The sequence below is a fragment of the Blautia sp. HCN-1074 genome (assembly GCF_037890165.1).
Taxonomy (GTDB): domain Bacteria; phylum Bacillota; class Clostridia; order Lachnospirales; family Lachnospiraceae; genus Blautia_A.
Genome location: NZ_JBBKBP010000013.1, coordinates 57,672 through 109,909, shown reverse-complemented (window position 1 = coordinate 109,909; position 52,238 = coordinate 57,672). Strand labels below are relative to the sequence as shown.

The 52,238-nt window shown below is 39.4% G+C and carries 54 protein-coding genes and 5 pseudogenes (1 of these 59 only partly in view); 52 read left to right on the top strand and 7 right to left on the bottom strand.

The window, feature by feature from the left end:
• The first annotated feature begins 302 nt into the window (after nt 1–302).
• The 8 genes from WKT11_RS12130 (at nt 303) to WKT11_RS12095 (ending at nt 8,458) form a co-directional block, all read left to right on the top strand.
• Complete coding sequence (locus WKT11_RS12130; protein WP_118138187.1) at nt 303–557, top strand: DUF4160 domain-containing protein; 255 nt, start codon at nt 303–305, stop codon at nt 555–557.
• A gap of 23 nt (nt 558–580) precedes the next feature.
• On the top strand, nt 581–868 hold the full coding sequence (locus WKT11_RS12125) for a DUF2442 domain-containing protein (protein ID WP_118138185.1): 288 nt from the start codon (nt 581–583) through the stop codon (nt 866–868).
• A gap of 310 nt (nt 869–1,178) precedes the next feature.
• Nucleotides 1,179–2,768 carry an AAA family ATPase gene (locus tag WKT11_RS12120; RefSeq protein ID WP_340284517.1) on the top strand — a complete coding sequence of 530 codons (1,590 nt, stop codon included), beginning with the start codon at nt 1,179–1,181 and terminating at the stop codon, nt 2,766–2,768.
• A 281-nt stretch (nt 2,769–3,049) separates the two neighbouring features.
• Nucleotides 3,050–3,760 carry a TetR/AcrR family transcriptional regulator gene (locus WKT11_RS12115; protein WP_118137521.1) on the top strand — a complete coding sequence of 237 codons (711 nt, stop codon included), beginning with the start codon at nt 3,050–3,052 and terminating at the stop codon, nt 3,758–3,760.
• A 25-nt stretch (nt 3,761–3,785) separates the two neighbouring features.
• Nucleotides 3,786–5,144 carry an MFS transporter gene (locus WKT11_RS12110; protein ID WP_118137519.1) on the top strand — a complete coding sequence of 453 codons (1,359 nt, stop codon included), beginning with the start codon at nt 3,786–3,788 and terminating at the stop codon, nt 5,142–5,144.
• Between the two features lie 80 nt (nt 5,145–5,224).
• Nucleotides 5,225–6,265 (top strand): alpha/beta fold hydrolase, encoded by a 1,041-nt coding sequence (locus WKT11_RS12105; protein ID WP_118137517.1) that lies wholly within the window; start codon nt 5,225–5,227, stop codon nt 6,263–6,265.
• A gap of 123 nt (nt 6,266–6,388) precedes the next feature.
• Nucleotides 6,389–6,730 (top strand): hypothetical protein, encoded by a 342-nt coding sequence (locus WKT11_RS12100; RefSeq protein WP_117844259.1) that lies wholly within the window; start codon nt 6,389–6,391, stop codon nt 6,728–6,730.
• Between the two features lie 51 nt (nt 6,731–6,781).
• Nucleotides 6,782–8,458 (top strand): AAA family ATPase, encoded by a 1,677-nt coding sequence (locus WKT11_RS12095; protein WP_118137515.1) that lies wholly within the window; start codon nt 6,782–6,784, stop codon nt 8,456–8,458.
• Between the two features lie 60 nt (nt 8,459–8,518).
• On the opposite strand, the gene WKT11_RS12090 is transcribed toward WKT11_RS12095, so the two are convergent.
• Entirely contained in the window at nt 8,519–9,859 is a 1,341-nt protein-coding gene (locus WKT11_RS12090) for an MATE family efflux transporter (RefSeq protein ID WP_118137513.1), read from the bottom strand.
• A gap of 26 nt (nt 9,860–9,885) precedes the next feature.
• Here WKT11_RS12090 and WKT11_RS20045 point away from each other — a divergent pair, with 26 nt between their 5' ends.
• The 8 genes from WKT11_RS20045 to WKT11_RS12055 all read left to right on the top strand — a co-directional run bounded on the left by WKT11_RS20045 (nt 9,886) and on the right by WKT11_RS12055 (nt 16,227).
• A complete protein-coding gene (locus WKT11_RS20045; RefSeq protein ID WP_369123831.1) occupies nt 9,886–10,014 on the top strand; it encodes a DUF6783 domain-containing protein in 129 nt (42 codons plus the stop codon).
• Between the two features lie 238 nt (nt 10,015–10,252).
• On the top strand, nt 10,253–10,525 hold the full coding sequence (locus WKT11_RS12085) for a hypothetical protein (protein ID WP_117675524.1): 273 nt from the start codon (nt 10,253–10,255) through the stop codon (nt 10,523–10,525).
• Between the two features lie 29 nt (nt 10,526–10,554).
• Nucleotides 10,555–11,580, top strand: coding sequence for a transglutaminase domain-containing protein (locus tag WKT11_RS12080; protein WP_117844262.1), 1,026 nt, complete (start codon nt 10,555–10,557; stop codon nt 11,578–11,580).
• Between the two features lie 55 nt (nt 11,581–11,635).
• Nucleotides 11,636–12,982, top strand: coding sequence for an MATE family efflux transporter (locus WKT11_RS12075; RefSeq protein WP_118419908.1), 1,347 nt, complete (start codon nt 11,636–11,638; stop codon nt 12,980–12,982).
• A gap of 91 nt (nt 12,983–13,073) precedes the next feature.
• Complete coding sequence (locus tag WKT11_RS12070) at nt 13,074–14,579, top strand: HD domain-containing protein (RefSeq protein WP_445291943.1); 1,506 nt, start codon at nt 13,074–13,076, stop codon at nt 14,577–14,579.
• Nucleotides 14,580–14,965: 386 nt separating this feature from the next.
• On the top strand, nt 14,966–15,265 hold the full coding sequence (locus WKT11_RS12065) for a BMC domain-containing protein (protein WP_008703970.1): 300 nt from the start codon (nt 14,966–14,968) through the stop codon (nt 15,263–15,265).
• A gap of 24 nt (nt 15,266–15,289) precedes the next feature.
• Nucleotides 15,290–15,577, top strand: a complete 288-nt coding sequence (locus tag WKT11_RS12060) for a BMC domain-containing protein (protein ID WP_340284505.1) — start codon at nt 15,290–15,292, stop codon at nt 15,575–15,577.
• A gap of 146 nt (nt 15,578–15,723) precedes the next feature.
• Nucleotides 15,724–16,227, top strand: a complete 504-nt coding sequence (locus tag WKT11_RS12055; RefSeq protein WP_118137507.1) for a gamma carbonic anhydrase family protein — start codon at nt 15,724–15,726, stop codon at nt 16,225–16,227.
• A 70-nt stretch (nt 16,228–16,297) separates the two neighbouring features.
• Here the strand turns inward: WKT11_RS12055 and WKT11_RS12050 are convergent, their stop codons facing one another.
• Together WKT11_RS12050 and eutJ are read right to left on the bottom strand one after the other, a co-directional pair.
• Nucleotides 16,298–16,786, bottom strand: a complete 489-nt coding sequence (locus tag WKT11_RS12050; RefSeq protein WP_055052434.1) for an ureidoglycolate lyase — start codon at nt 16,784–16,786, stop codon at nt 16,298–16,300.
• A 42-nt stretch (nt 16,787–16,828) separates the two neighbouring features.
• Nucleotides 16,829–17,665 (bottom strand): ethanolamine utilization protein EutJ, encoded by an 837-nt coding sequence (gene eutJ, locus WKT11_RS12045; RefSeq protein ID WP_118137527.1) that lies wholly within the window; start codon nt 17,663–17,665, stop codon nt 16,829–16,831.
• A gap of 321 nt (nt 17,666–17,986) precedes the next feature.
• Here eutJ and WKT11_RS12040 point away from each other — a divergent pair.
• From WKT11_RS12040 to WKT11_RS11945, 24 genes and pseudogenes are all read left to right on the top strand, one after another.
• A pseudogene (locus tag WKT11_RS12040) lies at nt 17,987–18,526 on the top strand (ABC transporter permease); the annotation flags it as partial.
• A complete protein-coding gene (locus tag WKT11_RS20040; RefSeq protein ID WP_118137505.1) occupies nt 18,487–18,771 on the top strand; it encodes an ATP-binding cassette domain-containing protein in 285 nt (94 codons plus the stop codon). The pseudogene WKT11_RS12040 and the gene WKT11_RS20040, both read left to right, overlap by 40 nt.
• Entirely contained in the window at nt 18,654–19,010 is a 357-nt protein-coding gene (locus WKT11_RS12035; protein ID WP_182364483.1) for an ATP-binding cassette domain-containing protein, read from the top strand. The genes WKT11_RS20040 and WKT11_RS12035 overlap by 118 nt, the downstream gene beginning before the upstream one ends.
• Nucleotides 19,011–19,034: 24 nt before the next feature.
• Complete coding sequence (locus WKT11_RS12030; RefSeq protein ID WP_117675474.1) at nt 19,035–20,069, top strand: alcohol dehydrogenase; 1,035 nt, start codon at nt 19,035–19,037, stop codon at nt 20,067–20,069.
• A gap of 407 nt (nt 20,070–20,476) precedes the next feature.
• A pseudogene (locus WKT11_RS20035) lies at nt 20,477–20,551 on the top strand (DUF6783 domain-containing protein); the annotation flags it as partial.
• A gap of 30 nt (nt 20,552–20,581) precedes the next feature.
• On the top strand, nt 20,582–22,102 hold the full coding sequence (gene yfcC / locus WKT11_RS12025) for a putative basic amino acid antiporter YfcC (protein ID WP_117675472.1): 1,521 nt from the start codon (nt 20,582–20,584) through the stop codon (nt 22,100–22,102).
• A gap of 32 nt (nt 22,103–22,134) precedes the next feature.
• Entirely contained in the window at nt 22,135–23,283 is a 1,149-nt protein-coding gene (gene iadA / locus WKT11_RS12020) for a beta-aspartyl-peptidase (protein ID WP_118137525.1), read from the top strand.
• A gap of 143 nt (nt 23,284–23,426) precedes the next feature.
• Nucleotides 23,427–23,903, top strand: coding sequence for a flavodoxin family protein (locus tag WKT11_RS12015; RefSeq protein WP_118137501.1), 477 nt, complete (start codon nt 23,427–23,429; stop codon nt 23,901–23,903).
• Entirely contained in the window at nt 23,903–24,625 is a 723-nt protein-coding gene (locus WKT11_RS12010; protein WP_117844266.1) for a hypothetical protein, read from the top strand. Before WKT11_RS12015 ends, WKT11_RS12010 begins: the two co-directional genes overlap by 1 nt.
• Before the next feature lie 107 nt (nt 24,626–24,732).
• A pseudogene (locus WKT11_RS20030) lies at nt 24,733–24,846 on the top strand (cell filamentation protein Fic); the annotation flags it as partial.
• Between the two features lie 31 nt (nt 24,847–24,877).
• Entirely contained in the window at nt 24,878–24,985 is a 108-nt protein-coding gene (locus WKT11_RS20025; RefSeq protein ID WP_445291944.1) for a DNA/RNA helicase domain-containing protein, read from the top strand.
• 530 nt (nt 24,986–25,515) lie between these two features.
• A complete protein-coding gene (gene cptIN, locus WKT11_RS12005; RefSeq protein ID WP_118137499.1) occupies nt 25,516–25,995 on the top strand; it encodes a type III toxin-antitoxin system CptIN family toxin in 480 nt (159 codons plus the stop codon).
• A gap of 1 nt (nt 25,996) precedes the next feature.
• Nucleotides 25,997–27,038 (top strand): annotated as a pseudogene (locus WKT11_RS12000) (phage major capsid protein).
• 132 nt (nt 27,039–27,170) lie between these two features.
• Nucleotides 27,171–27,440: a hypothetical protein gene (locus WKT11_RS11995; RefSeq protein WP_118137497.1), complete on the top strand. Its 270-nt coding sequence runs from the start codon at nt 27,171–27,173 to the stop codon at nt 27,438–27,440.
• A 60-nt stretch (nt 27,441–27,500) separates the two neighbouring features.
• Nucleotides 27,501–27,776: a head-tail connector protein gene (locus WKT11_RS11990; protein WP_117844304.1), complete on the top strand. Its 276-nt coding sequence runs from the start codon at nt 27,501–27,503 to the stop codon at nt 27,774–27,776.
• A gap of 48 nt (nt 27,777–27,824) precedes the next feature.
• Entirely contained in the window at nt 27,825–28,109 is a 285-nt protein-coding gene (locus WKT11_RS11985; RefSeq protein WP_243009861.1) for a phage head closure protein, read from the top strand.
• A gap of 2 nt (nt 28,110–28,111) precedes the next feature.
• Complete coding sequence (locus WKT11_RS11980) at nt 28,112–28,321, top strand: HK97 gp10 family phage protein (protein WP_118137495.1); 210 nt, start codon at nt 28,112–28,114, stop codon at nt 28,319–28,321.
• On the top strand, nt 28,314–28,625 hold the full coding sequence (locus tag WKT11_RS11975) for a hypothetical protein (RefSeq protein WP_117844270.1): 312 nt from the start codon (nt 28,314–28,316) through the stop codon (nt 28,623–28,625). Before WKT11_RS11980 ends, WKT11_RS11975 begins: the two co-directional genes overlap by 8 nt.
• A 127-nt stretch (nt 28,626–28,752) precedes the next feature.
• The gene (locus WKT11_RS11970) at nt 28,753–29,151 is read left to right on the top strand and encodes a type II secretion system protein (RefSeq protein WP_117844271.1); all 399 of its coding nucleotides are present in this window, start codon (nt 28,753–28,755) and stop codon (nt 29,149–29,151) included.
• Nucleotides 29,152–29,344: 193 nt separating this feature from the next.
• A complete protein-coding gene (locus WKT11_RS11965; RefSeq protein ID WP_117844272.1) occupies nt 29,345–29,572 on the top strand; it encodes a hypothetical protein in 228 nt (75 codons plus the stop codon).
• A gap of 1 nt (nt 29,573) precedes the next feature.
• Nucleotides 29,574–29,904 (top strand): annotated as a pseudogene (locus WKT11_RS11960) (hypothetical protein); the annotation flags it as partial.
• Nucleotides 29,905–30,161: 257 nt separating this feature from the next.
• Nucleotides 30,162–30,896 carry a hypothetical protein gene (locus tag WKT11_RS11955; protein WP_117844273.1) on the top strand — a complete coding sequence of 245 codons (735 nt, stop codon included), beginning with the start codon at nt 30,162–30,164 and terminating at the stop codon, nt 30,894–30,896.
• A 188-nt stretch (nt 30,897–31,084) separates the two neighbouring features.
• Nucleotides 31,085–31,561 (top strand): low molecular weight protein-tyrosine-phosphatase, encoded by a 477-nt coding sequence (locus WKT11_RS11950; protein WP_117844274.1) that lies wholly within the window; start codon nt 31,085–31,087, stop codon nt 31,559–31,561.
• Nucleotides 31,562–31,735: 174 nt separating this feature from the next.
• Complete coding sequence (locus tag WKT11_RS11945) at nt 31,736–32,677, top strand: DUF5688 family protein (protein WP_117675458.1); 942 nt, start codon at nt 31,736–31,738, stop codon at nt 32,675–32,677.
• A gap of 404 nt (nt 32,678–33,081) precedes the next feature.
• On the opposite strand, the gene WKT11_RS11940 is transcribed toward WKT11_RS11945, so the two are convergent.
• The 3 genes from WKT11_RS11940 to WKT11_RS11930 all read right to left on the bottom strand — a co-directional run bounded on the left by WKT11_RS11940 (nt 33,082) and on the right by WKT11_RS11930 (nt 35,985).
• Nucleotides 33,082–33,876, bottom strand: coding sequence for an ABC transporter ATP-binding protein (locus WKT11_RS11940; protein ID WP_118137493.1), 795 nt, complete (start codon nt 33,874–33,876; stop codon nt 33,082–33,084).
• A gap of 2 nt (nt 33,877–33,878) precedes the next feature.
• Nucleotides 33,879–34,796: an ABC transporter permease gene (locus tag WKT11_RS11935; protein ID WP_117675454.1), complete on the bottom strand. Its 918-nt coding sequence runs from the start codon at nt 34,794–34,796 to the stop codon at nt 33,879–33,881.
• A gap of 124 nt (nt 34,797–34,920) precedes the next feature.
• Complete coding sequence (locus WKT11_RS11930; protein ID WP_118137491.1) at nt 34,921–35,985, bottom strand: ABC transporter substrate-binding protein; 1,065 nt, start codon at nt 35,983–35,985, stop codon at nt 34,921–34,923.
• A 275-nt stretch (nt 35,986–36,260) separates the two neighbouring features.
• Here WKT11_RS11930 and WKT11_RS11925 point away from each other — a divergent pair, with 275 nt between their 5' ends.
• Both WKT11_RS11925 and WKT11_RS11920 read left to right on the top strand, forming a co-directional pair.
• Nucleotides 36,261–37,025, top strand: coding sequence for an N-acetylmuramoyl-L-alanine amidase (locus WKT11_RS11925; RefSeq protein ID WP_117675451.1), 765 nt, complete (start codon nt 36,261–36,263; stop codon nt 37,023–37,025).
• Nucleotides 37,026–37,228: 203 nt separating this feature from the next.
• Entirely contained in the window at nt 37,229–37,828 is a 600-nt protein-coding gene (locus WKT11_RS11920) for a YdcF family protein (RefSeq protein WP_117844278.1), read from the top strand.
• 2 nt (nt 37,829–37,830) lie between these two features.
• On the opposite strand, the gene WKT11_RS11915 is transcribed toward WKT11_RS11920, so the two are convergent.
• On the bottom strand, nt 37,831–39,114 hold the full coding sequence (locus WKT11_RS11915) for an HlyC/CorC family transporter (protein ID WP_117844279.1): 1,284 nt from the start codon (nt 39,112–39,114) through the stop codon (nt 37,831–37,833).
• Nucleotides 39,115–39,834: 720 nt separating this feature from the next.
• Between WKT11_RS11915 and WKT11_RS11910 the strand changes: the two genes are divergently transcribed.
• The 10 genes from WKT11_RS11910 to hemZ form a co-directional block, all read left to right on the top strand.
• Nucleotides 39,835–41,334 (top strand): MSCRAMM family adhesin SdrC, encoded by a 1,500-nt coding sequence (locus WKT11_RS11910; RefSeq protein ID WP_243010085.1) that lies wholly within the window; start codon nt 39,835–39,837, stop codon nt 41,332–41,334.
• Between the two features lie 83 nt (nt 41,335–41,417).
• Entirely contained in the window at nt 41,418–41,768 is a 351-nt protein-coding gene (locus WKT11_RS11905) for a TIGR04086 family membrane protein (RefSeq protein ID WP_117675443.1), read from the top strand.
• 73 nt (nt 41,769–41,841) lie between these two features.
• Nucleotides 41,842–41,982 carry a six-cysteine ranthipeptide SCIFF gene (gene scfA / locus WKT11_RS11900; protein WP_008703734.1) on the top strand — a complete coding sequence of 47 codons (141 nt, stop codon included), beginning with the start codon at nt 41,842–41,844 and terminating at the stop codon, nt 41,980–41,982.
• An 81-nt stretch (nt 41,983–42,063) separates the two neighbouring features.
• Nucleotides 42,064–43,431 carry a thioether cross-link-forming SCIFF peptide maturase gene (gene scfB / locus WKT11_RS11895; RefSeq protein WP_178413182.1) on the top strand — a complete coding sequence of 456 codons (1,368 nt, stop codon included), beginning with the start codon at nt 42,064–42,066 and terminating at the stop codon, nt 43,429–43,431.
• A gap of 203 nt (nt 43,432–43,634) precedes the next feature.
• Complete coding sequence (secD, locus tag WKT11_RS11890; protein ID WP_118137489.1) at nt 43,635–46,049, top strand: protein translocase subunit SecD; 2,415 nt, start codon at nt 43,635–43,637, stop codon at nt 46,047–46,049.
• A 185-nt stretch (nt 46,050–46,234) separates the two neighbouring features.
• Nucleotides 46,235–47,947 carry a single-stranded-DNA-specific exonuclease RecJ gene (gene recJ / locus WKT11_RS11885; protein WP_340284477.1) on the top strand — a complete coding sequence of 571 codons (1,713 nt, stop codon included), beginning with the start codon at nt 46,235–46,237 and terminating at the stop codon, nt 47,945–47,947.
• Between the two features lie 160 nt (nt 47,948–48,107).
• Entirely contained in the window at nt 48,108–48,632 is a 525-nt protein-coding gene (locus tag WKT11_RS11880; RefSeq protein WP_117844283.1) for an adenine phosphoribosyltransferase, read from the top strand.
• 37 nt (nt 48,633–48,669) lie between these two features.
• Nucleotides 48,670–51,000, top strand: coding sequence for a RelA/SpoT family protein (locus tag WKT11_RS11875; RefSeq protein WP_118137485.1), 2,331 nt, complete (start codon nt 48,670–48,672; stop codon nt 50,998–51,000).
• 32 nt (nt 51,001–51,032) lie between these two features.
• Nucleotides 51,033–51,662 carry an MBL fold metallo-hydrolase gene (locus tag WKT11_RS11870; protein WP_117675433.1) on the top strand — a complete coding sequence of 210 codons (630 nt, stop codon included), beginning with the start codon at nt 51,033–51,035 and terminating at the stop codon, nt 51,660–51,662.
• Nucleotides 51,634–52,238, top strand: partial view of a coproporphyrinogen dehydrogenase HemZ gene (gene hemZ, locus WKT11_RS11865; protein ID WP_340284474.1) — the 5' portion only. The gene runs 919 nt beyond the window's last position; 605 of the gene's 1,524 nt are visible here — the first part of the coding sequence; it begins with the start codon at nt 51,634–51,636; its stop codon lies beyond the right edge, outside the window. Before WKT11_RS11870 ends, hemZ begins: the two co-directional genes overlap by 29 nt.

Here is a 52,238-nt window from a genome sequence, read left to right as displayed (position 1 = left end):
ATCTAACTAACCGATAAATAAAATAATAAATCAGTAAAAAGTTGATTAAAATTCCATAAATGGAATGTAATTGTTTTGCAAGATAATACAAATTTTGTAATATATACTAAATGATTCATTGACAATATATCAGGTATTTGATACATTAAAATTACATATCTGGGAAGTTCTATTCTAAGTCGTTCGACTATCTGATTCCCCATATGAGAGCAAATAAATATGGTGGAAGCAGCGTTAGCGAATACATGAATTTTTCCTTTATTGGAGGCTCCTTTCACCATCATAGAGAAAGGAGCGGTATAATGCCAGTAATAGCGAGATTTTATGGAATGGTAATAAAAATGTATTTTCGACAGAGTGAACATAATCCTCCGCATATTCATGTAATATATGGAGAGTGTGTTGGTGTAATTGACATAAGGACAGGCGAAATGTTAGAGGGTGATCTTTCGAAAAGGGCATTAAAAATGGTTCAAGAATGGGTAAAGCAGCACGAAAATGATTTGATTAAAATATGGGAAACGCAAAAGTTTGTAGAACTTCCACCGTTGGAATAAAATAATGGAAGTTCTCGAGTAAAATGGAAGGCGGTGTTATTGTGTTTCATAGAATCAAAGATATAATGTCTTTGAAAAAATATGTTCTTTTGGCTACGTTTCAAGATGGGACGGTTAAAACTTATGATGTAAGTTCCCTGTTTGAGGAGGTGGAGGCATTTAACGCTTTAAAAGATACACCACATTTGTTCGAACAGGTAAAAGTGGATGTTGGTGGCTATGGAATCTCCTGGAATGATGAAATAGATTTATCTTGTGATGAGATTTGGGATAACGGAGTGCTTTTATGTGAGGATAATGGAGAAAACTAATCATGGAAATATCAAGTATACTCATTAAAGATACAATAAAAGAAGAAAGAATCCGCATTGTGCAGGAAGAATTATAGTCATGTGAGGTTCACGTTGGAGTTCATTTCAATGTCAATAAAAAAATAGATGAGGAAACTATAGAGTTGCTTTGAGTCTGACTTTGCAAAGTGCGAATATTGACTAAAAGGAGTGGCATTAAAAATGATAGATATATACACAGAAAAAAGAGATTCAATATTCGGATATAGTGACTGGAAGAAAAGGTAAAGGATATAATGCATGGTGGGGCAAGGAATATGAGGTGTAAGGAATGGGTAGATTTGTAAATCCTGATAACAGTGCATTTCAGGTGGCACTGAATTCTCCGATATATGTGGATAAAACCGGATTGTTGGAATATACAAACAGCGTACTTAATACAACAGAAGCTTATATCTGTAACAGTAGACCACGCAGGTTTGGAAAATCATATGCTGCAAATATGCTGGCCGCTTATTATAGTAAGGGCTGTGATTCTGAAGAAATGTTTTCGGGGCTGGACATAAGCAGGGAATCTGATTTTAAGACGCATCTTAATAAGTATGATGTGATTCATCTTGATATTCAGTGGTTTTTGGCAAATTGTGATAATGTGGATAATGTTATAGCGTTTATTACGAAATCTGTACAGGCTGAATTGAGAGAGATTTACCCTGGCGTTCTGCCTGAAGAAGAGACAAGTTTGTCGGAAAGTCTTTCACGTATTAAAAATATTGTTGGACAGAAATTTATTATAATTATTGATGAGTGGGATGTTCTGATCAGAGATGAAGCGGCAAATAAAAAAGTACAGGAAAAGTACATTAATTTTTTGCGGGCAATGTTTAAGGGAACGGAACCGACAAAATATATTCAGTTGGCGTATCTTACAGGTATTTTGCCGATAAAGAAAGAAAAAACGCAGTCTGCATTAAATAATTTTGATGAATTTACAATGCTTGATGCAGGAGTGATGGCACCATATATTGGATTTACAGAAGCTGAAGTGAAGGATCTTTGCGAAAGATATCACAGAGATTTTGAGAAAGTAAAATATTGGTATGATGGTTATTTGCTGGAGGACTATCAGGTATATAATCCTAAAGCAGTAGTAAGTGTTTGTGTGCGGGGCAGGTTTAGAAGTTACTGGTCTGAGACTGCTTCTTATGAAGCAATTGTTCCTTTTATCAATATGAATTATGATGGTTTGAAAAACGCTATAATTGAAATACTTTCCGGTGCTTCGATTAAAGTAAATACAGCTGCTTTCAAAAATGATACGGTGAATATACAAAGCAAAGATGATGTACTTACGTATTTGGTCCACCTTGGTTATTTGGGATATAACCAGAACAGAAGAACGACATTTGTTCCAAATGAGGAAATACGTCAGGAGCTGACTACGGCTGTTGAGAGTAGAAAATGGAATGAGATGATTACCTTTCAGCAGGAATCAGAACGTTTGCTGGAGGCTACACTTAATATGGATGAAGAAACGGTTGCAGAGAAAATTGAGAAAATCCATACAGAGTATGTTTCGAATATTCAGTATAATAATGAGAATTCTTTGAGCAGTGTACTTGCAATTGCATATCTGAGTTCAATGGAATATTATTTTAAACCAGTTCGTGAACTGTCGACAGGACGTGGGTTTGCAGATTTTGTATTTATTCCGAAACCAGAGTATATTTCCGATTATCCGGCGCTTGTCGTAGAACTTAAATGGAATAAGAATGTCAAAACAGCGTTACAGCAGATAAAAGAGAGAAAATATCCTGAATCAATAAAACAGTATACAGGAGATATTTTACTGGTTGGGATAAACTATGACAAGAAGACAAAAGAACATCAGTGTCTGATTGAAAGATATAAGAAAAAATGAATATCTATATTTGATAAAAAAATGGTTTTTCGTTATTACTGTCTCAATTAAGAGAATTGATAACGGAAAACCATTTTTTTATTTCTGAATCTGGTATTGACAGGCCTGAGGATTATTCTGAGAATTTTGTATTGCAAGAACAAGAGCTGATAAGATGCACAAAAAATGACAGATGAATTTATATAATATATATAAAAATTTTAAAATAAAACAAAATATATTGTATGATACATATAAAAATGATAGTATTACTATCATAAAATACAAAAGGCGGTGAGCAGATGGAAAAAATAGAAGGCACATCTCCAACACGTGTGCGTCAGGCGCAGCAGAGAAGAGATAGAATTATAAATGCCTCTATGAAATTGTTTCAGGAGAAGTGTGTGGAGGATACTTCGATGGAGGAAGTTGCGAAACGGGCAGGTGTGGGAGCAGCGACGGTGTATCGTTATTTTTCTTCAAAGATAGAACTGGTAATTGAGACTGCAGAAGTATACTGGGAAAAGGTTTCGGAGAAATACTTAGGAGAGTTGGAGGCGGGTAATATGCCAAATATTGCTGATGCAAAATCAGAGGCTATTTTGAAAATGGATGGCATCGAAAGTTCAGGCTATGATCAGTTACGGAAAATTTTGAATGTTTTTTGCAGGATATTTCTGGAGCAAAAGCCGTTTTTGAAGTTTCTTCACGAATTTGATGTTTTTGTGAAAAAGTATAATGTATCAGAGGAACATTTGGCTGATTATGAAAATGGGATTCTTAAATTAAAACCTTATGTGACCATTGCTCTCGGGAAAGGTCTGGTAGATAAAAGCCTTTCTTTTAACTGTTCAGTGGATGAGATGTATTTCTCTCTGACACATACCCTCCTTGCACTGATGGAGAAATTGGCAGTAGGAGGAGATATTCTGTCATCTGACCAGAATGTGGAGAGTGAAAAGCAGATCCGTATTATTATAGAGCTGCTGTTAAGAGGAATAAAAAATTTCTAAAATATTTTTAATCTGGAGGTGCACGATGAAAAAGTTAACAACAGGGAAAATATGGCAGTTTGCAGCCGGACAGTTTGGATGGGCGATGCTGTCCGGGATTATTTCTAACTGGCTTGTATATTTTTATCAGCCGGATAAGACAGCCATCAGTCAGGGACAGACAGTATTTATTCCACAGGGGCTGGTGGTCTTTGGTATATTTACTATTATTGGCGGAATTACAGCTTTCGGAAGAATTTTTGATGCTTTTACAGATCCAATGATTGCCTCTTTATCTGACAGATGTACGTCAAAGAATGGGCGAAGAATTCCGTTCCTGAAATGGGCATCTTTACCGCTGGCGCTTTCTACAGTACTGGTTTTCTGGTCGCCGGTTAATAAAAACAGTTGGATCAATGGAGTGTTCTTGCTGGTTATGATTCTGGCGTACTATCTTTCCATTACTGCTTACTGTACACCATATAATGCGTTGATTCCGGAACTTGGACATACCCAGCAGGAAAGACTTAATATTTCCACAGTCATTTCCTTTACATTTATTGCCGGAACTGCAGTGGCGTATCTGGCACCTACGATATGGGAGATGTTTATTCCTGCTTTTGGCAGAGTTGGTGCTATCCGTATGACCTTTACTTTGATGGCGGCTGTAGCGTTTATCTGTATGCTTGTGCCGGTATTTTGCATTCGTGAAAAGGATTATGTAGATACGGTTCCTGCAAAAGAGTCAGCTTTTGGATCTCTTGCAGCTACTTTTAAGAATGGAGAATTTCGCAAGTTTGTGGCATCTGATATTTTCTACTGGATCGCACTTACCATGTTTCAGACAGGTCTTCCATTTTTTGTCACCAGTCTTTTGAAGCTTCCGGAAACGATGACAACTTTGTATTTTGTGGGAATGACAGCGTTGTCCCTTGTATTTTATATTCCGGTAAATAAGCTTACTCCTAAACTTGGAAAGAAAAAGATGATTTTGTTCGCATTTGCAGTATTTAGCGCTGCTTATTTTTACACCGGATTTATGGGAAAAATGAGCTTTATTCCGGCATCGGTGCAGGGACTGATCCTGACAGTCGTGGCGGCTCTTCCTATGGCGATTTTCGGAATTCTTCCGCAGGCTGTTGTGGCAGATATTTCGCAGAGCGACTCGATTACATCAGGAAGCAATCGTGAAGGAATGTTTTATGCGGCAAGGACATTTGCATTTAAACTTGGGCAGAGTATTTCTATGCTGATATTTACCGCAGTCTCGACGATAGGGGCAGCAGAAGGAACTGGTTATAGAGTTGCTGCTTTTGGGGCAGCAGTATTCTGCTGTATAGGTGGAATTATACTGGTATTTTATAATGAGAAAAAGATTAATGGGATTATTAATAGGCATCAGTAAAGATTATAATACAGGCATGTATCGAATGGTGAAAAGCAGATAGCAATAGAATTATGAAAAAGTAACAGGAGTACATACGAATGGAAATAATACATGAGAATGAATATTTGTATAAAATGAATGATGAAATAGAACCATATCTTGCAACGCACCGTCAGGAGGGGTACGTTCCTGGTGCAGAGGATCATCTGCATCGAAAAGACACGGGGATAGTGGGGAAAATTTATGTACAGCGTTACCTGGCAGAGAAACCGAAAGGCGTGATTATAATCAGTCATGGTTTTACAGAAGCAGCGCCGAAATATGATGAGATGATTTATTATTTTCTGAAGGCTGGATATCATGTGTATATGCCGGAACATATGGGACATGGACAAAGTTATCGCCTGACAGCAGATCCATCTCTTGTACATATAGATACCTGGAAGCGATATGTGAGGGATTTTTTGAAAATATGCCATGTGATTAAAAAAACATATCCTGAACTGCCATTAGTTCTTTTTGCTCATTCCATGGGTGGGGCAATTGGAACAATCGCAGCTGCATGGGAACCGCAACTGTTTCAGAAGATTATATTGAATTCTCCTATGCTCCGCCCGCTTACCGGAAATGTTCCCTGGCCATTGGTGATCGCTATTGCACAGACGAAGTGCCTTTTGGGAAAAAAGGAAGACTATGTGGCTGGTCAGAAGCCTTATGATGGTAGTGAGACTTTCGAAACCAGTGGATGTACTTCCAGACCGAGATTTGAAAAATATAATGAGCTGCGTAAAGAGAATAAAAAATTCCAGGTTAGTGCAGCCTCTTATGGATGGCTTCTGGCGTCTGTAAAAATGAGCTGGTACATAAAATATTGCGGATGGAAGAAACTGTCAGCACCTGTTTTGCTATTTCAGGCAGAAAAAGATGATTTTGTATCTGTAAACGCATTGAGAAAATTTGCAGAGAAAATCAATCACAGAGGAATCACTTCCTGTGAATATGTTTACCTGCCGGGAACCAGACATGAGACCTATCGCAGCGATGACAGGACGATGGAAATGTATTTAGATAAAATTATGAAGTTTCTGGATTCATGTAGCGGGGAGATGTTTTCTCATTATGAGGTGTTGAGAGAGTAAGTCATTGTCTGAAAGTTATATAAAACCTTTGGAATGTTACTTTACGCTAAAATGGTTTCATGTTATCATTGTTTTAATTAAATGTGATAGCCGGGAAGCATTTTTGATTGTGAGGTGTGATGAATGGGGAGAGTTTTTAATACAACAGGTGTGTGTATTCCAGAGAAACATTATATGGTAAATATTAATGGTCGTTTACAACAGATTAGAGAGCTTGTGGATGCAGGAAAATATTTTACTATTAACAGGGCCAGACAATATGGTAAGACTACAACCTTGCGTGCGCTTGCAGAAATGTTTCGGGATGAATACTATGTTGTATTACTTGATTTTAAGACATTTGACAATGAGAAATTTAGGACAAAAAGCGGGAATCTTCGGCAATTCAATTACCGAGATGAAAGCGTAAACTGTGCATGCCTGGAGAAGAGTTCGATTCTTGCAAGAAATAAGCAGCAGTTTTGAAATCTGGACAGGCATGTATTAAATTTCTCGGATTATTTTTTGGAGGTTTCCATGGATAATAGATTAAAATTACCGGTAGGAATTGAAGATTTCGAAGAAATCCGAAAAGAAGGTTTTTATTATATTGACAAAACAAAACTTATAGAGCAGCTTTTAATGAACTGGGGAAAGGTGAATCTCTTTACGCGTCCTCGCCGTTTTGGCAAGACTTTAAATATGAGTATGTTTAAGTCTTTTTTTGAAATTGGTACGGATAAGTCTGTTTTTGATGAACTCTATATATCTCGCAATAAAAAACTATGCAATGAGCATATGGGAAAATATCCGGTTATTTTTTTGTCACTTAAAGGCGTTGATGGATTAACTTTTGATATTGCTTTAAAACGTATCACTACTACAATGAAAAATGAAGCTCGCAGACATTATTATCTTAAAGACAGTGGCAAACTTGTAAATGAAGAGCGTATGCAGTATGAGCAGCTTTTATTAGGCCAGATGGACGATGTGACAGACAGTATTCGTTTGCTATCGGAACTTTTGTGCAAACATTATGGCAAAAAAGTAATCATCCTCATAGATGAATATGATGTACCTCTGGATAAAGCGTTTAGTAATGGCTATTATGATGAAATGTCAGAACTCATTCGTGGACTACTGGGACAGGCTTTAAAGACAAATGACTTTCTACAGTTTGCCATCTTGACAGGATGTCTGAGAGTATCTAAAGAAAGTATTTTTACCGGTATTAATAACTTTAAGGTATTATCCATCATGGATACAAGATTTGATGAGCAATTTGGATTTACCGATGAAGAAGTTAAGCAAATACTTACTGATTATGGATTATCATCACATTTTGGAGAGATAAAGGAATGGTATGACGGTTACAGATTTGGTAATGCGGACGTATATTGTCCATGGGATGTTGTAAATTATATTGATTTGTTGTGTGCTGATTCCAAAGCATTACCACAGGATTTTTGGTCTAATTCCAGCGGTAATACTATTGTGCGCAGATTTATTGATAAGGCAAATGTTCAGACAAAAGCTGAAATAGAGAAGCTGATAGCAGGCGAAAGCATAGAAAAGGATGTTTTACAGGAATTGACATATAATGAAATCGATAAGAGCATAGAAAATCTCTGGAGTGTACTGCTTACTACTGGATATCTGACACAAAACGGCCGTACGACAAGCGGAAAATATTTGCTGAAAATTCCAAACAGAGAAATAAGAAATCTGTTTAGCAGACAGATAAAGGAATGGTTCAGTGATGTTTCAAGAAGTGATGGAAAAGTACTTGAAGAGCTTTGTGGTGCATTTGTAAATAAAGAGCCGGAAAAGATAGAAAAGATATTTGGTGACTATTTGTGGAATACCATAAGTATTAGAGACACTGCTGTAGCAAAGGAAAAGAAAGAAAACTTTTACCATGGAATCCTTTTGGGATTATTAGGTTATAAATCCACATGGCGTACGATGTCTAATGCGGAGTCCGGTACCAGATACAGCGATATCCTTGTAGAGGTTGGGGAAAACAGGACAGGCATAGCAATTGAATTAAAGTATGCAGAAGGTGGAGATATGGATGCTGCATGTGCTGAAGCATTGCAACAGATAGAAGAAAAAGACTACATTGCAAGATTGAAACAGGATGGTATGCAGAATTTTATAAAATATGGCATAGCATGTTTCAAGAAAAATTGTAAGGTGACTATGGGCGATTAGAAATGGTTTCCTGTTATCAATATCTCAGTTGAGAGAACTGATAACGGGAAACCATTTTTGTTATTTGGCTGCGTTTTTATTTAACAGCCGGAAACAGATTATAAAAAAGATAATTCCATATACAGTTGTGATAGGTGTCGCCATTCCAACATAAGTCAGAGATGTTTCCGGTAATCTCGACATAATGATAGATATCGGAATTCGGATGCAGAATGCGGAAGTGATTCCCTGGATCATAACAGGAATACTTTTTCCACAGCCATTAAAATATCCGATACTGCTGAAAAGTACACAAGTCAGTATACAGTCGGCAGAGAAACCTTTCAGGTAAGCGGCACTCTGCGCGATTACCTCGGAATCATTGGTAAAGAAAGAGGATAATACTCCGCCTCCGAAGAATCCTACCATAAAGATGATGATTCCAACGGAACATCCGGTAATGATTGCAGTGTAAAAACCCTTCCATGCCCGGCTTTTCTTTCCGGCACCGATATTCTGCGCAACAAATGCTGATACACTCTGCATGATAGAGGACGGAACCAGCATAATAAAGGAAACGATTTTCTGTGCAATTCCATATCCGGCAGATGGCATCAGACCCATCTGATTGATAACAGAATTTACAACAAGAAATGAAATCTGAACCGTTGTCTCCTGAAGTGCGATCGGCACACCTACGTTCAATATTTTCCCCAACTCTTCCTTATAAATCCGACATTGTTCTCTGGAAAATTCTATAGGCATATCCTGCTTTCTTAATACAACGACAGAACAGACAACAGAGACAAACTGTGCAAATACAGTGGCAATGGCGGCACCTGCAACATCCATGTGAAATACTCCAATCAGAAGCAAATCTCCCAGAATATTTACGATGCAGGCAATTCCTACGAACAGAAGTGGAAGGTTTGCATTTCCCACACCTCGCAGCACCCCGCTGATTACGTTGTATGCAATGATAATAACGATACCAGCAGAACAGATTCTGATATAAAGAATCGTTTTGTCAAAGGATTCAGCCGGCGCCTGTAAAAGGTGCGCAATCCCTCCGGCGGCAAATTCCAGTACAAATGTCATGATGACAGCAATGATCAGAAAAAGAATGATCGTAGTTCCGACCGCATTTCCTGCTTCTTTTGGCTTCTGTTCTCCGATGTGATGCCCGATTATTACGGTGGAGCCCATCGCAAGACTTGTAATGATAAAAGTAGACATCTGCATAAAGGAACTACCTGTTCCTACTGCGGAAATACTCGAGGCATTTCCGAATTTGCCGACAATCAGCAAATCAACTGCGCCATACGCAGCCTGCAGGATCAATGCTCCAAGTACCGGGATAGCAAACCGAAGCAAAGACTGGAACACAGGTCCTTCTGTAAAACTTATTTCTTTTTTCGACATTTTTTCCTCCTGAGAATGTGGCTTGAATGCTTCCGATAGTAACGAGTGTACCAACAAATTGTGACGCACATCTTACAGAAAGCATTTTTCAAACACACTCTAGTGTATTGATTGCTTGTTATCTGAAGCATTTAGATATTATCAGTATAACATAGGTATTGCGCACATTCTACTGTCACGTTGATAACCTTGTAAGTCTTGGAGTTACTGTGTTACTGTTTACTCAGTGCCTTGTAACAATCTTTTTTCCATATCAAGTAAGCTTCATGTTCTGATTGCGAATATCAGTTGAAGTATGTTACTATAAGAAAAAACATACCTATATCATATGATTTTTGACGAGGTAAATCAGATGGCTGGTGACACAGAAACATGATAAGAAAGGCAAAAAACATGGCAGCAGAAAGAACAGAAGAACTATATAAGGTTTTGCTCAGCAAGGGCTATCCGAAGGAGCTTTGTGCAGAGATCGCATATAAAAATATGAATACAGATTATACCGCAACTAGAATGTTGGGGTATTTATATCGGTATACAAATCCTAAAATCGAAGATCTGGTAGATGAGATGCTGGCGATTTTAAGTGACCGGGCGCAGATAATAGAGAAAAAGGAATCTGAACATGCGCAGGCAGTGATCAGTGAAATGTACCGGAAGGGATTATAAGTGACGAAGAACTTGGAGATAAGATAACAATGGAGCAATATTATTACAACCATATGAATAAGGCGCAGCAGGCTGCATATCACAGCATTCTTAGCGGTGTGAAAAACCTGGCGGATGAATTTCAGATTCCGGCATTAGAGGGAGAAGAACTTTATAATGTATTTTTCCAGATGCGTCTGGATCATCCGGAGATATTTTGGGTGAGCAGTTATAAATACCGGTATTATAAAGACTCTCCGAATCTGATTTTTATTCCGGAGTATCTTTTTGATAAAAAGAAGATTTGCGAACATCAAAAGGCTATGACTGCCAGAGTTGAGAAGCTGATTCGCCCGGCTCAGAAGCTGTCTGAGTGGGAGAAAGAGAAGTATGTGCATGATTTTATCTGTGAAAATATCCGCTATGACAAACTGAAAAAATCATATTCCCATGAAATTATCGGACCGCTTGGACAAGGCGTTGGTGTATGTGAGGGAATCGCAAAAGCAGTAAAGGTTTTGTTAGATGCACTGGGAGTCTGGTGTGTGATTGCAATCTGTGGAAATAATCCTGAGAAGGGGATTAAGTATCGTCACACATGGAATATCGTAAAAATAGGAGGGACATATTATCATCTGGATGCGACCTTTGATAATACCCTGGGGAAAGATCGTGAGACTTCTGAAATCCGCTATGATTATTTCAATCTGGATGATTCACAGATTTTCAGGGATCATGAGCCTCTTATTGCGCCGGCGCCTCACTGCGGTGATCATGAGCACTTTTACTATAAGGAGAAGAAGCTTTCTTTTACTAAGAAAGAGGATGTGTATAAACGTTCTTTGCAGGCGGCGAAGAAAGGCAGGATACTTATTTTTCACTGGAGAGGTGGTTATCTGACAAAGGAAGTACTGAAGGAATTGCTGGAGCTTATCCGGAAAGCAGGAGATGAGAAAGACAAAACAGCAATGGTCAGCATAAACTGGCCGCAGGCAGTTATTCGTGTTCAGTATACGGATATGCAGGTACAGGAGAGTGTGACAATAGAGGAAGCGAATGAAGGGGAAAAGGAGTAAGATAGTTGGTTTTTTTGTGATAAAATAAAGAAAAAACGGGAAGGTATCAAAAATTATGAAAAAGGATTCAAGAATGACAGAAGGAAGTATCTCCGGAAAAATCATCCTTTTTGCCATTCCACTGTTTCTCGGAAATCTGTTTCAGCAGTTGTATAATACAGCAGATTCCCTGATCGTAGGCAATTTTCTTGGAAGTAATGCGTTGGCTGCAGTCAGTTCTTCCGGAAATCTGATTTTTTTGATGGTGGGATTTATCAATGGAATTGCCATGGGAGCCGGAGTTGTTGTTGCCAGATATTATGGGGCAAAAATAAAGGACTGTCTGCAGAAAGCAATCCATACAACCGTAGCGTTTGGACTTGTGGCTGGTGTAGTGTTGACGGTTATGGGAATGTTTCTGGCTCCCAAAATTCTGGTACTGATGGGAACACCTGCTGATGTGCTGCCGGAGTCCATCGTGTATTTCCGAACATATTTTGCAGGATCCATAGGGGTTGTTATGTACAATATTTTTGTTGGAATCCTGCAGTCTGTCGGAGATAGTCATCACCCCCTGATTTATCTGATCATCTCTTCATGCATCAATGTTGTACTGGATATTTTTTTTATTGCAGGTCTTGGTATGGGTGTTGGTTCAGCTGCACTGGCAACAGCTATTTCTCAGTTTGTCAGCGCCATTCTTTGTATGATCCACCTGATGCGTGTGGAAGAAGAATATCGGTTAGAGTTGAGAATGATCCGTTTTGACAGACATATGCTAAAACAGATTATTCAGAATGGCGTGCCGTCCGGGTTCCAGAATTCAGTGATCGCTATTGCAAATGTTTTTGTGCAGTCAAATATCAATGCATTTGGGAAAATGGCAATGGCAGGCTGTGGTTCCTATTCAAAGGTAGAGGGATTTGCTTTTTTGCCGGTAACATGTTTTACAATGGCCCTGACAACTTTTGTCAGCCAGAATCTTGGTGCCAGACAGTATGAACGTGCGAAAAAAGGTGCAAGATTTGGAGTTATTTGTTCGGTGATCATTGCAGAATTGATCGGTATTATCATATATGCGGCGGCACCGGTACTGATCGCTGCTTTTAACAGAGATCCAAGTGTAATACATTATGGTGTGATGCAGGCGAGAATAATTGCGTTGTTTTATTGTCTGCTGGCATTTTCGCATTGTATCGCAGCAGTACTACGTGGATCCGGTCATGCGGCAGTCCCCATGATAGTCATGCTTTGTGACTGGTGTCTGTTTCGTGTGAGCTATATCACGGTAGCAGTCCGCCTTATCTCAGATATCCGGGTGATATTCTGGGCATATCCCCTGACCTGGAGCATCAGCTCTGTGATTTTCCTGTATCTGTTTTTGAGGGGAAAATGGGTATACGGATTTGAGAAAGAGAAATAGATAGAATCGGAAACAGCAGCTATATACAAGGCTGCTGTTTTTGAGTATAATAGTAGAAATAAGCAGTGCAAATTGAGGAAGGATCATTCAAATGATAGTTAACAAGTGTTCGGAAAATTTACTTAAAAAATCAAAAAAATTATATGAGAATTACAGGGATAATTGTACAGTGGTCCAGAGAATGCTGGAAAAATATAAAAAGATATATCCCAATATTTCTGATTATTCTATTATGCATTTTATAGATATTGCAGAATTTTGTGATTTAATCATGGATAGACAGAAGTTGGAAGATTTGAATGAAGATGAGTGCTACTGCCTTTTGATGGCGGCTCTGTTTGCTCATACCGGATTTGGTTTAAATCAGGAAATTATGAATAAATATATAAACAAGCTGGGAATCCAAAAGCAGATTCAATCGCTTACATTCTTGCAGATCATGAGCAAATATCATGCTTTGTTCAGTGTGTGTCTGATAGAAGAATATGGAGATATATTTGAATTTCCGTCAGAGATACATAAACATGCCATAATCAGTATGTTGCGTTTTATGGGAGAAAATAGTGATGATATAAATCAACTGGAAGAAATTTTGGTATTAGACAATAAAAATACTGTCAGATTGAAGGATCTGGCAGCAGTTCTTGTGGTTGGAAATCAGCTTGCAGAATTGAAAAATATAAATCCTGATCTGGATTATGAGGATTTTGATAAATATAATTCTGAAGAGATTGTTGGATTTGTTGAAAGAAATGTCGTAAGAAGCATTTCCGTTAAAGGTGGTAAACTTGTGATAGAAGCAGGTGGATCAGATTCAGCATATGCACTGATTGAAAGAAAAGTCAATATAATTATCAATAATTTTAATAAGATTCTCAGAAGTCTCACTCATGAGTCGGGTGACAATACCAGTCTTTTTTGCATTGATTCGATAGAGCTCAAGTGTGTTCTGTCTGCTGAAAATTCAGAGAAGATCTATCTTAATAAAGAAATTGAAGAATCATGGACAGAAGAGGATATTGAACTTTTTCATAAACTTTCTTTTGAAGAAAGAGTATTTTATGCGGATTATCTGTCTACAGAGTTTGAGATCACCAAATTTCTTATGGACTTTGCAAAAATAAATAAAGCAGTACTTGCGGGATTAGAGTATAGAGTAAAATCACCGAAATCCTTATATAATAAGCTCTATCAGAGAGTAGAGAAATCTTTTTTAGATTCAATAGCGGATGTTATTCGTTATACAGTGATACTGGAGCCGAAAAATTATGTTGAACAGATACGCTCTGTGACAGATGCTTTGCATGAGAAAAACTGGAAGATCTATTCGTTGAAAAATTATTGGGTCAATGACAGCTTTCCATATAATGGTGTAAATGCCAAGTTTAAAAACTCACGCAACTATCGTATTGAAATCCAGTTCCATACTCAGGAAAGCTTTGATGTGAAAATGAGTGAGGAAGATCATAAACTGTATGAACAAAGAAGAGTTTTAGAACCGGGCTGTGATGAATATAACAGAATATTACAGTTACAGCTGAAATTATATTCAGATATGGAATATCCTGAAAATATTGCAGATTTAGAAAAAATTTAACTGAATCAAGTAAGTCCTCTGCTTCAATTGCAAATATCCGTCTGACCCTACAGCATCAAATGTTACAGCAGGAGGTACCGGATAATTCCGGGTCATTTGATGCATGACGATTAAAACCTGACAACAGCAGATTGTTGTTCTCCATATTAGTATATGTTCTGTATAGAAGCCTGTGAATGGTTGTAAGAGAGAAGATTTATGAAAATAGTGAAAAATAAACAATCCAACAGCTATACTCTTGAAGATAATGTGGGATTATGTTGTATTATGTGAATTTTTGTGAGATTTCAGTAGAAAATAGCTTGTAATTATAATGAAAACAAGATATACTAGTATAAAAGACAGCAGTCGGGAGAACCATTTTCCCGTCTCGTAAGGAGGATAAAATGGCAAAAAACTATGATGGCATGGCAGTTGGGGCATTTGAACTGGATAACCTGGTAGCTTGCTTTGTCGCTCTCGATGCAGCATCCAAGGCTGCAAACGTAACGATTCAAAGCGTCGAACGAAACCGACTGAAAAGCGGAGCATGTGTAAAAATACGCGGCAGTGTTTCTGATGTGAATGCAGCAATGGAAGTGGCCTTAGAGACAGCCAAACCCCTTGGCAAGATTGTTTCTCACACAGTGATCGCATCACCTTCCGCAGATACTGAAGTGGCACTTAAGATGACCATTAACAAATAGAACATGTCAGGAGGAAATGAGAAGATGTCATATGGAGCATTAGGATTAGTAGAGGTTGTGGGAAGCTGTAATGCAGTAGTTGTCCTTGACCAGATGCTGAAAACATCAGATGTGGAATTCCGTACCTGGCATACCAAGTGCGGAGGTCACGCAACTATATTCTTAAGTGGCGATATAGCAGCAGTAAAGGCAGCAGTAGATGCTGTAAAGGGAAACCCGCCCTGTGAAATTATAGCAGCAGCTGTAATCTCAGCACCGTCTGAAGAAACATCAAGACTGGTGATAGAAGAGGAAGAAAAACACCATAAATAATAGCTAAAAGGACTTTCTGTAAATCAGTAAATGAAATGCAGAAAGTCTTTTTGGAATATGTATAAAGATTCTGCAGTAAAGAAGTGTCAGGGTATTGAAAATGATGTGAAGGTAGTATTAAATCAAGAAGGCAGGTATTTCGGAAGATGGATTATAAGAGTGTAAAAATATCAGAAGATGCAAAAATTGCAAGGCAGTCAGTGGTTATTGGAGATGTAACTATCGGGCGTGACAGTTGTGTTCTTCATTATGCTGTGATACGTGGCGATGATGCTCCGATCGTGATCGGTGAGGAATCTAATGTTCAGGAAAACTGTACGATTCATGTAAGCCGTAATATGCCGGTACATATTGGGAATAATGTGACAGTTGGACATAATGCAGTGCTTCATGGATGTATGATCGGTGACCGTACATTGATCGGAATGGGAGCGGTTGTTCTTGATGGTGCCATAATAGGTAAGGATTGTATCATAGGAGCAGGAAGTCTTGTGACAAAGAATACAGTGATACCGGACGGTTCTCTGGTGATGGGAAGTCCTGCAAAGATTAAACGAAACCTTACATGGGAAGAAAAGCTGGGAAATCTTGAAAACAGTAAAGAGTATGTTTCTGTGTCTGCCGAAATGCAGAAGCAGGGTGTATTGTAAAAATCAGACAATAAAAATATCCCCGGAACTTTATGTAAAAACAGTGGAGTTCCGGGGATATTTATGTATATCAGACAGTAATCTTAAACCAGTCTTTTTCTTCAAAATCTACTACTGTGCAGTCATTTGCATAAGTGCATTCCGGAAGAATGATCATGGCATGGAGTACTTCATTGTTTAAAGGAAGAGGACATAAATGCCAGATAGCAGCATTGATCTTCACCATAGTTCCTTTTGGAACTATGAATGCTCTGGTAAGTTCCGGAACAGGTGCGCCTGCAGAAGCCGGTGCTACATGTATGATCATGTCATCATCCAGTGCAACAATTCCTTCCCAGGTAGTTGTGTGATATTCAGCAGCTTTAACGATGCGTTCATCTTTATGTACTGCAATAGGTGAAAAACCAATGGATCCCATACAGGTACCGGAAATACGGTCTGGATAAAATTTATGTATTTCACCCTGTAATGGATAGCCTTCTGGCTCTGTCATGCTGAAAAATGTACCAAATGGTGCAAAATCTGCAGCATTAATTTTTGTTGCTTTTAGTTCTCTCATGGTATAATACCCCCTTATATAGTATTTTATGAAAAGTTTTGATTATTTTTTTTGTGTGACCGGTGGAAGATCACAGTGATAAGCGATACCCAGTGGGGTTACCAGCAGAGGATGTACCGGACGATAAACAGGTAGCCCAAGCTTTTTTTCAAATACGCTTGTGAAATCTTCAAAACTTGCGGAACCGCCTACAACATATACAGCGGGTACCTGGTAGCCTGTGAGAAATCTCTGAGTGATCGTGGCCATTTTTTCTACAGTTGCTTTGATTACAGGGAAAATTTCAGCTTCTTTTGAACGATCTGTTTTTAAAATTTCAGCTTCTTCGTATGGGATGTTATAGTGCCCTGCTACAGTCATGGTCATGTGACTGCCACCGGTAGCTTCATCGTCTGTGTAGATTACTTTGCCGTCTTTGAGAATGCTGATTCCTGTAGTGCCTCCACCTACATCCACTACAGCGCCGTCTGAAATCTTAAGTACAGCAGCTGCAGCGGTGGGTTCGTCTACGATATTGGAAACCTCAAAACCTGCACCCTCCAGCACATATTGAATACTTTTTGAACTTCCTTCGGAAACTCCGGGTGGGATTGCAGCTGCAGCGTAAGGAAGCTCAGTTTTCAGTTTTTCTTCAAGTTCAGCCTTCAGCCGTGTAACAAGCTGAACAGATTCATAATAATTGACGATCACGCCGTCTCTGATAGCCTGGGAGGGAGCGGATATGCCGGCAATCGGACGGTTGGTAGTGTCTACAACTGCCAGAACTGTATTAGCTGTACCCAAATCCACACCTACTTTCAGACGGCCTTTGAATTTTTTGCATTCACCGGTTTGAACAAGATCGGCGAAATTTGATAAAGTTCTGTTTTTCAATTCCATATCTGTATACTCCTGATATTTTATTTTATAGATGAAATCGTTTGACATTGTTACTGCTCATTCCGTTCTCAGCAACATGTTTTTCGATTTTTGCTGTTTCAGAAAAAACAACAAAAAATTGCAAACAGATATTATATATTATAGAATAATCAGTATGGAAAAGCAACAAAATATGCCGTTAGGTTATGAAAAGAATAGAAAAATTATTGGTAAATATCAAAGTTTTCATTAAATATTTTTTCATTGTGTGATAAAATATTTAATGAACTTAAATACTTCTTGAATTCTTAAATAAAGAAAGGATGCTATACAGGAATCCGCATAGTGGCTATGTTTTTGGGAATCTTTCTGGCAGTGTTGGCATATTGGTCAAAAACAGTGGAAATCCTGATAGCACCTGTAATTGCGGTGGTCAAATCTACACCTGTGGCGTCTTTTATCATTTTGTGCCTGATATGGATACCTTCCAGAAATCTGTCAGTTTTTATTTCTTTTCTTATGGTCCTGCCTGTGATATATACAAATATCCTTGAGGGAATACAGCAGACTGACAGTAAGATACTGGAAATGGCAAAAGTATTTCAGGTGAATCCCGGAAGAAAGATCAGATATATTTATGTATCGCAGGTACTGCCTTATTTTCTATCTGCATGCAGGCTTTCACTTGGGATGTGCTGGAAAGCAGGAGTGGCAGCAGAGGTTATCGGAGTACCCTCAGGTTCTATTGGTGAGAAACTGTATAATGCAAAAATATATCTGAATACTCCTGATCTTTTTGCATGGACGATTGTGATTATTGTGATAAGTTTTGTATTTGAAATTTGTGTTGCGTTTTTCCAGAAGGGAAAACCACTTGTATAAGAGGAAGATCCGGATGTGGAAAAACTACACTGATACGGCTTCTTTTGGGGCTGGATATTCCGGATAAGGGAAAAATAGAAGGGATAAGTGACAGGAAGATCAGTGCAGTATTTCAGGAAGATCGCCTGTGCGAAAATCTGAGTGCTGCTTCCAATATAAGAAAACAATATCAGACAGAGAACTGGAGGAGGCATATAAAGCAGTTGCGCTTACTGAGGTATGGCAGAAACCGGTTCGTGAATTAAGCGGAGGAATGCGCAGAAGAGTGTCTATCCTGAGGGCATTGCTGGCTGATTCAGACTGTGTGATTATGGATGAACCTCTCAGAGGTCTTGATGAAAAAACCAGAACAAAAACAATTGATTATATTTTAAAAAAGACCGAGGGAAAGACATTGATCTTTGTTACCCATGAAGAACAGGAAGCAGTTTGGCTAAAGGCCGACAAAACATTAAAATTTATGAAGGATCATCTGATAAAATAATCCGGAAGGTGATGGGATAAAATAATGCAGACTTATACATATGTTTCAAAGGGAAAATTTGAATTAATGGAAAAACCAAAACCAGTACTTATGCATGAACGAGATGCAGTTGTAAAAGTAACGCTTGCAAGTATCTGTTCAAGTGATCTGCACATTAAACACGGAAGTGTTCCCCGTGCAGTTCCTGGTATAACTGTGGGACATGAGATGGTAGGTATTGTTGAATCAGTTGGAAGTGCTGTAACTCATGTAAAACCGGGGGATCGTGTGACTGTAAATGTAGAAACCTTTTGTGGTGAATGTTTTTTCTGTAAAAAAGGTTATGTAAATAACTGTACAGATGAGAATGGCGGATGGGCTCTTGGCTGTCGTATAGATGGTGGTCAGGCAGAATATGTAAGAGTTCCGTTTGCTGACCAGGGACTGAACAAAATTCCGGAAGGAGTTACTGACAGACAGGCTTTGCTGGTAGGAGATGTTCTTGCCACTGGCTATTGGGCTGCACGTATTTCTGAGATCACAGAGGAGGATACTGTGCTGATCATTGGAGCTGGTCCTACAGGGATTTGCACTTTGCTAAGTGTTATGCTGAAGAATCCAAAGTGTATTATTATGTGTGAAAAAGATGAAAACAGAATTCATTTTATTAATGAACATTATCCGGAGGTTCTTACTGTCTCGCCGGAGGAATGCTTTGATTTTGTCCAGGACCATAGTGATCACGGTGGAGCTGATGTAGTTCTTGAGGTTGCGGGAGCGGAATCTACATTTCGTCTGGCATGGGAATGTGCAAGACCAAATGCAACTGTGACAGTGGTTGCACTTTATGATAAGGCTCAGGTACTGCCACTTCCGGATATGTATGGAAAAAATCTCACATTCAAAACAGGTGGAGTGGATGGATGTGATTGTGAGGAAACCCTGAAACTGATCGCAGAAGGTAAGATTAATACAGAACCACTTATCACACATACCTATCCGCTTAGCAGAATCGAAGAAGCATATGAACTTTTTGAAAATAAGAGAGATGGTGTGATCAAAGTAGCGGTAGAGTGTTAGAGCGTGTTTCGAAAACGATGTACTAGCAGGATCGCTGTAGATGAAATGAGCAGGTCTGTGAAAAAAAATATCTGGAGCAGTTTCTTTTTTGATGTATCGGCTGAAAATAGTGCTGTGGCAGATACCTGCCTGAGCCAAATCTCATTTTTTAACCGAATCAAGTAAGTCCCCTGCTTCAATTGCGAAAAGCAATAAGCAGTGGGTGGGGACTTACTTGTATCAGGAGGAGTGCAAGCTCCTTCTGATAAACTGCGAAGCAGTTATTCGGTTATGAGCAAGTAGCGAAGCGGATTGCGAATATCCGCTTGACTGTATAAAAATACAGGAAAATGACAAAAATTGATAAAATATGTAAATTTTTAGTTATATTTTAAGCATTCTATGGTACACTAGAGTGTGTCTGAAAAATGCTTTTCGCAAAATCTACCGCAAAGTGGGGCGTGCAGATTGTGAGAATGATTTTTCAAACATACTCTAGTATAGTATATCAAAAATGGGAGGAAAACTCGAAAATGAGCAAAAAAGAAGGAAAAGGATTAAAGTCTTTCAACAAGGGATTTCAAGTGCCTGACACTTACATTATTATCTTTTTAGTAGTTGTTGTCGCAGCACTTCTGACTTTCCTTGTACCAAAGGGATTTTACGAAACACAGGATATTTCGTACATGATCAATGGTGTTGAGAAAACCCGTACAGTAATCAAAGACGGAAGTTTCCAGTATCTGACAGACGATGCAGGAAATGTAGTAACAGAGGGAGTAGCACTCTTTAGTGGAGATGGTGGAACAGGATTCTTCAACTATATGTATAACGGAATCGTAAGTAGTTCTGCAATCGAGATTATCGCATTCCTTATGGTAGTAGGTGGTGCATTCGGTATCATGATCCGTACAGGTGCGATTGAATCCGGATTGATTGGATTGATCCGTAAGGCAAAGGGAGCAGAAAAACTGCTGATTCCGATACTTTTCGTACTGTTTTCTCTTGGTGGAGCAGTTTTTGGAATGGGAGAAGAAGCACTTCCGTTTACTATGATTCTTTGTCCGTTGTTTGTAGCAGTTGGATATGATTCAGTTATCGCAGTTCTTGTTACTTATGTTGCAACACAGATTGGTTTCGGTTCATCCTGGATGAATCCATTCTCTGTAGGTATTGCACAGGGTATTGCAGGTATTGATGTATTCTCCGGAGCAGGATTCCGTATGGTAATGTGGGTAGTATTTACAGTTCTTGGCTGTGGAATGACTATGTTCTATGCGTCAAAGATCAAAAAGACTCCGACAATTTCAATCGCATATAAGACTGATTCATATTTCCGTGAGCAGAATGAAAAAACAGGAATTGACGAAGGACATTCATTTGGTCTTGGACATATTTTAGTTCTTCTGACATTGGCTGCTACAGTAGTATGGGTAATTTGGGGAGTTATGACTCAAGGATACTACATGCCAGAGATTGCTACACAGTTCTTCATTATGGGAATTGTTTCCGGTGTGATCGGAGTTATCTTTAAACTGAACGATATGAAACTGAATGATATCGCAACATCATTTAAAGATGGAGCAAAAGACCTGATTGGTGCTGCACTTGTTGTTGCTATGGCACAGGGTATCATGCAGGTTCTTGGTGGATCTGATCCGACAACACCTACAGTTATTAATACAATTATGTATAATATTTCAAATGCACTGTCTGGAGTTTCCGGAGCAGTTGCAGCAGTACTTATGTATCTGTTCCAGTCTGTATTCAACTTCTTCGTTGTATCCGGAACAGGACAGGCTGCAATCACAATGCCGATCATGGCTCCACTGTCAGACCTGTTAGGCGTTTCACGTCAGACAGCTGTAGTTGCATTCCAGCTTGGTGATGCATTTACAAACCTGATTGTTCCTACATCCGGATGTCTGATCGGATCTCTTGCAATTGCAAAGATTGAGTGGTCTAACTGGATTAAATTCATGTGGAAATTCCTTGGCGTATTAATGATTGGTGCAATCATTACAATTCTTATTGCAGTTGGAATTGGATTCTAAAACATACATTTGATAATTGAGAGTGATTTATGATGAAATTAATTCAGAATATTGATGTCTATGCCCCACAGCATCTGGGGAAAAAAGATGTACTTACAATCAATGATAAGATTGTCAAGATTAAAGATGCAGGTTCTATATCTGCAGAGGGATTTCTTTCTGAGGCAGAAATGATCAATGGAGAGGGTTTACTTTTAACTCCGGGATTCATTGACAGTCATGTTCATGTACTCGGAGGCGGTGGCGAAGGTGGATTCGCCAATCGTACTCCGGAAGCAACTATGGAAGGACTTACGAAGTTTGGAGTAACAACAGTTGTTGGCTGCCTTGGAACAGATGGAATCGGTCGTGATATGTGTGCACTGGTTGCAAAGACAAAAGGATTGAATGAGCAGGGAATGTCTGCATACTGTTATACAGGCAGTTATCAGATTCCGGTTCACACGTTGACTGACAGTATTGTAAAAGATATTATGATGATTCAGGAAATCGTTGGAACCGGAGAAATCGCGATCTCTGATCATCGTTCTTCACAGCCGACTTTTGAGGAATTTGCACGTGTTGTTGCGGATACAAGACTTGGTGGTGTTCTTTCCGGGAAAGCTGGTATTGTAAATGTTCATCTTGGCGACAGTCCAAGATGCTTAGATCTTATTGAACGAGTGGTAGATGAGACAGAGATACCGGCTTCTCAAATACTGCCAACACATATCAATCGAAATGAGATGCTTTTTGGCAAGGCGATTGAGTATGCGCTGAAAGGCGGAGCAGTAGACTTTACAGGAAATGAAGATATTGATTATTGGGAAACTATCTGTGATGAGGTACGTGTATGTAATGGTATCAAACGGATGTTAGATGCAGGAGTAAATCCTGACCGCATGACAATTTCTTCTGATGGACAGGGAAGCCTTCCGATGTACAGTAGTGATGGCGAATTCCTTGGAATGGGTGTTGGACAGTCCAGCTGCCTTCTGAAGGAAGTAAAGGAATGTGTATTTAAAACAGAAATTCCTTTAGAAATAGCTATTTCTACAATTACATCTAATCCGGCAGATATTCTTCGCCTCAAAGGAAAAGGTAAGGTTGAAGAAGGCTATGATGCGGATCTTTGTATTCTTGACCAGGAACTTCATCTTGTTGAAGTAATTGCAAAAGGGAATACAGTTTATACAAAATAAAGTATATTGATGTTAGAAGCATCAGTCATTCAGTTGGCTGGTGCTTTTTGCATGCGAGGATAGCTTGTAATGAAACGGATTTACAAGCTGACAAATGATGGTATAATTAATTCTATTGTTGAGCTGATAGAAAGGGCATAGGTATGAGAAAAGCAATCGTATATGCATCGGTACATCATGGAAATACAGAAAAAATAGTAAAGAGCATAGCAGAAGAGTGTCAGGTCGATTTGATTGATGCAGTAAAACAGTCAGATGCAGATCTGAGTAGTTATGATATGATCGGGTTTGCGTCAGGAATCTATTTTTCAAAGTTTCATCAGTCGATATTGAAATTTGCGGAAAAGAATTTACCAGATGACAAAAAGGTCTTCTTGATCTGTACTTATGGTGGAAGTGCGAATTATAAATCCATAGAGCAGATTTTGGATAAAAAACATGCCAGTGTAGATGGTAAATTCGGATGTAAAGGATACGATACATTTGGGCCGTTCAAACTGGTTGGAGGTATTGCAAAAGGACATCCGGATGATAAAGATATCCAAAATGCAGTGGAGTTTGTAAAAGACTTAAAAAAGTATAAAGAAGAAATAGAAATATTGGGTAGGAATGTGAAATAATGCAGACAGATTACAATACTTATGAAAGCCTTCGTGCAATACTTGAGAAAGAAACACCAATTCTTATTGCGCAGATTCGTGCGTTGTACAGAGAGTTAGATAAGAAATTTCATCTTCAGGGAGCAAAAGTGCCAATAACTTTTGGCTTTGATACGGACTCCTTGGGGTCTTATAATCAAAAAGGACACGGACAGAAAGAACATTTTCATTTTTCTCTGTTTTTTATAGGATATGCTGTAAATAATCCACTCAGCAAAGAAGACAGAATGGATCTCTACAAACACGAATACGCACATTATATGCGATACAATATGCCTATTCCTAAACAGTATCAGTGGCAGCCTGGAATTCACGGAAGTGCATGGAAATACTGCTGCTCATTGGTAGGTGCGGCACCAACGCCCTATTACAAAGCGGGTGAGGCGCTGATGAATCACAATTATGAAAAAACTCTGATGAATCCGATTCATGACAAAACAGTCACCATACGGGATCAACACCGAAGAGAACAGGAATACAGAAGAACGCAGAATGTGATTATAAAATATGAAAAAGGGGAAAGCGTCGATCATCCGAAATTTGGCGAAGGAATTATAGAAAAAATAGAGCAACGATCTTGCTCTGTGAGTCTTCATATTCGCTTTGGAGAAGAACTGAAAGTGATAGATCAGAAATGGCTTCTTCAGACAAAATACAAAAAAAGAAAATCTGAAAGCCCGTGATCAGATATCCTGGTTAGAGCAATAAACAGTATCTATATTAAGAAGCAGTATTTCCTATATCGGCAAAAACACAACAATTCAGGTCGAATATTATTGATATTTTTGCCGATGATGTGATCGAAACAGCAAATCACTTCCGCTGCATGGATACCGCCCTTCCGGAAGAAGTTGCCGATAAAATGAAGGCCTTGCTGACGGAATACAACGCCAAAGAAGAAAGATAAAGAAAAAGCAGATCAGGTTGCAGATGAAATTATAAAAAATACATACAAAACACTCACGACAAGAGGTATGAAGGGATGTTATGTATATTGTACGGATGCCGCCTTGGTTCAATATTTTAAGAAACTGTTAAAATAAAAATGATAAAGGGGTAAAAGTTCATGAAGGAAAAAACAATAGAGTGTATTCGCAAATTTACAGAAGACCGGGATCGGGATCAATTTCATAGTCCGGTAGTCAGAGCATTTGGGGACTACGGTAATACTACGAATGAGGGAATGCAAATGAGCCGATGTAGAAGTGCAGATTTTAACGGTAGTAGTAATCGTTAAATTGTAAGGGCTATCGTTATATAGTGTGCAATCGTTGAATAGTCTAGCAGTATCGTGTAAAATGAATATCTAGTTAGATATGGACATATAATATTAAAGCAGCCGCAAGCTGTGATTTGAACTATATTTGACCTTGACAGGCGGCACATTTGAATGTATACTTTAAGTACAGTAAGAGATTACTGCAAATGTTTGTTGCTACTCGATATGCAACTCAAATAAGGTCGAGTTCAAATGTTTGTCGCTACTCGATATGCGACTTAGAAAAGGTCGAGTTCAAATGTTTTGAGGTTCTGTTCGAGAGGACGGAGCCTCTTTTTGACGATAGGAGAAGAAATGGAAATAGGACATTTTTATTATATTGATGATCAATACTTTAAGGATTTTCCAGATTCTTATTTGATGCAGAATAAGGAAAAGGTAAATGGACAGTTACATGATAGACCATGCTTTTATGCATTCCAGGATAGTAATACGCAGCTGTTTTGGATGATACCATTTTCATCACAGACTTCCAAATTTAAAGGAATCTATAATAAGAAAATGAAAAAGTATCATAGGTGCGATACAATTGTTTTTGGAGAAGTGCTTGGTCATGAGAAGGCATTTTTGATTCAAAATATGTGCCCGATTACAGAAAAATATATGAAAAATGAGTATCTGGACTCTGTTGCCAATATACCAGTTCGTGTTGATGGTAGATTAGAAAAGGAGTTAAAGGATAAAGCAGGAAAAGTTTTAGCATTGCAGAGAAAGGGAGCAAAGTTGATTTTTCCAGATGTCCTTAGTATAGAACAGGAATTATTAAAATACTGAAATGATGAAGAAGCGTGCAGACCTGCTTGGACAGATGCGAAATTTCCTTGATGAACACGAGGACAAGCAGGGAAAACTGACCGTTGATGATGCAATCACCTATTCTAATATGGAAGCGGAATTTGATGGATTGACCGATGTTATTTCTCGTGCGCAGAGGGAGGCAGAGCTGTCTAAGCCGATTAATTCTCCACTTACAGGGAAACCATATATCGCAGGTTCAGCTCCGGAACAGAAGAAAGGACGCGCTTCTGACGAATACAGACAGGCCATGCTTACAGCAATGCGTACCAATTTCCGTCAGGTTTCTAATCTCCTGCAGGAGGGGGTAGATGCGGATGGAGGTTACCTTGTTCCAGAAGAATATGATCGCAGATTAATTGATGTGCTGGAAGAAGAAAACATCATGCGTGGACTCGCTACTGTAATCACTACTTCCGGGGAACATAAGATTAATATTGCTGCTTCCAAGCCTGCTGCTGTATGACAATGCGTTCAATCTGGAAAGCTATATTATTACACAATTCGGCAAGGCGCTGGCAAATGAAGAAGAGGATGCGTTTCTGAATGGAAATGGAGTAGGAAAACCAACAAGTCTTTTTGACACAACGCATGGTGGACAGCTCTTGAATACTCTGACCGCAGGGATTAAGTCGGATGATGTGCTTGATCTGGTTTATGGTCTGAAGCGTCCATATCGTAAAAATGCTTCCTTTATTATGAACGATGGAACATTAGCACAGCTTCGAAAACTGAAAGACAACAATGGTGCTTATATTTGGCAGCCGTCTTATCAGGTAGGGGAACCGGATCGTGTGCTTGGCTATGAAGTGCATACTTCTGCGTATGCTCCGAAGGATGCCATTTCTTTTGGTGACTACAAATACTACAATATCGGTGATCGTGGTTCCAGATCCTTCAAACAGTTAAATGAGCTGTTTACCGGAAATGGTATGATCGGTTATGTAGCAAAGGAACGTGTGGATGGAAAACTGCTCCTGCCAGAAGCTGTTCAGATTATGAAACTGAAGGGAACAGAATGACCTGAAAGTTCTCCTTTCTCATAAGTCATGACTCCTAAGCCATCTTCCTATACCTAAAAAACTAAACCCTGTTTACTCTAGGCAAACAGAAAAAAATCAGTATAATGAAGGTAGGGGAAGGGAGGCTTTTATATGCAATTCAAATATCAGGATTTAGGAGAAGGAATCATTAAACTGTTAAAGCAAAGAAAACAGAATGGCGAAAATATCATGGTTATTAGAGCAACAGAAGTGAAAAGACTTCTGGATGTGCAGAAGATATGTGGGCCATGCCGGAATGGAAGGTATGCAGTGATCTGTCAGGCTATGAAATATGCGTCAGACCGAATTCCAGCAAAACAGATTGATGGAAATTATGAAAGTTCCAATTATACATTAGAATATCAATTGAATTTATTTTAAGAAGAGTCAGACTTGTGTGGGAAAATGCGCAGGTCTGATTTTCTTTTGGGGGTGATTGCAGTGTTTTTGACACTTGAAGAAATGAAAAATTATCTCCGGGTAGACCATGAGGAGGACGATGGCCTGCTTGCCGATTTTCTGAAAGCATCGGAAAAACTGTGTATGGATATCGCCCGGATGGAAGATCGGCAGGAGTTTGAGCAAAGTCCGAATGCCAAGATCGTTGTGCAGTACGCAGTTGCTTATCAGTATGAACACAGGGAAGAAGCAGACCACCATGCGCTTACACTGACTCTACGGGCTTTACTTTTTGGGGAGAGAAAGCCGGGATTCTAAGATGGATGTCTCACTTTTAAATGTAAGATTACCTTTCAGGAAGTAGTGGTGGAGTCTGATGAGATTGGTAACCGGACAAATAAATGGAAAGACTACTATACCTGCCATGCAACTGTGAGTGGGGAGAACGGATCGGAGCAGAATACAGCCGGACAGATGGTGGAGGATGGAAAAGTAGATTTTACTATCCGCTATTGTAAAAAGGCAGCAAAGATAGATTCGACCGGATTCAGGGTTTCTTTTCAGGGGGAGTTTTATAACATTTTAAGTGTAGATCATATGAATTACAAAAAGAAATGTTTGAAATATAGATGCCAAAAAAAGAGGAGATAGTAGTGAGTGAAAATGTGCGGATAGATCAGCTTGCGGAAGCTGTGATGAAAGGGCTGACAGAGTATACGGACCTTGCAACAGATGATATGAAAAAAGCTGTAAAGTCGGTGGGAAGAACTGTTCGAAAAGAAATAGAAGCTAATGCACCGGCAGAAGAAGTAGGAGTGAAACAGTTGGAAAAGGAGATTGAGAGGAGCCTGCATAATGGATAAGATTCTTGCTGTGTTGCGGGAAACAGGAATTTCTTTTGCATATGACCACTTTGCAGAAGGAGAAGCGGTAGAGCCACCGTTCATCTGCTATCTATTTCCGGGGAGTAACAACTTTGCAGCAGATGGAAAGGTTTACCACAAAATTGGAAGAGTAAATATTGAATTGTATACAGATAAGAAAGATTTAAAAGCAGAACAAAAAGTGAAGGATGCTTTAGATGCAGCTTCCATTTTTTATGCAAAATCCGAGGTTTGGATTGACAGTGAAAAACTATATGAAGTTCTTTATGAGATGGAGGTTTAGGAATAACTTTAGCAGAGAGTTAAAAATTATCATGTTATAGTATCGACAAATGAAGGATTTTTGCGTATAATATCACGAAATAGAAAGTCTATTGTGATTAAAAATTCAAGAAAGGTTGTCGTAAAACATGGAAAGAAATAATAATGGATTCACACTTGTAGAATTGGTAGTTGTGATTTCTATTCTTGGTGTATTGATTGCAATTTTAGCTCCATGGTATACATCGAAAATACACAAGGCGAAAGTAGCAACGGATTGGGCGAATGTGAAATCTTATTATAATGAGATACAAACAGATTATATGTTTACAGATAAGCACAATCCCAAAGTTCCCATTGATTGGCATACAAATCCATATTATGATTGGAAGGTGCTTACTTCATTAAGTGGGGAAAAAGTACCGATGAAAACAGGAATGTGTGCTGTGAGTTTTGAAGAAAGTAACGGCTATTCCATAACATATCAGTGTAATGCAAGACATTCACAATGCGAGTTTGAGGTGGGAGTACAGAAATCTGATTCATAATAAAAAAGAGATTGATTGTGAAAAGTCATATGGTAAATAGTATTTTAAGATATATACGGTTGTAAATGATCATTTGTTAGTTTGAAAATTTTATAATGTTACATAGAACATCTGTCAGAAATGGCAGGTGTTTTTCATTTGTTTGGAGCTCAAGAGGCTCCTTTTTTGTATCCGTTTTTAAGGAGCTTCCGATATGGTGCTGAATCCAAATGTCAGCGTAGAGCAGATGAATGAAGGCTATACAGGAACAGCGAATGCGGAGGGAAGCTCCGAGCTGATTGCTGCGATTACTTCTGCAATGCAGAACGTAAAGGGAGACAGCGGTGATCTTGTGATTCCGGTTTATCTGGGAGGTACCCTGCTGGATGAAGTGATCATTTCGGCACAGCAGCGGGCAAATCTAAGAAGTGGAGGAAGATAGAATGGCATTTATACAGTATCTGATTTTTAATGAGGAGCTGCTTCCTTTTCCAGATTCCTATGAAATCACTCTTTCCGATGTGGAAGCGGATTCCAGCGGAGAAACAGAGGCCGGAACCACACAGAGAGATGTGATAAGGACCGGAGTGGCAGAAATTTCGGTCTCTCCCAAGTGGGTAAAGCGTCTGACCGTTTATTCGAAGCTGCCAAAGATCGCGGTGAGGTATTGGAATTAAAAGAGCAGAAATGTATATCAGCAATTATAAAGTAAAGTTGAAAAAAGACACTTCTTATAAGGGACTTTGGATAGTTAGCTTTACTCTGAATGTGTATACCCATATGGGATTGGATGATGCAGAGAAGGAATTGCAAAATGCAAGAAAAAAATGGGAATTTCGGATAAAGACGATAAGCCTTTGAAACAGAATATGTTCAAGGTAGTTTGAGAGTAAAATATTATAATAGGAAACGATAGCATCCAAGGTTTATACAACTTGGGTGCTTTTTTATGGAAAAGATTGAAATGGTATGGTAGAATAATTAGAAATGTTTAACTATATAAATATTGATAAAATGTGATGGAGAATAAAATGAGAGATGACTTTAGTGAAGCAACTAAAAAGGAATTAGCTGCAATGGTCGGATACAAATGCTCGAATCCATGTTGCAGAAGAACAACAATTGGGCCGAAACTATCTGGTGAGGGAACTATTAATTTAGGAGAGGCAGCTCATATAAAAGCTGCTTCTCCGGGAGGAAAAAGGTATGATCCAGATATGACACCTGAAGAAAGAGCGGGTTATGAAAATGGAATTTGGATGTGTCGTACCCATGCAGCATTAATAGATAGAGATGAAAAATATTTTACTGTGGAATTATTATATAAATGGAAACAAAAGGCAGAAGAAAGTGCTGGTAAAGAATTAATTGAAGGTGAGGGGACAATAAGAAAATGTAAATTTAGAATGAATATTTTTTATAGAGATTTAAAGGAATATATATCTGCAATGGAATTATTCAAAATGCGAAGAGGAGTTGTAATTAATACACAAATGCTTCCTATTCAAAATAATTGGGAAGAACATTTAGAAGAAATTTCAGAGTTGATTGGACCGGAACTGACAGCAACTTTATATAATATTAATCGAATAGTAGAGGAATTTAGGTTAACGATGGAAGAAGAAGCAAGGCGATTGAAGGGAGGTCCAAAATTAGATTACATATCAGTTATTTATTGTCAAAAGCAAGATTTTTTTATGGATAAAATGCAAGAATGGCTTACAAAGGATTTATTGGAAACAATAAAGTTCTATACGGAGATATAAATTTCTGACAGTAGTCTGCACCCCCTAAACTGACTACGATTTGACTACTACAGACGGAAGTGATTTGCTTCATTTTGCACTTTTTTGCAAAAAATGTAGTAAATGAGAAGAAAACTACGATGCCATGAAATGCTGATAAAACCTTGCAAAATACGGCATTTCACGGCAGTTTGAGAGGAGAAAAAACAATGATTCGAGTACTTTTCGTATGCCACGGCAATATCTGCCGTTCACCAATGGCAGAATTTATTTTCAAAGATATGGTATCAAAACGAGGTCTTGCGGATCAATTTTATATTGCATCTGCCGCGACCAGTACAGAGGAAATCTGGAATGGAATAGGAAATCCGGTGTATCCTCCTGCGAGGGAGGAGCTTGCTAGGCATGGAATCAGTTGCAAAGGTAAGAGAGCAGTGCAGTTGACAAAAGCGGATTATGATAAGTATGACTATATTCTTGGTATGGATCATTGGAATCTGAAGAATATGTTGAGAATACTGAAAGCGGATCCGGAGGGAAAGGTCAAGCTTCTTTTGGATTACAGTGATAATCCGCGGGATATCGCAGACCCATGGTATACAGGTGGATTTGATGTCACATATTCAGATGTAGTGGAGGGCTGTGAAGCTTTTTTGAGGTACTTGCAAAATATAAAAAAACTGTAAAACCTTTTGTCGATGGAATTTACTTTACAAATGGCTGGGACTATTTTATACTATGTCTACAGCGACTCTTAAGGGGGCTTTCGCTCCCTTATTTCTTTTTCCTGAAAGGGAAGTCAACGTTCAAATCAGGGCATCCTGCCCGCATTATTTTCAAAGCAAGAAAGGAAACTGAATATGCAGAAAGACTATGATACATTCGTAGAGAAACTGGAGATTGGTATTTATGAGGCCACAGGAATTCCAAGAGAAAATATTTCTTTTGAGAAAGAAGGCGGGAGATTTGCGCCTGTAGGAGACAGACTGCTGGTGAAGTTTGCCGAGCACGATGATGCATGGGAAGTCTGCGGACTTTATACACAGGAATTATTTAAATCTTATCAAAGTGGCAGCTCATTTGAGGAGATTATGACTGAGATTACAGATGATCTGAAGAGGATTAAAAAGGCTGATATTTATGAGAAAACAAAAGTAATCAAAGATTATGAAAAAACAAAGCCGCGTTTATTTATCAGACTGTTAAATGCCAATAAATATGCAGCAGATTTGCAGGATGCGGTTTATAAAACTCTTGGAGATATTGCGCTTGTGCTTTATATGAAAGTTACTGAATATGAGGGATGTGTAACCAGTACGAAAATCCGCCTGGGAATGCTGGAACAATGGGGAAGAGACAGTGATGAGGTATTTAAGGAAGCATTACTCAATACGTACTTTATGAGCCCACCGAGAATTTACAGATGGGAGCAGATGATCTTTAATCCGGAATATGAAGGCGAGAGTTTTATGAATCTGGGAGATAAATGTGAATTAAAAAGAGATGCGATGGGAAATTGTTTAAGTACTACCAAGAAGACGAATGGAGCAGTTGCAGTGTTTTTGCCCGGGGTGGCAGAACAGCTTGCGTATATGCTGGATTCTGATTTCTACATGGTATTTACAAGCGTACACGAGGTGATGATTCATAATGACAAATTTGTGGAGCCTGAAGACTTGCAGTATGTTTTGGAAGATACCATTAAAGAAGCCACACCTAAGGAAGATTATCTTACATCCAGAATTTATCAGTATAATAGAGAGACACACAAATTTATTTGTGTAACATCTTTAGATGAGTGAATATAGTATTTGAATGATGGGATATGATTTTTGTTGTATTGATGCTAGTACAGCGAAAATTAAGTTTCTGCTATATTGACGCAGGATGATTTCTTCAGCTGCAAGGCGGAGGAATGGGACGTAGCGGTGGCTACGGCGACCGATGACAACGCGGAAATAAGAAATTTAGATGCAAGATTGTTCGAGAAATCAACTTGTCGGTACACTAGATATATAACCTTTGTTGAAGATAAAGTAGCGTGTTGGGAAGGGGAGTGTCCATTTGAAATATTAGTTGGTATTGTGTAATGCCGTTGCTTGTTAATAATATAAGAAGCAATAAAATAGTGTGAGATAAAATATGAGAGTATTCGTTAAAAGAATACTCTCATAGTAAAATTCTTATGTGTAATTAAAAATGGCAATTATCCAAGCAGTGCGGAGTCGTTACTGAATTCTTCGCCGCTTGCACGTTCAAACTGATCCAGAAGGTCTTTGACAGTCAGTTTTTTCTTTTCTTCACCCTGAATGTCCAGAATGATTTTACCTTCCATCATCATGATCAGACGATTGCCATGTGCAATGGCATCTTTCATATTGTGGGTGATCATCAGAGTTGTAAGGCAATCACGATTTACGATCATATCTGTGATTTCAAGAACCTTTGCGGCTGTTTTCGGATCAAGGGCAGCGGTGTGCTCATCCAGAAGCAGAAGTTTCGGTTTCTGGAGTGTCGCCATAAGAAGGGTAAGCGCCTGTCTCTGTCCACCGGAGAGGAGTCCTACTTTGGAGGTAAGTCTGTCTTCCAGACCAAGACCGAGAATTTTGAGAAGTTCTCTGTATTCTTCTCGTTCTGCTTTTGTAATTCCGGAGCGGAGAAGACGGGATTTTCCACGACGTTTTGCAAGTGCAAGGTTTTCTTCAATACCCATGGTGGCAGCAGTTCCGGTCATCGGATCCTGGAATACACGTCCAAGGTATGTGGCACGCTTGTGTTCGGAAAGTTTGGTAACATCAATATTGTCGATAAGGATCTGTCCTTCATCAACCGGCCATGTTCCTGCAACAGCATTTAACATAGTAGATTTACCGGCACCGTTTCCACCGATGACTGTGACAAAGTCTCCTTCGTTCAGTTTAAGATTCAGGCCATTTAAAGCACGCTTTTCATTGATGGTTCCCGGGTTAAATGTTTTATAGATGTTTTTTAATTCAAGCATTTTTATTTACCTCCCCTTTTTACCGGTTTGTTGAAATATTTGCCTTTCCAGTATGGGAACGCAAGGAAGAGGGCAACAACGATTGCGGAAAGCATCTTCAGCAGGTCCGTATCAATACCCATCCAGATAACGACCTGAAGTACCAGATAGTACAGGATGGAGCCAAGGATAACAGCGGTCAGGCGAAGTGCAAAGTTACGGAAAACACGTCCGAAGATTGCCTCACCGATAATAACAGCAGCCAGACCGATAACGATGGAACCACGTCCCATGTTGATATCTGCAAAACCCTGATACTGTGCAAGGAGAGCGCTTGAAAGCCCTACCAGACCGTTGGAGATCATAAGACCGAGAACTTTGTTCCTGTTTGTGTTGATACCCTGGGCACGTGACATATTTGGGTTACATCCGGTTGCTCTTAAAGAACATCCAAGTTCTGTTCCAAAAAACCAGTATAAAATTGCAATCAGAACAATACACATGATTGCTACGATAAAGATGGTGTTTTTGGAAAGGGATGTGTTTTTAATATGACGCAGAGAAACCAGAAGATTGTATTTATCAACATTGATTGCCTGGTTTGCTTTTCCCATAATTTTCAGGTTGACAGAGTATAAAGATAACTGTGTCAAAATTCCGGCAAGGATTGCAGGAATTCCCATAAATGTATGGAAAATTCCAGTAACAAGACCAGCAAGCATTCCTGCGAGAGTAGCGGCGAGCATGGAAATCCAGACATTATGTCCGGAAAGCATCATCATTATACATACTGCACCACCGGTACACATGGTACCATCTACAGTAAGGTCTGCGATATCGAGAATGCGGAATGTCAGATAAACACCGATTGCCATGATTCCCCAGATCAGACCTTGTGCCACAGCGCCCGGAAGCGCAGCTATTAACGTCATAATTTGCATTTGTAATTTCCTCCTGTTGAGATGCGAAAAGCGAGAGAGGTAAAAAACCTTTCCCGCTGATAGCATATAAGTTAAATTTTCGTAACTGTGTTGTTACTGAACAGTTACAAATTTTCGTTCAGAATTATTCAGCAGCCTCTTCAGTTGCATCATCTTCAGCAGTTTCAGCAGTAGCTTCGTCTGCTGCATCTGCATCGTCAGATGCTTCTTCTGTATCTTCAGCAGCTTCGCCGATTGCTACATAATCATCAGGAACTGTGATGCCAAGTTCTTCACAGATATCTTTATTGTATTCTTTTGTGAAGTTTGGTGCATATTCGATTGGCATTGTAGAAATATCTTCCCCGTCTTTTAAGATTTTAACTGCCATTTTACCGGTTGTAACACCAAGATCATAGTAGCTGATGGAAAGTGTTGCAACACCACATCCTTCGCAGATACCTTCTTCACCTGTGATTACCGGAACCTTTGCCGGAAGGCAGATGTTGTTGATGATTTCAGTGTTAGATGCAACTGTGTTATCTGTCGGTACATAGATTACATCACTGGCATCAGCAGCTGTTGTAGCAACAGAAGAAAGGTCATTGGAATCAGAGAATGCATAATATTCACATGTATATCCCAGTTCTTCCAAAGCAGCTTTTACTGTATCTACCTGATACTGTGAGTTTGCTTCTGCGGAGCAGTAGAGGAGACCTACATTTTTAGCATCAGGGAAAAGTTCCTGAAGCATTGCAGCCTGTTCATCAAGTGGTGCAAGGTCAGCAGTTCCGGAAATATTGCCACCTACAGTTCCGTCGAAATCATCAAGTCCGAGTGCAACACCATATTCTGTAACAGAAGTACCAAGAATCGGAATATCGCTTGTTCCGGCTGCTGCAGCCTGAAGAGCTGGAGTTGCGTTTGCGAGGATCAGGTCAACATTGTTGGAAACAAAGCTGTTAACAATTGTAGAACAAGTATTGGAATCGCCCTGTGCATTCTGTTCGTCAAATGTAACGGCATCTTCGCCAAGTTCTTTGATTACTTCATCCTTAAATCCCTGTGTTGCAGCGTCAAGAGCGTCATGCTGTACAAGCTGGCAGATACCGATTGTATATTTGTCTCCGTCAGCGGCACTTGCTGTTACTGCGCAGGTTCCCATAGCCATGACTGCCGCAAGAGTAATTGCTAATGCTTTTCTTTTCATATTATATATCCTCCTAAAAATAATATTTTTGATTTAACCAAATCAGGCAAATAGAAAAATGGATTGTGAATATTCGCCTGACTAAAAGTAATCTCTTACTTTGTCGAAAAAACACTTCGACGTTTTAAAGTATAACGCTTTAATGTTAAAAAGTCAAGCGATTGTTGCCAGGTGGTTTGTATGATTGCTTTTTCATGTTACTGGGCACGGAGTGAACAGTAAGATTTTTATTTCATATATTAAATAGAAAGAAAATTAAAAGGCAGTGTGTCATTATGGCGTATTCGATTATGCTGGATGCGGGGCATGGCGGCCAGGATCCGGGAGCTGTATATAAGGGAAGACAGGAAAAGGATGATAATCTTAAACTGGCACTTGCTGTGGGGAATATATTAAAAAATAATGGAATTGACGTTTCTTATACCCGCACAGGAGATATTTATCAGACACCTTTTGAAAAAGCACAGCTTGCAAATCAGGCAGGTGTAGATTATTTTATTTCATTTCATAGGAACAGTAGTCCTAAAGATAATCAGTATAATGGGGCAGAAGTGCTGATATATGATAAAAGTGGGATAAAATATCAGATGGCAGAAAATATTCTGGGAGCTTTAGGGGAAGCAGGTTTTCGGGAAATTGGAGTAAAAGAAAGGCCAGGACTGGTGGTGCTCCGTCGGACCAGGATGCCGGCTCTTTTGATAGAGACTGGATTTATTAATTCAGATGAAGATAATAAGTTGTTTGATGAGAAATTCAATGAGATCGCGCAGGGAATCGCAGATGCGATCTTAGGAACTTTGGATGAAGAGACAGTGCAGGAACCGCTCTATTACAGAGTACAGACGGGAGTATTTAGAAAAAGAGAAAATGCAGACAGAATGTTGTATCAGTTGTTGGAAAAGGGATATCCGTCATTTATCTTGCATGAAGATGGATTTTATAAGGTTCAGACAGGGGCATATCAGCAGATTGGTAATGCGGTAAATATGGAACAGAGACTTAGAGATGATGGATACAGTACCATTATTGTGACAAAATAAATGTATAGTATACCAACTTGCCAATATACCAGAAGGAAGAAATATGCTATAATTTATAGAAAATAATTGATAAAAGATATATTAATGGTTACTGTTCATATATCACTATCCCGCGAAGCGTGTTACTGAGAACGGGATGAACAGTAACTATTAATGAGAACAGGGCGAATAGTGAAAAACAAAAGAGGGAGAGTTAATAAACGATGAAGGATGCATATGCGGAATTTTTGAAAAATGCAGAGGAATTCATTTTTGCAGAGAATACACCAGAAAAATCAGATATTATTTTTGTACCGGGAAATGGTTATCCTCAAATGGCTGAATGTGCAGCGCAACTTTTCAGAGAAGGTATGGCTGAATGGATTTTGCCAAGTGGAAAATACAGTGTGGTGAATGGGGAATTTTCGGGAGTTCTTGAGAAGTCAGATATTTATAATAAAGAATATGAGACAGAATGGGAATTTCTTAAAGAGGTTCTTATAAAAAATGGTGTTCCGGAGGAAAAAATCCTGAGGGAAGATCAGGCAACTTTTACGTATGAAAATGCAATTTATTCCAGACAGATAACTGACCAGATGGGACTGGAAATAAAAAAGGCAATTTTGTGCTGCAAATCGTATCATTCCAGAAGATGCCTGATGTATTATCAGATTTTATACCCGGAAACACAATTTTATGTAGTACCTGTGGTTGCAGATGGAATCGCCAGAGAGAACTGGCGGGAGAGTGAAGAAGGAATCGATGTTGTTACAGGAGAACTCTCCAGAATCGTGAAACAATTTTCACTGATGCTGGAGAGATGATATTATTTCTGTTCTTCTGTTTCGGTTTTTTGCTCAGGAAGCCAGATGTGGACAAGTTCGATTCTATTTTTGTCCAGATGGTCAACAACCAGGCGGATACCGTTTTCAAGTGTAACTGACTGGCCTTCCTTTGGCAGACAGTCAAGCTGTTCTATAATATATCCGCCAATAGAGTCGTAATCTTCAGATTCCAGATTGATATGCAGAGTTTCGTTGATATCGTCAAGTTTAGCAGAGCCTTGGACTATATATTCTCTGTCAGGCTGTATTTCCTTTATATCTTCGACTTCGTCCTCGTCATATTCATCCCGGATCTCACCTACGATTTCTTCAAGCAGGTCTTCTAATGTGACGAGCCCGGCAGTTGCGCCGTATTCATCAAGAACGATTGCAAGATTGACAGATGCCTTACGCATTTCAATCATGAGATCTGCGGTAGCCTTATATTCGTAAGTAAAGTAAGGCTCACGCAGGATATTGCGGATAGAAAAGGGTTTATCTTTTGGATAAATAAGAAGATCTTTCATATTGATTATGCCGATTACGTTATCTGTGTTATCTTCATAAACCGGAAAACGGGTATGCATATCTTCACTGAAGATCTCCATAAGTTCATCATAAGTGGAATCGACATTCACAAAGGTCATGTCAATTCGTGGAATCATTACGTCTCTGGCGGTAGAGTCACCGAAATCGAATACATTATAGATCATTTGTTTTTCTTCGTTTTCAATAACGCCCTCTTCCTGACCGACATTAACGAGGGTACGCAGCTCATGTTCTGTCATGGCATTTGCTTTTGCATTCGGATCGATATGGAACAGTAAAAGTACACCGGAGGTTATTTTAGTTACGATAAACACAACCGGGGTAAGAATGAACATAAATCCATAAATAATTCTGGCATATGCAAGTGCAAGTTTTTCTGCATGGATGGTAGCCATGTTCTTAGGTGTGATCTCACCGAAAATCAAGATCAGTAAAGTAAGGATTCCGGTTGCGATGCCGACATATGCATTACCGAGAACTTTGATGGTGAGTGTGGTCATAAGAGAGGAAACAGACATATTTACAATGTTGTTTCCTATTAATACAGCACTGAGCATTTTAGGCGAGTCAGAGATTACTTTTTCCAGAATAATAGCCCGCTTATCTCCCTGCTCAGAAAGAGACTGTATCCGGATTTTATTTACAGTTGTCATAGCAGTTTCGGCAGAAGAAAAAAATGAAGAAAGAGCAATCAGTATGATGATTGCCACTGCCTGAAAAACAATACCTGAGTCCAAAGTTTTTTCACTCCTTTTGATTATGATAGTTGAGAGTATGGCTAGTGTACCAACAAGTTGATTTCTTGAACAATCTTACGTCTAAATTTCTTATTTCCGCGTTGTCGTCAATCGCCGTAGCCACCGCTACGCCTCTCTCCTTTGCCTTGAAATAAGAAAATTTATACTGCAAGATTGTTTCAAGAATCAACTTGTCGGTACACTAAATCAAAAAGACAAGGACTTCTTTTCTTAATTGATTAGATTCTCTCAAAAAATATTTAAGCAAAATATACATGATTTCCTATAAAAAATCAAGAAAAAGCTTACTTATAAAAAATAATGCAAAAAAAATTTAAATGAGGGGTGTTGAAAAAGTAAGATTTGTGTTATAATTCATTCGGCTAAAATCAAAAAAAATATTACAAAATATTTACAAAACAATAAAAATTTGATAGTATATACAAATATACGATATTATTATATAATTATAATGCCGTATAAAAAAGAAATATAAATGATACCAAGGTTAAAAGTTCAAAAACTGTTCGTGCCTGCACGATAAAGCTTTTGAACTGGTAGTGCCAGATATTGGAAAATAAACTGAATTTGAACGGCATATTTAGGTTCAGATATAAATAGCAGATGATACGGGTTAAAGATATCTGCTTAATATATAACATATAAACAAGAAAGATAAATGAAAAACAGAGGTGCGAAATGTCTAATAACATAAATAGAATGAAAAGAAATAAATTAACAGGGAAAAAAATGGGAATTCTTGCGGCAGCAGCTTTAACAGCAGCTTTGATCACAGGAAGTGTACCTGTTGTGACCGAACCAGTCAGTGCGGCTGAATCACAGGAAAAGGTGTCTGATGCACTGATACCGGATAATATTACAATTGATCAGCCTACAGAACTTGCGAATATAGCACTTCCGATAACTGAACATGGAACTCTTGAATGGGCAGATGGAAGTTTTGTTCCGACACAGAGAGTACAGGCTTGCGAGGTGTTTCTTATACCAGCAGAGGGACAGGATCTGAGTCATGCAGAAGGATGGGATTCAGAGGCGGGAGCAGTTGTTGGATATATTAATGTAGTGGTGAATGGCATTGATGACAGCAGTTCCACAGATGCGACAGGGGATTCAGAGGATACTAAGGATCAGGAAACGCCATCAGAGACTCCGGCTGAAGAAGAAAAAAATACTTCCGATAACAAAGATGGTAAATCTGATGAAGTGAATTCGGCTAAAGCAAATAAAGATAACACGGATAAGGAAAATAAAGACGAAAACAGTAAAAAAGAAAACGACACACAGAATGATAAGGATAAAAACAGCAAAGAAAATAGTACAGACAAGAGTTCAGACAGCGCAGATGTTACCGGCAAATTAGAAATTGCAGATGACACGACACAGGATACTGCTGATGAGAAAAAAAATGATTCAGACAACACAGATAGCAAGGATGATAACATTTTCGACAATCCTGTATTACCAGACGAAAAAGATAACCGTCCGACAGATGTGGAAGATAACCTGTCAGATGAAGAAAAAGAAGAGCGGGCAGAGATTAACCATACCTGTGACGGTATCACAGTAAGTGGCGCTAATCTTCCTTGGTATGTGCAGTTCAGAGTATCAAGCGGGGACAGCTATCAGTTCACAAATGAATCCGATGCGATGATTTTCCAGTCTTATGAATTTGAACTCTGGGATCTTCAGAATGACACAGAATATGAAATTCCAAGTGGAGAGTATGTCAGCGTAACTGTACCGGTGAAATCTGGATATGAGTATACAATTGAGCATCTTCTGGATAATGGTGCAACTGAGACAATCATTCCAAGCGTGGAAGATGGAATCATGGTGTTTAGCACGCATTCTTTCAGTCCGTTTGGAATTGCCGGAAGCAGACAGCTGGTAGGTCCGGATACCGGAGATGATTCAAACAGTGCCGGGACAGTGACACCTACTCCGGCTTCATCTGATACGCAGGAACAGTCTTCTGATACAGGTAAAAATAATACAGTGTCAATTAATACTAATTCTGACAATAATAATACTTCTTCATTATCCGCACAGACAGACAGTTCTTCGGGAAATGAAACCGCTAAGAATAATAATGCGGTAAATACCGGTGATACAACAACAATTCTGCCATTTGTAATACTGGTGGTGGCTGCGGCAGTAATCATCGGAGTGGTTGTGTTTGTAAAGAAGAAAAAGAAATAAGATAAAAGTGTAGAAGAAAACAGAAAATAAAATTTTGAATAACATATATTTCTCTCCCATATAGTTTAACAGGAGGGAAGTATATGAGAGTCAGAACGATTTTGAAATCATTATTATTTGCGTATGCACTAACTGGGGTAGCATTACTGCTCCTGGCGTTTCTACTGTTTACTTTTGATCTTGGAGAGACGGCAGTGGACATAGGAATTATCGTTGTCTATGTGTTTGCCTGCTTCATGGGAGGCTTTATGGCCGGTAAAATTACACATAGAGATAAATATCTGTGGGGAGTTGTAACAGGTCTGGCCTACTATGTGTTATTGCTGGCAGTTTCCTTTACAGTAAAGGGGCATTGGGACATGAGTCTGGCACATGCGGTTACTACATTTTTCATGTGTGCGGGCGGTGGAACACTTGGTGGAATGCTGTCGTAAAAAAAAGCTTTCAAAATTAAAAAATATATGATATACTATGCCAAGAATATAATTACATAAGGAGGATAGAGTTATGGAACATATCAAAACCCTGAATACAAAGAATTTACAGAACACAGTAAAGAAAGGTGGATGTGGCGAGTGCCAGACTTCCTGCCAGTCCGCATGTAAAACTTCCTGTACAGTAGGAAACCAGAGCTGTGAGCAGAAATAAGATCAGCTATGGAGAAATGAGATAAGCAGCGGAGTGGAAACTCCGCTGCTTATCTTACGCTTAGAAAGGATTTTAGTTAAAATGAGTCTGATTCACCGTTATAAAAGCAATGGCTTTAATATTGTGCTGGACATCAACAGTGGATGTATTCATCTGGTAGATGAGGTTACATATGAAGCGCTTCCTTACCTGGAAGAAGGCCTGGACGCAGAAGCTATTGCAGAGAAACTGGGAAACAAATATAAGAAAGAAGATATCGAAACATCTGTAAAGGAATGTAATAAGCTGAAAGAAGATGGAATGCTTTTTACAAAAGATGTTTACGAGAATGCAATTGAAGAATTTTCAAATAACCGGCAGACCGTTGTAAAAGCATTGTGCCTGCACATTGCGCATGACTGCAATCTGGCCTGCCGTTATTGTTTTGCCGAAGAGGGAGAGTATCATGGCAGAAGAGCCCTGATGTCTTATGAAGTCGGCAAGAAAGCACTTGATTTCCTGATCGCAAATTCAGGATCCAGAAGAAACCTGGAAGTGGATTTCTTTGGCGGAGAGCCATTGATGAACTGGCAGGTTGTAAAAGATCTGGTAAAATACGGCAGAGAGCAGGAGAAGATTCATAATAAGAACTTCCGTTTTACACTTACTACAAACGGCGTTCTGCTTAATGATGAAGTAATGGAATTCTGCAATAAAGAAATGGCAAATGTTGTACTGAGTGTGGATGGACGTAAGGAAGTACATGATTATATGCGTCCGTTCAGAAAAGGTGCCGGAAGCTATGACCTGATCATGCCGAAATTCCAGAAGTTTGCAGAATCCAGAAATCAGGACAAGTATTATGTAAGAGGTACATTTACACATCATAATCTTGATTTCTCAAAAGATGTGCTTCATCTGGCAGATCTGGGATTTAAACAGATTTCTGTAGAGCCGGTAGTCGCAGCAGATACAGAGGAATATGCGATCCGTGAGGAGGATATTCCGCAGATCATAGAAGAGTATGATGCTCTTGCAAAAGAAATGATCAAGAGAGAAAAAGAGGGAAGAGGATTTAATTTCTTCCACTTTATGATCGATCTGACAGGTGGTCCATGCGTTTACAAGAGACTGTCTGGCTGCGGTTCAGGAACAGAATACCTGGCTGTAACACCATGGGGTGACCTTTACCCATGTCATCAGTTCGTTGGTGAAGAAAAATATCTGATGGGAAATGTAGACGAGGGTATCGTAAAACCAGAGATTCAGAAAGAATTTGGCGGATGCAACGTTTATACAAAGAAAGATTGCAAGAATTGTTTTGCACGTTTCTACTGCAGTGGCGGATGTGCGGCAAATGCATTCCATTTCCAGGGAGATATCAAAGGTAATTATGAAATCGGATGCGAACTCCAGAGAAAACGTGTGGAGTGCGCTATCATGATAAAAGCCGCACTGGCATGTGATTAATCAGCAGGGATGCTGGTTGATAGCGTGATCTGCCGGCTGTTATCATAATAGAAAATGGCCCGGTACATCAATATTTGTTCATAACCGAATCACTTCTTCGATTATGTGCAGGTAGTGAAAGCAGGTAAAGAATATCTGCTTGATGGATGTACATGCAGATGGACACATGACCGCGGACAAATAATCAAGAAGGGAAAAGAACTATGAAGAAAAGTAAAGGAATCGTAGTGCTGCTTCTGACACTGATCCTGACTGTGTTCTTTTGCTTTACTGCAGCCGTAGGTATCGGTCCTACCGGAACCGGTGCAGCAAAACATATCAACACAGGTCTTGATCTTGCCGGTGGTGTCAGCATTACCTACCAGGCCAAGGAAAGTAATCCGACAAGCGAGGAAATGTCAGATACTATCTACAAGCTCCAGAAGCGTGTAGAACAGTACAGTACAGAAGCTCAGGTATATCAGGAAGGATCAGACCGTATCACAGTTGAGATTCCTGGTGTTACAGATGCAGATACCATTCTGAACGATCTGGGTAAACCAGGTTCTCTGTATTTTATCACTCAGCAGGATGCTGACGGAAACCAGAACTTTACAACAGGACAGAACGGCTATGTTCTTTCCAGAACAATGGATGAGATTAAAGAATCCGGAAGTGTTGTTCTGGAGGGCTCTGATGTGGCAGATGCACAGGGTGGTGCCATTCAGAATCAGAACACAAGCGCAAAAGAGTATGTAGTAAGTCTTACACTTACTTCTGACGGAGACAACAGTGGTAAGGCAAAGTTTGCAGAAGCTACAAAAGAGAATGTAGGCAAGCAGATAGCGATTGTTTACGATAATCAGATCATCAGTGCTCCGAACGTAAATGAGGAGATTTCCGGTGGAAAAGCACAGATTAGTGGTATGTCTGATCTGGAAGAAGCACAGAACCTTGCTTCTTATATCCGTATCGGTTCCCTGGGACTGGAACTGGAAGAACTTCGTTCCAGTGTTGTAGCTGCACAGCTTGGTGAGGAAGCAATTTCTACAAGTGTTCTTGCAGGTGCTATCGGCCTTATCATTGTTATTATTTTCATGATCATTGTATACCGCGTACCTGGTGTTGTTGCAGGTGTTGCGCTGATCCTTTATACATCATTGATGCTGATTACACTGAATGCCTTTGACATCACACTTACTCTTCCGGGTATTGCGGGTATTATCCTGGGTATCGGTATGGCGGTGGATGCCAACGTTATTATTTATGCACGTATCCGTGAGGAGATCGGTGCAGGTGTATCCGTAAGAAATTCCATCAAATCCGGTTTCAGCAAAGCTTTCTCCGCGATCTTCGATGGAAATATCACAACTCTGATTGCTGCATTCGTGCTGATGTGGCTTGGATCCGGTACAGTTAAGGGCTTTGCTTATACTCTTGCTCTTGGTATCGTAATCTCTATGTTTACAGCTTTAGTTGTATCACGTCTGGTTGTGAACGCGCTTTATGCAGTTGGAGTTCGCGATGCGAAATTCTACGGAGCTGCTAAAGAACGTAAGGTAGTAGATTTCCTTGGAAAGAAGAAAGTATTCTTCATTATTTCCATTATCCTTATTCTTAGCGGTCCGGTAGCAATGTTTATTCATTCAAATGCCGGAAATAAAGCTTTGAATTACAGCCTTGAGTTCTCAGGTGGTACTTCTACAACTGTTACATTTAATGAGGACATGGACATTAAGACAATTGACTCTGAGGTAACACCAGTTGTTGAAGATGTAACAGGCGATAAGAACGTTCAGCCTACAAAAGTAGTAGGAACAAATCAGGTTGTAATTAAGACACGTTCTCTGGAACAGAGCGAGCGTGAGGCGCTTAAAGATGCACTGGTTGAGAAATTTGGTGTAGATGAGAGCACAATTTCCACAGAGAGTATTTCTTCTACAGTAAGTAAGGAAATGCGTCAGGATGCGATTGTAGCGGTTATCGTAGCTACAATCTGTATGCTCCTTTATATCTGGTTCAGATTTAAAGACATCCGTTTTGCAAGCAGTGCGGTACTTGCACTTCTGCATGATGTTTTAGTTGTACTTGCTTTCTATGCAATCGCGAGAGTATCCGTAGGTAATACATTTATTGCCTGCATGCTTACGATTGTAGGTTATTCCATTAACGCTACGATCGTTATCTTCGACCGTATCCGTGAGAATCTGCACAGCGGTTCCAGAGAGAAACTGGCAGAGATTGTAAATGCAAGTATCACTCAGACACTTACAAGAAGTATTTATACTTCCTTTACAACTTTCGTTATGGTAGCTGTTCTTTATATCATGGGTGTTTCTTCTATCCGTGAGTTCGCAGCACCTCTGATGGTTGGTGTTCTTGTCGGTGCATATTCTTCTGTATGCATTACAGGTGCATTATGGTATGTAATGAAAAAGAAATTTGTAGGAAAAGGACAGCCGGCGATTGCCACAGTTTCCACATCCGGAAAATCTTCTTCTAAACCTAAAAAAGCACGTGACGTATCGCAGAAAGATCCGACTCAGCCTAAGAAGAAAAACAGAAAAAGAGTAGCTGAGCGTCTGGCAGCTGAAGAAGCTGCAAAAAATCAGCAAAATGATGATGCTGAACAGAAATAGAATATTCATCTGATTTAAATGTTCAGATACATACCGTCCCGGGGGATAATCCCCGGGACATTTTTTATAAACGTATTGCATAGCCGATGAAAACTGTATTATTATGTAATAATCCGTGGACATTCACGAGAAAGCAAAAGAAATTAGTTTTGTTTAACTATTATAGATAAATGAGGAGAAAATACATGGAAAAATGGGTAGTAGCTGCAAAGAAGGCGGACTTTAACCTGATAGGCAGACAGGTTCATATGGATCCGGTGATCGCAAGGCTGATCAGAAACAGAGATGTGGTCGGGGAAGAGAAAATAAAAGAATATCTGTTAGGGACAATAGATACGATTCCATCTCCCTGGTTAATGAAAGATATGAAAAAAGCAGTAGACATACTGGAGAAAAAAATACAGCAGCAGGCGAAAATCCGGATTATCGGAGACTATGATATTGATGGTGTAACTTCTACATACATTTTATTGAAAGGCTTGACAAGAATCGGAGCAAATGTAGATACTTATATTCCTGACAGAGTTGCAGACGGATATGGGATCCATGAGCATCTGATAGACAGAGCTGAGTCGGATAAAATTGACACTATCGTAACTTGTGATAATGGAATTGCTGCTTGTGCAGAAATTCAGATGGCAAAAGAAAAAGGCATGACAGTGATCGTAACAGATCATCATGAAATTCCTTACAGAGAGGAAAACGGAGAACGCCGGGTAATATTGCCGCCTGCGGATGCGATTCTGAATCCGAAACAATGTGACTGTTTGTATCCGAATAAAAATCTATGTGGTGCAGTGGTAGCTTTTAAATACATCACAGCTCTTTATGAACGATTTGATATCCAAAAGAAAGAACTGGAAGATTACTATGAGCTGGTTGCAATTGCAACAGTGGGTGATGTCATGGATCTTCAGGGAGAAAACCGTATTCTGGTAAAAGAAGGCCTCAGACGTCTCCCAAATACAAAAAATAAAGGTTTGCAGGAACTGATTCGTGCCAATAATCTGGAGGACTCAAAGATTACAGCCTATCACATTGGATTTGTGTTAGGACCTTGCATCAATGCCAGTGGAAGACTGGACACAGCAGCACGTTCGCTTGCGCTTTTGAATGCGTCGACAAAAGAAGAAGCAGCAAAACTTGCGGGGGATTTAACAGCGCTTAATCAGAGTAGAAAAGCACTTACTGAAAAAGGAAAGGAAGAAGCAATCCAGCTTATAGAAACAACAGAACTGAAAAATGACAGGGTGCTGGTGGTGTATCTTCCGGAATGCCATGAGAGCCTTGCGGGAATTATTGCAGGAAGACTCAGGGAGAAATATCACAAACCCGCATTTGTGCTGACAAGAGGAGAAAAATGTGCAAAAGGCAGTGGAAGATCCATAGAAAGCTATTCCATGTATGATGAACTGGTAAAATGTGCAGATCTGATGGTTCAGTTTGGTGGGCATCCGATGGCGGCAGGACTTTCGATAGAGGAAGAGAATATAGAGAAATTCAGAGAACAGCTGAACCAAAATTGTACATTGACCGAAGAAGATCTAAGGCCTAAGATAGTAATTGATGTGGCAATGCCGATTTCCTATATTACAAAAGAACTGGTAGAACAGATTTCTCTGTTAGAACCTTTTGGAAAGGGAAATGTAAAGCCAATTTTTGCGCAAAAAGGATTAAGAGTGCTTGACAGCAACATTATTGGAAAAAATAAAAATGTGGTAAAGTTAAAACTTCTTGACCCTCAGGGCGCCATAATAGAAGGAATTTATTTTGGAGAAGCAGATGATTTTATGAATTTTATACGAGAAAAGGACAGTATTTCTGTTACTTATTATCCGGAAATTAACAGGTTCAGAGGCCGGGAAAGTCTCCAGATCATTATTCAGAATTATTGTTAAGTATAAGAGTAACGATTGATTCTAAAATAAAAAGGTGATATACTATAAAATATTTATGAGTTAATCTATTACTTGACTAAATAGAACAAGTCTCTGTTTTTTCAGCAAAATTGGGGAAATTATTGAAGATTTGTATTAAATATGCCGGAGGAGAGATAAAATGAAGAAAATTGAAGAATACGTAAGAAGTATACCGGATTTTCCAGAACCGGGGATTATTTTCAGAGATATTACAAGTGTTCTGCAGGACGCAGATGGTCTGCAGCTGGCAATCAATTCTATGCAGGACTGCCTGAAAGATTTAGACGTAGATGTGATCGCGGGTACAGAATCCAGAGGATTTATCTTTGGCGTGCCGATTGCGTATAATCTTCATAAACCATTTGTACCGATTCGTAAGAAAGGGAAACTTCCATGCGAAACAGTATCTGCAAGCTATGAACTGGAGTATGGCAGTGCAGAAATCGAGATGCACAAAGATTCCATCAAACCTGGTCAGAAAGTAGTAATCATTGATGACCTGATCGCAACCGGCGGTACTATCGAAGCAGCCATTAAACTTGTAGAACAGCTTGGCGGAGAAGTGGTCAAAGTTGTATTTCTGATGGAACTTGCAGGATTAAAAGGACGTGAAAGACTGAAAGGATATGATGTAGCATCCGTGATTTGTTATGACGGTAAATAAGCACGACTGATCGTGCAGGACAGGCAGGTGGGAGTATATGGCAGAGATGACGAAAGGTACAGAAGCAAAAAAAGATGAGATGCAGGTTGAAAAAGAAAAACTGGAATCTGTAAAAAGAGCAGATGCAGCGGTAAAAACCATGCATGATTTTACAAGTCCGGAGGTGCTTTACAAAGAACTGATAAACAGTGTCTTAAAGTATCATCCGTCCACAGACATTTCTATGATAGAGAAAGCATATAAGGTTGCGAGTGAGGCGCATGAGGGACAGAAGAGGAAGTCCGGTGAACCATATATCATCCATCCTTTGTGTGTGGCAATCATTCTGGCAGATCTGGAGCTGGATAAAGAGACAATCGTGGCAGGTCTTCTTCATGACGCGGTCGAGGATACCTGGATGACTTATGAAGAAGTTGAGAAGGAATTTGGTTCAGAAGTTGCACTTCTTGTAGATGGTGTTACCAAGCTGGGACAGCTGTCTTATTCGGCGGACAAAGTGGAAGTTCAGGCAGAGAATCTAAGAAAGATGTTCCTTGCTATGGCAAAGGATATCCGAGTCATTCTGATCAAACTTGCTGACCGCCTTCATAATATGCGTACTCTGCAGTATATGCGCCCTGAGAAACAGCAGGAAAAAGCAAGAGAGACGATGGATATTTATGCTCCTATTGCCATGCGTCTCGGTATTTCCAAGATAAAAGTAGAACTGGACGATTTGTCACTGAAATATCTGAAACCAGATGTTTATTATGATCTGGTAGAGAAGATTGCTTTGCGCAAGAGTGAGAGGGAACAGTTTGTAGGTGCAATCGTAAAAGAAGTCAAGAAACACATGGAAGATGCCAGTATTAAATCACAGGTAGACGGACGTGTGAAACATTTCTTCAGCATCTACAAGAAGATGGTAAATCAGGATAAGACGATCGACCAGATTTATGATCTGTTTGCAGTCCGTATTCTGGTAGATACAGTAAAAGACTGTTATGCTGCCCTTGGCGTGATTCATGAGATGTACAAACCGATTCCGGGAAGATTTAAGGATTATATTGCCATGCCAAAACCCAATATGTATCAGTCACTGCATACGACTCTGATTGGTCCAAATGGACAGCCGTTTGAGATACAGATTCGTACTTATGAGATGCACAGAACTGCTGAGTATGGTATCGCGGCACACTGGAAATATAAGGAATCTTCTGACGGCAAAGCACCTGTAGGAAAGAGTGAAGAAGAGAAGCTTAACTGGTTGCGTCAGATCTTGGAATGGCAGAGAGATATGTCTGACAACAAAGAGTTTATGAGTCTTCTGAAAAATGACCTTGACCTTTTTGCAGACAGTGTTTACTGCTTTACTCCACAGGGAGATGTCAAGACACTTCCAAGTGGTTCGACACCGGTTGACTTTGCTTACAGTGTCCACAGCGCAGTTGGAAATAAGATGGTAGGTGCGCGTGTAAACGGAAAGCTTGTTCCTATTGAATACGAGATCAAGAATGGTGACCGTATTGAGATCATTACTTCACAGAATTCTCAGGGACCGAGCCGTGACTGGCTGAAACTGGTTAAGAGTACACAGGCGAAAAACAAAATTAACCAGTGGTTTAAGAAAGAATTAAAAGAAGATAACATCCTTAAGGGTAAGGAAATGCTTGCGCAGTATGCCCGTGCAAAGGGATTTAAGATTGTAAATTATAATAAGCCTCAGTATCTGGAGGCTGTTATGCATAAATATGGATTCCGCGACTGGGATTCCGTACTTGCTGCGATTGGTCATGGCGGACTAAAAGAAGGTCAGGTATTTAATAAGCTGGTAGAAGCCTATGACAAGGAGAATAAGAAGTCTCTGACAGATGAGCAGGTTCTGGAAGCTGCATCGGAAACACAGGAGAAGCTTCATATTGCGAAGAGCAAGAGCGGTATTGTGGTAAAAGGTATTCATGATGTGGCGGTTCGTTTTTCAAAATGTTGTAATCCGATCCCGGGTGATGAGATCGTAGGTTTTGTCACAAGAGGACGTGGAATTACAATTCACCGTACAGACTGTATCAATGTGCTGAATATGTCAGAACTTGACCGAAGCCGGTTGATCGAGGCAGAATGGCAGCAGCCTGACAATAAGGAAAAAGAGAAGTACATGGCTGAGATTCAGGTATATGCGAATAACCGTACAGGACTTCTTGTTGATCTTTCTAAGATATTTACAGAACGTAAGATTGACCTTAGAAGTATTAACAGCCGTACAAGCAAGCAGGAGAAAGCAACCATTTCCATGAGCTTTGAAATCGGAAGCAAGGAGGAACTGCGTTCTCTGATAGAGAAAATCCGTCAGGTAGAAAGTGTCATTGATGTTGAGAGAACGACCGGCTGATCACAGAAAACCGATGGATAGAAAGGGATAACATGAAGAACTTAGAGTTACAGAAATGTATATTAGGACCTGTATATACAAACTGCTATTTCCTTAAAAATAAAGAAACCGGAGAGCTGATCATTATAGATCCGGCAGACTGTCCGGAGAAGATTGAGCTGAAAGTTTCTCAGATGAATGGAAAACCGGTGGCAATTCTGCTTACACATGGACATTTTGACCATATCATGGCAGCTCAGGCAGTGAAAGAGAAATACAATATTCCGATTTATGCCTGTCGTCAGGAAGAAGAGATGCTTCGGGAACCGGAGATTAATATGACAGCACATTGTGGAAGAGATTGTTCCATTGCGCCGGATGTTTTTCTTGAAGATCTGGACGTGGTTAAGATTGCTGGTTTTTCTGTTCAGATGATTCATACACCGGGACATACCAAGGGAAGCTGCTGTTATTATCTGAAAGATGAGGCGGTATTGTTTAGTGGCGATACTGTTTTTTATGGTTCGGTGGGAAGAACAGATTTTCCGGGAGGAAGTACAGCACAGATCGTGCAGAGTCTGCATAAACTGGTAGATTCTCTTCCGGAAGAAACAGAAGTTTTTCCAGGACATGATGTATCTACAAGCATTGGCTATGAAAAGAGGTATAATCCATTTGTATAAGATAGGCATTCTGTTTGAGAACAGAGAATTTGAACATGATGTTTATGAATTGATTAAAGCATTTTATCCCGAGGCGGAGATACATACTCTTTATGAAGATGATGAAGCAGAGTATGACCTCCGCTTCTGCGTGGAACGGGATAATGAAAATTATTTCATAAAATATGATAGAAAAGAAAATCCGGAAATTAAAGAAACGGAAATAAAAGGTGTAGCTTCTGCGGAAGTGATCACGGATAGTGCAGTGAAAGATCCTCATGCACTGAGAAAAGAGAATAAGGATTCTATTAAGTATGCATTGTACCAGCTTCTGGTGAAATTAACGGGCAGAACACTTCCATGGGGAAATCTGACCGGAATTCGTCCGGCTAAACTGGCAATGGGAATGATCGAATCCGGTATGAAGAACACAGAAGCTGCACAGGAGATGAGAGAAAAATATCTGGTAAGTCCGCAGAAAACAGCCCTTGCCATTACGATTGCCAACAGGGAAAGAGAAATTCTCAAAGATATTGATTATGAGAATGGATACAGCCTTTATATCGGAATCCCGTTCTGTCCGAGTATCTGTCTGTA

Excerpts from the sequence above, each read along its gene's own strand:
- WKT11_RS12130 (WP_118138187.1), top strand. The coding sequence starts at position 303 with ATGCCAGTAATAGCGAGATTTTATGGAATGGTAATAAAAATGTATTTT.
- WKT11_RS12125 (WP_118138185.1), top strand. The coding sequence starts at position 581 with ATGGAAGGCGGTGTTATTGTGTTTCATAGAATCAAAGATATAATGTCT.
- WKT11_RS12120 (WP_340284517.1), top strand. The coding sequence starts at position 1,179 with ATGGGTAGATTTGTAAATCCTGATAACAGTGCATTTCAGGTGGCACTG.
- WKT11_RS12115 (WP_118137521.1), top strand. The coding sequence starts at position 3,050 with ATGGAAAAAATAGAAGGCACATCTCCAACACGTGTGCGTCAGGCGCAG.
- WKT11_RS12110 (WP_118137519.1), top strand. The coding sequence starts at position 3,786 with ATGAAAAAGTTAACAACAGGGAAAATATGGCAGTTTGCAGCCGGACAG.
- WKT11_RS12105 (WP_118137517.1), top strand. The coding sequence starts at position 5,225 with ATGGAAATAATACATGAGAATGAATATTTGTATAAAATGAATGATGAA.
- WKT11_RS12100 (WP_117844259.1), top strand. The coding sequence starts at position 6,389 with ATGGGGAGAGTTTTTAATACAACAGGTGTGTGTATTCCAGAGAAACAT.
- WKT11_RS12095 (WP_118137515.1), top strand. The coding sequence starts at position 6,782 with ATGGATAATAGATTAAAATTACCGGTAGGAATTGAAGATTTCGAAGAA.
- WKT11_RS12090 (WP_118137513.1), bottom strand. The coding sequence starts at position 9,859 with ATGTCGAAAAAAGAAATAAGTTTTACAGAAGGACCTGTGTTCCAGTCT.
- WKT11_RS20045 (WP_369123831.1), top strand. The coding sequence starts at position 9,886 with ATGCTTCCGATAGTAACGAGTGTACCAACAAATTGTGACGCACATCTT.
- WKT11_RS12085 (WP_117675524.1), top strand. The coding sequence starts at position 10,253 with ATGGCAGCAGAAAGAACAGAAGAACTATATAAGGTTTTGCTCAGCAAG.
- WKT11_RS12080 (WP_117844262.1), top strand. The coding sequence starts at position 10,555 with ATGGAGCAATATTATTACAACCATATGAATAAGGCGCAGCAGGCTGCA.
- WKT11_RS12075 (WP_118419908.1), top strand. The coding sequence starts at position 11,636 with ATGAAAAAGGATTCAAGAATGACAGAAGGAAGTATCTCCGGAAAAATC.
- WKT11_RS12070 (WP_445291943.1), top strand. The coding sequence starts at position 13,074 with ATGATAGTTAACAAGTGTTCGGAAAATTTACTTAAAAAATCAAAAAAA.
- WKT11_RS12065 (WP_008703970.1), top strand. The coding sequence starts at position 14,966 with ATGGCAAAAAACTATGATGGCATGGCAGTTGGGGCATTTGAACTGGAT.
- WKT11_RS12060 (WP_340284505.1), top strand. The coding sequence starts at position 15,290 with ATGTCATATGGAGCATTAGGATTAGTAGAGGTTGTGGGAAGCTGTAAT.
- WKT11_RS12055 (WP_118137507.1), top strand. The coding sequence starts at position 15,724 with ATGGATTATAAGAGTGTAAAAATATCAGAAGATGCAAAAATTGCAAGG.
- WKT11_RS12050 (WP_055052434.1), bottom strand. The coding sequence starts at position 16,786 with ATGAGAGAACTAAAAGCAACAAAAATTAATGCTGCAGATTTTGCACCA.
- eutJ (WP_118137527.1), bottom strand. The coding sequence starts at position 17,665 with ATGGAATTGAAAAACAGAACTTTATCAAATTTCGCCGATCTTGTTCAA.
- WKT11_RS12030 (WP_117675474.1), top strand. The coding sequence starts at position 19,035 with ATGCAGACTTATACATATGTTTCAAAGGGAAAATTTGAATTAATGGAA.
- yfcC (WP_117675472.1), top strand. The coding sequence starts at position 20,582 with ATGAGCAAAAAAGAAGGAAAAGGATTAAAGTCTTTCAACAAGGGATTT.
- iadA (WP_118137525.1), top strand. The coding sequence starts at position 22,135 with ATGAAATTAATTCAGAATATTGATGTCTATGCCCCACAGCATCTGGGG.
- WKT11_RS12015 (WP_118137501.1), top strand. The coding sequence starts at position 23,427 with ATGAGAAAAGCAATCGTATATGCATCGGTACATCATGGAAATACAGAA.
- WKT11_RS12010 (WP_117844266.1), top strand. The coding sequence starts at position 23,903 with ATGCAGACAGATTACAATACTTATGAAAGCCTTCGTGCAATACTTGAG.
- cptIN (WP_118137499.1), top strand. The coding sequence starts at position 25,516 with ATGGAAATAGGACATTTTTATTATATTGATGATCAATACTTTAAGGAT.
- WKT11_RS11995 (WP_118137497.1), top strand. The coding sequence starts at position 27,171 with ATGCAATTCAAATATCAGGATTTAGGAGAAGGAATCATTAAACTGTTA.
- WKT11_RS11975 (WP_117844270.1), top strand. The coding sequence starts at position 28,314 with ATGGATAAGATTCTTGCTGTGTTGCGGGAAACAGGAATTTCTTTTGCA.
- WKT11_RS11970 (WP_117844271.1), top strand. The coding sequence starts at position 28,753 with ATGGAAAGAAATAATAATGGATTCACACTTGTAGAATTGGTAGTTGTG.
- WKT11_RS11965 (WP_117844272.1), top strand. The coding sequence starts at position 29,345 with ATGGTGCTGAATCCAAATGTCAGCGTAGAGCAGATGAATGAAGGCTAT.
- WKT11_RS11955 (WP_117844273.1), top strand. The coding sequence starts at position 30,162 with ATGAGAGATGACTTTAGTGAAGCAACTAAAAAGGAATTAGCTGCAATG.
- WKT11_RS11950 (WP_117844274.1), top strand. The coding sequence starts at position 31,085 with ATGATTCGAGTACTTTTCGTATGCCACGGCAATATCTGCCGTTCACCA.
- WKT11_RS11945 (WP_117675458.1), top strand. The coding sequence starts at position 31,736 with ATGCAGAAAGACTATGATACATTCGTAGAGAAACTGGAGATTGGTATT.
- WKT11_RS11940 (WP_118137493.1), bottom strand. The coding sequence starts at position 33,876 with ATGCTTGAATTAAAAAACATCTATAAAACATTTAACCCGGGAACCATC.
- WKT11_RS11935 (WP_117675454.1), bottom strand. The coding sequence starts at position 34,796 with ATGCAAATTATGACGTTAATAGCTGCGCTTCCGGGCGCTGTGGCACAA.
- WKT11_RS11930 (WP_118137491.1), bottom strand. The coding sequence starts at position 35,985 with ATGAAAAGAAAAGCATTAGCAATTACTCTTGCGGCAGTCATGGCTATG.
- WKT11_RS11925 (WP_117675451.1), top strand. The coding sequence starts at position 36,261 with ATGGCGTATTCGATTATGCTGGATGCGGGGCATGGCGGCCAGGATCCG.
- WKT11_RS11920 (WP_117844278.1), top strand. The coding sequence starts at position 37,229 with ATGAAGGATGCATATGCGGAATTTTTGAAAAATGCAGAGGAATTCATT.
- WKT11_RS11910 (WP_243010085.1), top strand. The coding sequence starts at position 39,835 with ATGAAAAGAAATAAATTAACAGGGAAAAAAATGGGAATTCTTGCGGCA.
- WKT11_RS11905 (WP_117675443.1), top strand. The coding sequence starts at position 41,418 with ATGAGAGTCAGAACGATTTTGAAATCATTATTATTTGCGTATGCACTA.
- scfA (WP_008703734.1), top strand. The coding sequence starts at position 41,842 with ATGGAACATATCAAAACCCTGAATACAAAGAATTTACAGAACACAGTA.
- scfB (WP_178413182.1), top strand. The coding sequence starts at position 42,064 with ATGAGTCTGATTCACCGTTATAAAAGCAATGGCTTTAATATTGTGCTG.
- secD (WP_118137489.1), top strand. The coding sequence starts at position 43,635 with ATGAAGAAAAGTAAAGGAATCGTAGTGCTGCTTCTGACACTGATCCTG.
- recJ (WP_340284477.1), top strand. The coding sequence starts at position 46,235 with ATGGAAAAATGGGTAGTAGCTGCAAAGAAGGCGGACTTTAACCTGATA.
- WKT11_RS11880 (WP_117844283.1), top strand. The coding sequence starts at position 48,108 with ATGAAGAAAATTGAAGAATACGTAAGAAGTATACCGGATTTTCCAGAA.
- WKT11_RS11875 (WP_118137485.1), top strand. The coding sequence starts at position 48,670 with ATGGCAGAGATGACGAAAGGTACAGAAGCAAAAAAAGATGAGATGCAG.
- WKT11_RS11870 (WP_117675433.1), top strand. The coding sequence starts at position 51,033 with ATGAAGAACTTAGAGTTACAGAAATGTATATTAGGACCTGTATATACA.